We start from the raw sequence: 56,379 nt of genomic DNA, 5'->3' as shown, positions 1-56,379 counted from the left end.
GATCGACCTGACCGGCAAGGACGTGCCGGGCAAGGTGGCGGCGAAGGCGCTGGACCGGGCGGGGATCGTCGTGAACTACAACACGGTGCCGTTCGATCCGCGCAAGCCGTTCGATCCCTCGGGGATCCGGATCGGTACGCCGTCGCTGACCTCGCGGGGGCTGACGGCGGAGCACATGCCGGTGGTGGCGGAGTGGATCTCCCGGGCGGTGGATGCCGCCGGGAAGGGGGACGAGGCCGCGCTGGCGGTGATCCGTGCCGAGGTCGCCGACCTCATGGCCGCCTACCCGGCCCCGGGGCTCCCGCTGTCGTAACCCTGCGGCGCCGTGCCGGGGGCTCCGCCCCCGAACCCCCGCGCCTCGAACGCCGGCGGGGCTGGATTCTGCAGCCCCGCCGGCGATCGAGGCGGATTGCCCGTGGGGGACGGTGGCGGGGCCGAGCCCGGGTCCGTACCTGAGACAATGAGGCCATGGCTTCTGATCGTCCTCGCGCGCTCTCCGGCATCCAGCCCACCTCCGGTTCGTTCCACCTCGGGAACTACCTCGGAGCCATCCGCCAGTACGTCGCCCTGCAGGAGACGCACGACGCGTTCTACATGGTCGTCGACCTGCACGCGATCACCGTGCCCCAGGATCCGAAGGACCTGCGCGCGAACACCCGCCTCTCCGCCGCGCAGCTGCTCGCCGCCGGTCTGGACCCCGAGCGCTGCACCCTCTTCGTGCAGAGCCACGTGCCCGAGCACGCGCAGCTCGGCTGGGTGATGAACTGCATCACCGGCTTCGGCGAGGCCAGCCGGATGACGCAGTTCAAGGACAAGTCCGCCAAGGGCGGCGTCAACAGCGCCAGCGTCGGCCTGTTCACCTATCCGATCCTCCAGGTCGCGGACATCCTGCTCTACCAGGCGGACGCCGTCCCCGTCGGTGAGGACCAGCGCCAGCACATCGAGCTGACCCGCGACCTCGCCGAGCGCTTCAACGGCCGCTTCGGCCGGACCTTCACCCTGCCCGCGCCGCACATCGTCAAGGAGGTCGCGAAGATCTACGACCTCCAGGACCCGGCGATCAAGATGTCGAAGTCGGCCTCCTCGCCCAAGGGCCTGATCAACCTGCTCGACGAGGCCAAGGTCACCGAGAAGAAGATCAAGAGCGCGGTCACCGACACCGAGGCCGAGATCCGCTTCGACACCGAGAAGAAGCCCGGCGTCAGCAATCTGCTCACGATCTACTCCACCCTCACGGGCGAGACGATCACCGCCCTGGAGGAGAAGTACGAGGGCAAGGGCTACGGCGCGCTCAAGACCGACCTGGCCGGTGTGATGGTCGACTTCGTCACACCCTTCCGGCAGCGCACCCAGGAGTACCTGGACGACCCCGAGACCCTGGACTCCCTCCTGGCCAAGGGCGCGGAGAAGGCCCGCGCGGTCGCCGCCGAGACCCTGGCGCAGGCGTACGACCGGCTGGGCCTGCTGCCCGCCAAGCACTGACGAACGCAACTACGGACAGACGGCTCTGGCACGAAGAGGGGTCCTGGCCGCACACTGGGGCGGCAGGAGTCCACGAGGGACTAGCGGAGGAGACACACGTGGGGACCGTAACGCTCGGCGTTTCGATCGCGGTCCCGGAGCCGTACGGCAGCCAGCTCCAGCAGCTGCGCGCGGGCTTCGGGGACGCCGCCGCGCACGGCATCCCCACGCACGTCACCCTGGTCCCGCCCACCGAGGTCGAGGCGGAGCGGCTGCCGGCGATCCGGGCCCACCTGGCCGAGGTCGCGGCCGCTTTCCGCGCCTTCCCGATGCGGCTGGAGGGGACGGGCACCTTCCGCCCCCTCTCGCCGGTGGTCTTCGTCCGGATCGTCGAGGGCGCCGAGGGCTGCACCCGCCTCCAGGGCGAGGTCCGCGACCCGCGGGGGCCGGTCAGCCGCGAGCTGGCCTTCCCGTACCACCCGCATGTGACCGTGGCCCACGGGATCTCCGAGGAGGCGATGGACCTCGCCTTCGCCAGCCTCGCCGGCTACGCCGCCGAGTGGAGCTGCGACGGCTTCGCCCTCTACGAGCAGGGCTCGGACGGGGTCTGGCGCAAGCTGCGCGAGTACCCCTTCGGCACCGGCGCCACGGGGGTACCGGCGCAGCCGGGCTCCCCGGTGGACCAGGCGGCGGGCACGGCCGGACCGGCCGGCGTGCGGCCCTCCTGACCGGGCGGGCGCAGCGCCAGCCGCGCGGTGCGCCGGGCACGGAACCTCAGCTTTCGCAGTACCAGGGTGCGGAACGGGTGCCCCTCCGGGGGCACTGGGCGAAAAGTCACAATGGAGGACCGTAGTCCCTGAAAGCGGCAATCCCGGCTATTTCCGGCGGCTCAATTACGGTGACTCCATGGACTGGCTGACGAATCTCCCGGTGATCGGGCCGCTGGTGGCCCGTCTGATGCGGACGCACGCGTGGCGCTCGTACGAACGCCTCGACCGGGTGCACTGGACGCGGCTCGCCGCCGCGATCACCTTCCTCAGCTTCCTCGCCCTCTTCCCGCTGATCACCGTGGCCGCCGCCGTGGGCGCGGCCCTGCTCAGCCGGCAGCAGCTCGACACGCTGGAGAAGAACCTCGCCGAGCAGGTGCCGGGCATCTCCGACCAGCTGAACATCGAAGGGCTCGTCGCCAACGCCGGTACGGTCGGCCTCATCGCCGGCGCCCTGCTGCTCTTCACCGGCATCGGCTGGGTGGGCTCCATGCGGGACTGCCTGCGCGCGGTCTGGGACAAGGACGACGAGGACGACGGGAACCCGATCCTCCGCAAGGGCAAGGACGCCCTGGTCCTGCTCGGCCTCGGCGGGGTGGGCCTGGCCTCGGCCGCCGCCTCGATCCTCGGGGCCAGCGCGGTCGGCAAGTCCGCCGACTGGCTCGGCATCGCGCGCGACGGGGCGGGCGGGGTGCTGCTGCGCGTGCTCGCCTTCCTGGTGGGCGTGGTCGCGGCCTTCCTGATGCTGCTCTACCTCCTGACCCTGCTGCCCGGGGTCGAGCCGCCGCGCGGCCGCCTGATCCAGGCGGCCCTGATCGGCGCGGCGGGCTTCGAGCTGCTGAAACTGCTGCTCAGCGGCTATATGCAGGGGGTGGCCGCGAAGAGCATGTACGGGGCCTTCGGCGTGCCGATCGCCCTGCTGCTCTGGATCAACTTCATGGCGAAGCTGCTGCTGTTCACCGCCTCCTGGACGGCGACCGGGCACAAGGAGGAGGAGAAGGCCGAGAAGGACGAGAAGGCCCAGGCGGCCCAGGCGGCCGACGGGGACAAGGCTGCCGAGGGGGACGAGGCGGGCGCCGGCGAGCCGTCCGCGCCCCGCCCCGGTCCCGCCTAGACCAGCTCCTCGCCCCGGCCCCGGCGGCCGCGCGGCCAGCGCCGGTTGACCACGAAGGCGCCGCCCGCCAGCAGGGCCAGCGCCCCGCCCGCCACACCGAGGGCGGTGCCCACCCCGCCGCCCGCCTTCACCCCGGCCGCGGAGGCGTTCTCGTGAGAGGTGGCGGGGGAGCCGAAGGAGGTGGTGTCCGCGCTCTTCGGCGGCACCAGCTCACCCACCGGCTTGACCTTGCCGACGGCCGAGAAGCCCCAGTCGAAGAGCGCGGCGGTCTCCTCGTAGACCGAGTTCACGCCTCCCGTGTCCGGGTTCATCACGGTGACCAGCAGCTTCCGGGAGCCCTGCTGCGCGGCGCCGGTGAAGGTGGAGCCGGCCATGGTGGTGTTGCCGTTCTTCACCCCGGCGATGCCCTTGTAGGGGGCGAGGCCGCCCGCGCCGGTCATCAGCCGGTTGGTGTTCGAGATCTCGAAGTAGTCCCGCGGCTTGCCCGGCTCCTGGAGGCCCGGGAACTTGGCGCTCGCGGTGCCGCAGTACTCCCGGAAGTCCTGCTTCTGCAGTCCGGAGCGGGCGATGAGGGTGAGGTCGTACGCGCTCGACACCTGGTCGGGGGCGTCGTAGCCGTCGGGGGAGACCACATGGGTGTCCAGGGCCTGGAGTTCCTCGGCGTGCGCCTGCATGTCCTTGACGGTCTTCTCGACGCCGCCGTTCATGGCCGAGAGCACATGCACGGCGTCGTTCCCGGACCGCAGGAAGACCCCCAGCCACAGGTCGTGGACGGAGTACTCGTGGTCCTCCTTGACCCCGACCAGGCTGCTGCCGGGGCCGACGCCCTCCATGTCCTGGTCGGTGACCTTGTGGATCTGCTCCTTGGGCAGGCTCGGCAGCAGGGTGTCCGCGAAGAGCATCTTCATGGTGGAGGCGGGCGGCAGCCGCCAGTGCGCGTTGTGCGCCGCCAGGACCTCGCCGGACTCGGCGTCCGCCACGATCCACGAGCGGCCGCTGAGGCTCGTCGGCAGGGCGGGCGCGCCGGGCAGCAGATTCACCTGGGTGCCGGGCTGGCCGAGCCGCGAGCCGCCGATGGTGGACATGGACACCGGCGGCGCGGGCGCCGCGGGCGCCTTGGCGGGCTGCCCCTTCCCGTCGGCCGGCGGGGGCGGCGCGGCGTGTGCGGGGACCCCGAGCACGGTGGGGAGCAGCAGCGCGGCGGACAGGACCGTCAGGGCGGTCTTCTTGGCAGACACGCAGGTGAAAGTACATCCCGATGAGCGGGACGGCGTCAGGGACCGGCCCTTTCGCGGCAACCACCCCCGGGACAGCCCACCCCGGCGCGTCCGTCCCGGGGAGGAATCCGATACTGAGGGCATGAGACTCAGCCGTACCGCCTCCTGGTTCCTGCTCGCTTTCGGCGTGTGGAGCTGGTTCATCTGGGTGTCTTTCGTCCGGAACCTGTGGAAGAACGGAAGCGGCCTGGCCTTCGACGAGGCGGGCGACCCCACGGCGTACTTCTGGGTGCACCTGACGCTCGCGGTGTCGTCCTTTCTTCTGGGGACGGCGGTCGGTGTGATCGGGTTGCGCGGGGTCCGCGCCCTGCGACGCGGCTCACGCACGGACGCGTCGGGCGGGACGGACGCGGCGGACGTGACGCGCGGGGCGGGCGAGCAGGCATGACGGTCCTGCTGTTCGCCCTCGTCGCGCTGGCGGTCCTCGCGCTGCTGGTCCTCGTCCACCGCTGGCTGTGGATCCGGCTGGTCCGGGACACCACGGCACCCGGCGGGCTGCCCCGCAGGATCGGCACGGCACTGGCCATCGCCCTGCCCCTCCTCTCCGTGGCCGCCCTGACCGCGGGCCGGGCCGGGGCGCCGTTCCCGCTGCAGCAGGCGGTGTCCTGGCCCGGTTACCTCTGGCTCGCGGTGCTCCTGTACCTGACCCTGACGATGCTGGTAGCGGAGCCGATCCGCGCGCTGGTGCTCCGCCGTCTGGCCCACCGCACACCCCCGGGGGCGGTAGCCGGGCCCCCCGCGCCGGAGGCCGCGCCCGCGGCGCCGGTACCGGCCGCGGTGGCGGAGCCCGGAGCCGGGGCCGCGGCCGCCGCGGAGCCCGGGGAGGTGATCGCCGAGGCCGCGCCGCCCGCCTCTCCCCCGGCCCCGGGCACCGGCCTGAGCCGGCGCACCTTCGTCGCGCGGACCGTCGGCGGAGCCGCCGCGGCCGTCGCCCTCGGCACCGTGGGGGCTGGTACGTACGGGGTGCTGCGCGGGCCGTCCGTCCGGCGGGTGCGGGTGCCGCTGGCCAAGCTGCCGCGCGCGGCGCACGGCTTCCGGATCGCCGTGGTCAGCGATGTGCACCTCGGGCCGGTACTGGGCCGCGCCCACGCCCAGCGCGTGGTCGACACCGTCAACAGCACCCAGCCCGACCTCATCGCCATCGTGGGCGACCTGGTCGACGGCAGCGTCCACGACCTCGGCCCGGCGGCGGAGCCGCTGCGCGGGCTGACCGCCCGCCACGGCTCCTTCTTCGTCACCGGCAACCACGAGTACTTCTCCGGCGCCGAGCAGTGGGTGGAGCATGTGCGGGAGCTGGGCCTGACCCCGCTGGAGAACGCCCGCCGCGCCCTGCCCCACTTCGACCTCGCGGGCGTCAACGACGTCCAGGGGGAGCGGGAGGGCAGCGGCCCGGACTTCGCCGCGGCCCTCGGGGACCGCGACCGCACGCGGGCCTCCGTACTCCTCGCCCACCAGCCGGTGGTCATCCACGACGCCGTCGCGCACGGCGTGGACCTCCAGCTGTCCGGCCACACCCACGGCGGGCAGCTCTGGCCCGGCGAGTACCTGGCCGAGCTGGCCAACCCCACCGTCGCCGGCCTGGAGCGCTACGGCGACACCCAGCTCTACGTCTCCCGCGGCGCCGGGGCCTGGGGGCCGCCGGTCCGGGTGGGCGCGCCCTCCGACATCACCGTCGTCGAACTCGCCTCATATCAGGCGTGACCCCCCTCAACTGCCCCTGAAACCACGCGAATCCGGCCTTCCGGTAGCTGATGTTCCGTGATGGGATGTGACCGTTAATCGGACAGCGGGGAGCTGTCAGCGGTACAAGGGGTGGGGTTCACGGGATGCGGTCTGTCCGCTCGAAGATCATCGCGGCCGGGCTGGTCCTCGCCGCTGCCGGCGTGGGGGCCTGGCAACTGCTGCCGGAGGACGGCAGCGACCTCGGCGCGATCCGGGTCGGGACGAGTGACGTCGTCTCCTCCCTCGATCCCGCCGGGGCGTACGACGCGGGCTCCTGGGCCCTGTTCAGCAACGTCTACCAGTCCCTGCTGACCGTCCGGCCCGGCTCCGACGAGCCCGTCCCGGACGCCGCCGCCTCCTGCGGCTTCATCGGCCAGAAGCTCACCACGTACCGGTGTGAACTGCGCCCGGACCTGAAGTTCTCCGGCGGGCGGGCGATCACCGCCGAGGACGTCAAGCACTCCTTCGACCGGATCAAGGCGATCAACTCCGACCAGGGTCCGGCGCCGCTGTTCAACACCCTCGAATCGGTGCGGGCCGAGGGCCGGACGATCACCTTCAACCTCTCCGCCCGGGACGCCACCTTCCCCTTCAAGCTCGCCACGGGTGCGGCCTCGATCGTCGACAAGGAGAAGTACCCGGCGAAGTCCCTGCGGGAGGAGCCCGCGGTGGACGGCTCCGGCCCGTACACCCTGACCGCGTACCAGGCCGATACGAGCGCCGAGCTCAAGCCGAACGCCTCGTACAAGGGGCAGGCCAAGCCGGCCCACGCGCCCGTCACCGTCAAGTACTTCGCGGACTCCGCGGCCCTGGACCAGGCGTGGAGCGCCCGCCGGATCGAGGTGGCCCACCGGGAGATGCCGCCCTCGGTGCTCGCGAACCTCAACCCGGGCATGCAGGACACCCGTTACCAGGCGTCCGGCGGCAGCGAGACCCGCTCCGTCGTCTTCAACGTCCGGCCCGGCTCGGCCGCCGCCCCGGCGCCGGTCCGCCAGGCGGTGGCCGCCGTACTGGACCGGGGCAAGGTGGCGAGCGATGTCTACCTGGGCACGGTCACCCCGCTGTACTCGCTGGTCCCGGCGGGCATCGCGGGCCACAGCACGCCCTTCTTCGACGCCTGGCCGGCGCCCAGCGCGGCCGCCGCGAAGAAGATCCTCAAGGAGGGCGGGGTCAGCACCCCGGTCCCGCTCAGGCTCGGGGTGAACGTACGCGGCGCGAACATGCCCGAGGCGGAGGAGATCAAGCGGCAGCTGGAGGGCAGCGGCCTCTTCCAGGTGACGCTCAAGCCCGTCCCGGAGTGGAACGACTTCCAGAAGGGCTACGCGGCGGGCGAGTTCGACGCCTACACCATCGGCTGGATCGCGGACTTCCCGGACGCGGACAACTTCCTCGCCCCGCTGGTGGGCGCGGACTCCTCGATGAACAACGGCTTCTCCGACAAGCACGTGGACGAGCTGATCACCCGTACCCAGTCCCACTCGGAGCGGGCCGACGCCGCGAGCGACTTCCGCGATCTGCAGAAGCTGGTCGCCCAGCAGGTGCCGATGCTGCCGATCTGGCAGAAGAAGGACTACGTGATGTCCCGCGACGCCGTGACCGGCGGGCAGTACCTGTCCGACGGCACGGGCGTCTGGCGGCTGTGGGAACTCGACTGGCTGTAGCCGCTCGTCCTGCTTGCGGCTAGTCCCGCTCGGGGTCCCGGTCCGGATCGGGACCCGGATCCGGGTCCGGGTCCGAGGCCCGGCGGCGGCCCTTCGCGGCCGCCGTCTGGGCCATGCCCGGCAGGAAGTCCGCGAACAGCTCGTGCACCTCGCGCACCAGCGGCCGCAGCACGCGGAACCGGGCCAGGATGATGCCCCGGGTGGTGAGCTGCGCGCCGCGCTCGGCGAGCCGGTGCGTCTTCTCGCTGTCCGGGGAGCGGTCGAAGACCCAGTACAGGACCAGGCCCATCTGCGAGAGCCACATCAGCTCCGGCAGTACGTCGGCCAGTTCGGCCGGCACCTTCGTCTTCGCGCCCGCCAGCACCTCGCGGTGGATGTCGATCGCCGCCTGCCGGGCCGGCTCGGACTCCTGCGAGAAGGGGCTGAGCGGGCTCTCCGGGTCGGCGGCGTTCTTGAAGAACTGGTACGCGAACTCGTGGTAGGGAGCCGCGATGTCGAGCCAGCTCGTCAGCACGCCCGCGAGCCGCTTCTGCAGATCGGTCTCGCGGTCCAGGATGGGGCGGACCGCTGCCTGGTGGGCGGCGCCGATCCGGTCGTAGAACCCCTGGACCAGGTGTTCCTTCGACGCGAAGTAGTAGTAGGCGTTGCCGACCGAGACACCGGCCTCCTTGGCGATGGCCCGCATGGTCGTCTTGTCGAAACCGCGCTCCTGGAACAGCCGGAGCGCGGTTTCGAGGATGAGCGTGCGGGTCTGCTCGCTCTTGGGAGCCTTCTGATCAGTCACGGTGCACGAGCCTATCGGGGGGCCGGGCAGTGGTCGTCACAGGCCGGTCCCGGGGCCCCTTCCGGAGCCCCGCCCGGAGCCCCTTCCAGGGCCGGGGCCCCCTCCGGGGAGCCGTCCGTGCGGACCGCCTGCCGCCAGGCCGAGGCGGTGTACATCGCGGCCCGGGCGAAGGGCCGGCCGGCCGGGGTGGCCAGCCAGTTGGCCCGCGGCCGGTGCTCCGCCAGCGCCCAGAGGCAGACGATGAAGGCGTCCGTACCCTGCCAGACCTGCCCCGAGTCCCCGACGACGGTGATCTCCCGGAGCGTGGAGGCGTGGTCGAGCCGCGGGAAGCGCCGGTGCGCCTCGTAGGAGGCCGCGGGGACCAGGGCGAGCGGGACCAGCCACCGCTGCGCCAGCAGCCAGTGCCGGATGTGCACGCACAGCGGGCAGTGGGCGTCGTAGAGGACGGTCAGGTGCTTGACCGGCCGTCCGGCCGCCGTGGCGGGGGCCACCGCTCAGACCCCGGCGGGAGCGGTCCACCCCTGCGGGGCGACGGGCGGGGTCTGCTGGCGCTCCATGAGGCCGCGGCGGCGCATCCGGTTCAGCGCCCAGACATTGCCGAGGTGCATGATCCCGAGGACCAGCAGGACGACACCGAGCTTGACCGACAGGGCCTCGAAGAGCTCGCGCGGGCTGCTGATCTCCTCGCTCGACCGCAGGTAGAGGGTGACGAAGCCGATGTTCACCAGGTAGAAGCCGACCACCAGCAGCTGGTTGACGGCGTCGGCGAGCTTCTCGTTGCCGTGCAGGACGTCGCCGATGAAGACGCGGCCGTTGCGGCTGAGCGTACGGGCCACCCAGACGGTGAGCCCGATGCTGATGAGCAGGTAGACGACATACGTGACCACGGTGAGGTCCATAGCCCTCAGCTCCTTGAACGTGTTCAAATGCTCTGACGTCGATGACTCTAGAAGCTTTTTTGAACAAGTTCAAGCCGTGCGGGGAAGGGGTTCGCGGGCATGCGAAAGCGCCCGGGCCGGGGCCCGGGCGCTCAGGGGAGGAAGGGTCAGACGCTCAGCGAGCGGGCGTAGTTGATCTGGGACATCACCCAGTGGAAGGTGCCCTGGTCGACCGCGGGGATCATCGTGGAGTGGTGGCGTCCGCCGCTGGTGACGGTCACCTGGATGTAGCCGGTGGTGGTCTTCTCCTTCATCAGGAGGAAGAGCAGCCCGAGCAGGCAGAAGAGGAAGAAGACGATCGCGAGCACGATCGCGTGCGCCGGCATCTTCTCCTCGGTGCGCGAGAAGTCGCTCGCGTTCCAGATCGCCCCCCGCAGCGGCATCGTGCCCGACGGGGTGATGATCTGGTCCCCCGCGACGGTGATGTCCCCGAGCGACAGCCCGGCGCCGCCCATCGGCGCGGCCGGATATCCGCCGGGCACCGGCAGGCCCGCGCCGCCGAGGGTCGGCTGGTAGGCCGGAGCCGCCGGATAGGGCTGCGGGTATCCGTAACTCGGCTCCCCGGGCCCCCACCGGTAGTCACCCTGCCCGGCCCCGTAGGACGGCCCGCCCTGCCCGCCCCCGTAGGACGGCCCGCCCTGCCCGCCGGGCCCCTGCGCGTACGGATTCGGCTGCTGCTCACTCATGCCGCAGATCCTTCCACAGCGGCCGCCGCCAGGGGCAGTTGTCAGTGGGCGCCCCTACCGTCGGGAGTATGGCCATGGTGACCTTCGTCGACGAGACGACCTCCGGGAGCCGCGGTGACGGCCCCGTGCTCGACCTGCCCGAGGAACGGCTCGCGCTGCGCGAGCTGATCCGGCGCCGGGTGTTCCAGGAGGTCGCGGAGTTCCACGCGCGCCGGCCCGAGGTCTTCCGGGGGCTGGTGCGGCCGGAGGGCGCCGAGGCCGTCCTCAACGGCTGGGCGCTGCGCGGCCCGCGCAGCGTCGACCCGGAGAAGCAGACCGCGCTGGCGCTCCGCGCCTTCGCCCGCAACGGCTTCCTGGTGCTGGTGGGGGACCGGCAGATCACCGGCCTGGACGAGGAGATCGACCTCCGGGCGGACACCGAGGTCACCTTCCTCACGCTCGTTCCCCTGGTGGGCGGCTGATGACCCACGACCACGGGCGCATGGCCGACCAGCTGCTGCACCAGGCCACCACCCTGCCCTTCTACGACGCCGAGCTCACGCGCCACCTCGACCGCGCGCGGGCGCGCCCCGACGAGGAGCGCCGCCGGCTCGTCGACGCCCTCGCCGGCCGCCACCGGCACGGGAGCGACCCCGCGCCCGTGCGCGGGACCCTGCTGTTCCTCATCGCCCACGTCGGCCAGGGCCTCGGCGCGCTGCCCCTGCCCGAGGAGCGCGCCGCCCACGTCGCGGACCTCGCCCGCAGCCACAGCCTGTGGGCAGGAGACCGCCGGGACGTCCTGTGCCGGGCCGAGGTGGCCGAGGGCCGGACCCTGTCCGCGCCCGTCGTCGCCACGCTCCGGCGCAGCGCCCTGCTGCTCGACGACCCCGGTCTGCGGGCCTTCGTACGGCAGTTCACCGAGCCCGTGCTCAACACCGGCGAGGAATGGGCGGAGCGGGCCATGGCGGACCCGCGCTGGCACGGCCTGCTCGCGCACGCGGTGACCGCCCGGACCGCGAAGCCGTCCGCGACCTGGGAGAGGACGGCCCGGAGGCTCGTGGACGGCCTCGGGGCCGAGGAGGTGCACACCGCCGTCCTGGGCTGGTTCGCGCTCGTCGGCAGGCCCCGTACCCACGCACTGCACCGCGAGACCTACGAGGCGGACGTGAACGCCGCCTTCGACCCGTACAACGCCAACGCCCTGCGCGGCCTCCTGTGGCTGCTGCCGCTCCTCCCGCCCCGTCCCGGCACGGCCCGCGCGCTCGGCGCCCTGGTGGAGACCTCGCTGCGCAAGGCCGCCGGGCTCGGGCCGCGCAGCCCCAAGGTGGCCAACGCCGCCGTGGGCGCGCTGGCCCGCACGGAGGGCGAGGCCGCCCTCGCCGAACTGGCCCGGCTGGCCACCCGGGTGACGTACAAGGGCACCCGCAGGCTCGTCGACAGCGCGCTGGAGGACCGCGCCGCCGCCCTCGGGACCGGCCGGGAGGAGATCGGGGAACTGGCCGTGCCCGCCCACGGGCTGACGGAGGTGGGCCGGGCCGCCTACCGCCTCGGGGAGGCCGCCGCGGCGCTGGAGGTGCGCGGGCCCCGGGCCGTGCTGTCCTGGCGCGACGCCCGCGGCCGGCCCGTCCGGGGCGTGCCCGCCGCCGTCCGCCGGGAGCACCCCGAGGAGCTGGCCGGGCTCAAGGGCCTGGTCAAGGACATCGACAGATCCCTCTCCGCGCAGTCCGAGCGGCTGGACCGGCTCTTCCTGGCCCGCCGCCGCTGGACGTACGGCCCGTGGCGCGCGCGGTACCTCGACCACCCCGTGGTGGGCACCCTGGCCCGCCGGCTGATCTGGACCGTGGACGGCACGCCCGCCGCCTTCACCGAGGGCGCCCTGCGCACCCTCGACGGCGCGCCCCTGGCCGGCGGCGGCACCGTCGAGCTGTGGCACCCGGCCGGGCGGGAGACCGCCGAGATCCTCGCCTGGCGCGAGCGGCTGGAGCGGTACGGCGTGACCCAGCCCTTCAAACAGGCCCACCGCGAGATCTACCTGCTCACCGACGCCGAGCGCCGCACCAAGCGGTACTCGAACCGCTTCGCCGCGCACATCCTGCGCCAGCACCAGTTCCACGCGCTGGCCGCCGCCCGCGGCTGGCAGGACCGGCTGCGCCTGCGCGTGGACGACTCCGCGCCGCCCGCCGTGCGCGAGCTGCCGCAGTGGGGGCTGCGCGCCGAGTACTGGGTGCAGGGCGAGGGCCACGAGCACGGCACCGACATCAACGACACGGGGACGTACCTGCGGCTGCGCACCGACCAGGTCCGCTTCTATCCGGCCGACGCCCCGCCGAACCACGCGAGCACCTACGGCGGCCGGTACACGATGTGGCCGCACCGGGGCCGCCGCGCCCGGCCGCTGCGGCTGGACCGGATACCGGAGCTCGTGCTCAGCGAGGTGCTGCGCGACGTCGACCTGTTCGTCGGCGTCGCCAGCATCGGCAACGACCCCACCTGGTACGACGGCGGCCCCGGCGGCAGCTTCCGCGCGTACTGGCACACGTACGGCTTCGGAGAGCTGGGCCGGAGCGCCGAGACCCGGCGGGCCCTGCTGGAGCGGCTGGTGCCCCGCCTGGCCATAGCGGACCGTTGCCGGGTCGAGGGCCGCTTCCTGCACGTGCGCGGAGACCTGCGCGACTACCGGATCCACCTGGGCTCGGGGAACATCCTGATGTCCCCGGACGACCAGTACCTGTGCATCGTGCCCGGACCCTCGGACACCGCCGTCGGGGCCGCGCCGGGATACCTGCCCTTCGAGGGGGACCGCACCCTCGCCGTCATCCTCTCCAAGGCGATGCTCCTCGCGCGGGACACCGAGATCACCGATCCGGCGATCACCGGCCAGCTGCGCCGCTGACCGGGCCCGCGCACGGCCGAGGGCCCCGCCCCCGGGGTGAACCGGGGTGCGGGGCCCTCGTACGCGGACGGACCGGGAGGTCAGAAGCGGCGCGTGATCAGCGCGCGCTTGACTTCCTGGATCGCCTTCGTGACCTCGATGCCGCGCGGGCACGCGTCGGTGCAGTTGAAGGTCGTGCGGCAGCGCCACACGCCGTCCTTGTCGTTCAGGATCTCCAGCCGCTGCTCGCCGGCCTCGTCACGCGAGTCGAAGATGAAGCGGTGCGCGTTGACGATCGCCGCCGGGCCGAAGTACTGGCCGTCGTTCCAGAACACCGGGCACGAGGAGGTGCACGCGGCGCACAGGATGCACTTGGTGGTGTCGTCGAAGCGCTCGCGGTCCTCGGCGGACTGCAGGCGCTCGCGCGTCGGCTCGTTGCCCTTGGTGACGAGGAACGGCATGACGTCGCGGTACGCCTGGAAGAAGGGCTCCATGTCGACCACGAGGTCCTTCATCACCGTGAGGCCCTTGATGGCCTCGACGGTGATCGGCTTCTCCGGGTTGATGTCCTTGATCAGCGTCTTGCAGGCGAGCCTGTTCTTGCCGTTGATCCGCATCGCGTCGGAGCCGCAGATGCCGTGCGCGCACGAGCGGCGGAAGGTCAGCGTGCCGTCGAGGTCCCACTTGATCTTGTGGAGACCGTCGAGCACGCGCTCCTTCGGGTCGATCTCGACCTGGAAGTCCTGCCACTGGGACTCGTCGGAGACCTCGGGGTTGAAGCGGCGGATCCGGAAGGTGACCGTGATGAACGGCGAGGCCGCGGCCGCGGCCTCCATCTTGTCCAGAGTCGGGGTTGCCATCAGTACTTACGCTCCATCGGCTGGTAGCGGGTCGTGACGACCGGCTTGTAGTCGAGCCGGACCGAGTCCGAGCCGTCGGCCCCGACCTCGCGGTACGCCATGGTGTGGCGCATGAAGTTGACGTCGTCGCGGTTCGGGTAGTCCTCGCGGTAGTGACCACCGCGGGACTCCTTGCGCGCCAGCGCGGACACGGCCATGACCTCGGCCAGGTCGAGCAGGTTGCCCAGCTCGATGGCCTCCAGCAGGTCCGTGTTGAAGCGCTTGCCCTTGTCCTGGACGGACACGTTCTTGTAGCGCTCGCGCAGCTCCGCGATCTTCTCGACCGCGGTCTTGATGGTCTGCTCCGTACGGAACACCATCACGTTCGCGTCCATCGTCTCCTGGAGCTCCAGACGCAGGTCGGCGACCCGCTCGTGGCCCGTGGAGTTGCGCAGGCGCTCGACCTGCTCCTCGACGAGCGCGCCCGGGTTCTCCGGCAGCTCGACGAAGCCGTGGCTGTGGGCGTACTCCGCGGCGGCGATGCCCGAGCGCTTGCCGAAGACGTTGATGTCCAGCAGCGAGTTGGTGCCCAGGCGGTTGGCGCCGTGCACCGACACGCACGCGACCTCACCGGCCGCGTACAGGCCGGGGACGACGGTGGTGTTGTCGCGGAGGACCTCACCCTCGACGTTGGTCGGGATGCCGCCCATGGCGTAGTGCGCGGTGGGCTGGATCGGGATCGGGTCCGTGTACGGCTCGATGCCCAGGTAGGTGCGCGCGAACTCGGTGATGTCCGGGAGCTTCGCGTCCAGCTGCTCCGGCGGCAGGTGGGTCAGGTCCAGGTACACGTGGTCACCGGCCGGACCGCAGCCGCGGCCCTCGCGGATCTCGGTGTAGATGGAGCGCGAGACGACGTCACGGGACGCGAGGTCCTTCATGACCGGCGCGTACTTCTCCATGAAGCGCTCGCCGTCCTTGTTGCGCAGGATGCCGCCCTCACCGCGGGCGCCCTCCGTCAGCAGGATGCCCATGCGCCAGATGCCCGTCGGGTGGAACTGGAAGAACTCCATGTCCTCCAGCGGCAGGCCGCGGCGGTAGCAGGCCGCCTGGCCGTCACCCGTGAGGGTGTGCGCGTTGGAGGTCACCTTGAAGAACTTGCCGGTGCCGCCGGAGGCGTAGATGACGGACTTGGCCTGGAACACGTGGATCTCGCCGGTGGCGAGCTCGTACGCGACCACACCGGCCGACTTCGTGACGCCGTCCTCCTCGACGAGGAGCTGGTCCAGGACGTAGAACTCGTTGAAGAACTCCACGCCCTCCTTGACGCAGTTCTGGTACAGCGTCTGGAGGATCATGTGACCGGTGCGGTCCGCGGCGTAGCAGGACCGGCGCACCGGGGCCTCGCCGTGGTTGCGCGAGTGGCCGCCGAAGCGGCGCTGGTCGATGGTGCCGTCCGGGGTGCGGTTGAACGGCAGGCCCATCTTCTCCAGGTCGAGGACGGCGTCGATGGCCTCCTTCGCCAGGATCTCGGCGGCGTCCTGGTCGACCAGGTAGTCACCGCCCTTGACCGTGTCGAAGGTGTGCCACTCCCAGTTGTCCTCCTCCACGTTCGCCAGCGCGGCGGCCATGCCGCCCTGCGCGGCGCCCGTGTGGGAGCGGGTGGGGTACAGCTTCGTCAGGACGGCGGTACGGCTGCGCTTCGTCGCCTCGATGGCGGCGCGCATGCCCGCGCCACCGGCGCCGACGATCACGGTGTCGTACTTGTGGATCTTCATTGGTTTCGCCTCAGCCCCGTTGCCTAGCGGATGTTCGGGTCGAAGGTGAAGATCACCAGCGTGCCCAGAAGGATGGTGAACACCGTGGCGGTGTAGAGCAGGCCCTTCAGCCACAGCCGCGTGTTGGCGCGCTCCGCGTAGTCGTTGATGACGGTACGCAGGCCGTTCGCGCCGTGCAGCATCGCCAGCCACAGCATCAGCAGGTCCCAGACCTGCCAGAACGGGGAGGCCCAGCGGCCGGCCACGAAGGCGAAGCCGATCTTGGAGACGCCGCCGTCGAGGACCAGCTGGATCACCAGGTGGCCGATGACGAGGACGACGAGCACGATGCCCGAGAGGCGCATGAAGAGCCACGCGACCATCTCGAAGTTGCCGCGGGTCGAGCGCGGGGTCTTGCCCGTGCGCTTGCGCGGGGCCTCGATGTACGGCGCCGGGTTGTCGGTGTCGTAGAGGCTCACGCCCTCCACGTCGCCGATGGCCTTGGCAGAAGAAGTGTCAGAGGACATGCGCGTCACTTCCCGAACAGTTCAGCGGCTGCGTGGCCGAGCACGGGGTACAGGGCCCCGACCATCAGCACGACCCAGATGCCCACGACGGTCCAGAGCATCTGCTTCTGGTAGCGCGGGCCCTTGGACCAGAAGTCCACGGCGATGACACGGAGACCGTTGAGCGCGTGGAAGAGGATGGCGGCCACGAGGCCGTACTCCAGCAGCGCGACGATCGGAGTCTTGTAGGTAGCCACGACATCGTCGTACGCCTCGGGGGAGACGCGGACGAGAGCGGTGTCGAGGACGTGTACGAACAGGAAGAAGAAGATGAGGACGCCGGTGACTCGATGAGCCACCCAGGACCACATTCCTTCCCGGCCGCGGTACAACGTTCCAGCCGGCACGGAAAACCCTCCGGAAGCGGGGCGGGGGCCAGCCGGCTTCTTTGTCGGTCGGGCCCGGCCGGGTACGGTCCACCGGCCCCGGACATCGTAGCGACGACTTGTCGGTTCCCTCGCGCGGGGTCCGGCGGTGTGATCAAACAGCCACGTACGGGCTATCCCACAGGGGCGAATCGCCCGATTTCGGCCGCGGTAGCCCCGGCCGGCGCGGCGAGTCGGCGTGTCAGGTCCAGCAGCCGCGCCTGGGCGACCCGCCGCAGCTCGTCCGCGGAGATCGACCGCTCCTCGTCCACCTCGTGCCCCATCCGCCGCCGGATGGCGGCCAGCAGCTGGTCCGCCTGCTCCTCCGGGGGGTGACCGCCGAGGAAGACCACGAAGGCGTGCCCGAACTTGCGCTCGTACTCCGCGCGGGCGGCGCCGAGCGCCAGCAGCGCGGCGTAGGGCGCCCCGTGGTCCAGCTCCGCCGAGCGCTCGGCGGCCAGCGCCTCGCTCAGATCGGCCTGCGACAGGTCGTACGACGCCTCGTCGGCGGCGGCCAGCAGGGCCCCGGCATCGGGGTAGGGCCGGTGCGCGGCCACCCGCTGCGCCCACCGCCGGCTCCCGCAGCAGACCAGCAGCACCTCGCGCGCCTCGGCGTCGGTGAGCGCGTTGAACCGCACCAGGCCGCCGCCCCCACGGGAGCCGCCCCCGGCCCGGGAAATACCGCCGACGGCCTGTGCCGGAAGGTGGCTGGACAGCGGAGTGCTCCTCAGGACGCGACGCGGGTATGCCGCCACGCTACCGAGCGGGGGCGGGGGCGCGCCGTGCCCATGCCGGAATTTCACTCGGAAGTGAGACCGAAAGGATGATGTGAACGCGCGGGGCGGGCATGGTGGAATGCCCGGACGAGGGGAGGGCGACCGAGGCCGCCACCCCCCACAGGAGAGGCCCCGGTCGCCGTCCGTCACGGGCTCGTGCGACAAGCCCGTATCCCTGTCAGCGCCGGGGGTGCGTTTTGTGTCACACCTCGCTCCGCGCAGGATTGGTTGCACGTTGTATCACTCGTGGACGAGAGGTGCCGGAACGCCGTAACGTGCTGATTTGCGCCACACGTACAGGGACAGTGAACGGGTTGGGGACTTTGCTGGGGGACGACGCGGAGCTGACCACCGCGGTGCTCGCGGCACAGGACGGCGACGAGAACGCGTTCCGTGCTGTGTACCGCGCCGTGCACCCACGCCTGCTCGGTTACGTACGCACGCTCGTCGGGGACGGCGACGCCGAGGACGTGACCTCCGAGGCATGGCTGCAGATCGCCCGCGACCTCGACTCCTTCACCGGCGACGCCGACCGCTTCCGCGGCTGGGCCGCCCGGATCGCCCGCAACCGGGCCCTCGACCACATCCGCATGCGCGGCCGCCGCCCCGCCATCGGCGGCGACGACACCGAGCTGACCGGCTGGGCCGCCGAATGCGACACCGCCGGAGCCGCCATGGAATCCCTGGACACCGGGCGGACCATGGCGCTCATCGCCCAGCTCCCGCAGGACCAGGCCGAGGCCGTCGTACTGCGGGTCGTCGTCGGGCTCGACGCCAAGAGCGCGGCCGAGACCCTGGGCAAGCGGCCCGGAGCCGTCCGCACCGCCGCGCACCGCGGCCTCAAGAAGCTCGCCGAACTGCTGGCCGCGCAGGCACTGGAGGGCGCCTCCGGACCGGGCGCGGACACCGGCTCCGGGCCGGTCGAGCCCGTCGGCCATAATGCCGAGGGCCGTGTGTGGGACGGCAGGGCCGGGAGGGATCTCGACGCCGTACCCGCCCAGCGCGGCCGGGTCGGGGGCTTCGTGGAGAAAACCGGTGTGACGCATTCACGTTGGCGGACGCAGAAGGACATGTGATGGCCGACGAGCGCGACAGGTGGCTGGACAAGGCCGCGGCGGACGCATTGCTGCGCGGCGGGCCGGCGGAACCTGTGGGGCCGGCCGCCGACGCGCGGGGCGAGGCTGCCCGGCTGCGCGCGGCCCTGGACGCCCTGGCCGCCGTGGGCGGGCCGCCGCCCGCGGGCGCGCCGCTGCCCGGCGAGGAGGCGGCGGTGGCCGCCTTCCGTGCCGCCCGCGGCGCCACGCCGCAGGACGGCGCGGCCCGGAGCGCGGGGCGCGGAGCCCATGAACCCCTGGTCGACCTCGGCCGCCCCGCCGCCGCGTCCGCTTCCGTACCCGTACGCCGGCGCGGCCGGACCGTGAGCTTCGGCCTGGCCGCCGCCCTGGCGAGCGTCGCCGCCGGCGGACTGGCCGCCGCGGCCGGTGCGGGGCTGCTCGACGGGGGCCGCCGTACCGCCGCGGGACCCGCCCCCGCGCTGTCCGTCAGCGCCGAGGAGCACCCGTTCACGGACACCCGGAGCGGAACGCCCACCCTCACCCCGAAGCTGCGGCCCACCCCCGTACCGGATGGCTCGATCCCGCCGGTCCCCAGCGAGCCCCCGCGCCCGCCGGAGGAGACCACGCGCGCGACCCCCGGCTTCGGCACCGTCGGCGGCTCCACCTCCGGTTCCACCACGACGGGCGGCACCGGCAGCGCGGGCAAGGACAGTCGGGAGGAGCCGAGCACCGTGGGCGGCCAGGACGGCGGCCGCGAGACCCCGGCCACCGGGGGCGGCGGCAACCGCGACCGCCAGCGCGAGCTGGAGGGCAGGCTGAAAACCGACCTGTGCGAGGACTACCGGAAGAACCGGCTCGACAACGACCGCCGCGAGCGGCTGACCCGCCTGGCCGACGGCGTCACCCGGATCCCCGCCTACTGCGCCTCGGTCCTGGGCGGCGACACCGGGGGCCCGAAGCGGCGCGACTCCCCGCTGGGCGGAACCCTCCGCTCCGCGACCCTGGAACCGGCGGCCCCGATGGGCGCCCCGGCCCTGCGCGGCGGCCGCTGACCGTGTGCCGGCGTATGCGCTCATTCATCCGCTGAGCTGGCTGTAACACTTTTCGAAGCGGTGGCGCAGTACATATCGAGCCGACTGGTCATCGGCCGCGCATGAGCCGGGGTTCCCCCCGTACCTCTGGGCTCTGCGCAACCGGCGCGGGCGGGGCACGTTCCCCCGGCCCTGCCCGCGCCCTCTACTTCCCGGCCCGCCGTGCACGCCGTACAAGGCGTACACGCCCGCCGGGCCACCGAACGACAAAGGGCCGCCCTTCCGGGCGGCCCACCGTCATGTTCGCGTCCTGCACCGGGCTCACCAGTAGACGACGACCTTGTCCCCGACCTGCACCTGGTCGAAGAGGGCGGACAGCTTGCCCTTGTCGCGGACGTTCACGCAGCCGTGCGAGGCGCCGTTGTAGCCGCGGGCCGCGAAGTCGGCCGAGTAGTGCACCGCCTGGCCGCCACTGAAGAACATCGCGTACGGCATCGGCGTGTGGTAGATCGTCGAGGTCCAGTCCTTGGCCTTCCAGCCCACGTTGAACACGCCCTCGCGGGTGGGGGTGTTCTCCGAGCCGAAGCGCACGTCCATCGTGGAGACGACCTTGCCGTCGATCATCCAGGCGAGGGTGCGGCTCTCCTTGCTGATGCACATGACACGGCCCGTCATACAGCGCGGGTCCGGGGCGTCGACCTCGTTGACGGTCGGCGGGCGCAGCTCCTCGGCGGTGGGCTTCTTGCTGGAGCTCTGGATCTTCTTCCAGGTGGGGTCGTCGACGCCGCCGGTCGCGGTCAGGCCGTTCTTCGACTGGAAGGTCTTCACCGCGGCGGTCGTCTTCGAGCCGTAGAAACCGGTCGGCGCGACGCTCATCAGCTTGAGCTGCTTGAGCCGGGCCTGGAGCTCGCGCACCTGCTCGCTCTCGTCGCCGTTGGCCATGATCTGCTTCACCGAGGGGGAAGGCGAGGCCGAGGCGGAAGCGGAGGCGGAGGCGGAGGCGGAGGCCGAGGCCGAGGCCGACGGGGAACCGGAGGGCTTGTCGTCGGTGGAGGCGGAGGTTTCGGGGGTGGCACCCGCCGTGGACGCCGACGGCGACGCGGAAGTGGAGCCCGAGGACTCCGACTTCTGCGGCCCGCAGGCGGTCGCGGCGAGCGCGACGGCGGTGGCCACCCCGATCGTGCGGATTATGAATCTCTGGCGCTGCATTGCAGTCCCCCCGGGTCTCTACGTCGTGTATCTAGGTGATGCTCCGCGTGCCGGGACAGTTGCGCTGGGTCCCCGGATGTTGCGCCATTGTGACCAGCGGTCGTCCGCGGGCTGACGCAGCGGTGTGCGGGGAAGGTTGTATCAGCCCCGCGGCCGGTGGCTTCACGGGGGTCGGGTACGGCGGCGGACCCCTCGGCGGACCCCTCGGCTTCCACATCGTGAAACACACTGGCGCGACAGGTGCGTACCCATGCGACACTCCTGCGCATGCTGGGTGTCATCGATCTGCCGACCTATCTGGCCGGCCTCGTCCTGATCATTCTGTTGCCGGGACCGAACTCGCTCTACGTGCTGTCCGTCGCCGCCCGCCGAGGCGTGCGTACGGGCTACAAGGCCGCCGCCGGGGTGTTCACCGGCGACGCCGTGCTGATGGCCCTCACCGCCGTGGGCGCCGGGGCGCTGCTCCGGGCCAGCCCGCTGGTGTTCACCGTGGTCAAGTTCCTCGGCGCGGGCTACCTCGCCTGGCTCGCCGTCGGCATGATGCGCGGCGCGTGGGCGCTGTGGCGCACCCGCCGCCAGCGGGACGAGGCGGCTGAGGCCGCCCCCGCCGAGGCCGCCGGGAGCGAGCGTCCGTACCGCAGGGCGCTGCTGATCAGCCTGCTCAACCCGAAGGCCATCCTCTTCCTGATGTCCTTCTTCGTGCAGTTCGTGGACCCGTCCTACGCCTATCCCGCGCTGTCGTTCCTGCTGCTCGGCGGGCTGCTGCAGACGGGCAGCTTCCTCTACCTCACCCTGCTGATCTTCGGCGGCACCCGCCTGTCGGAGGCGTTCCGCCGCCGCAAGCGGCTCTCGGCCGGGGCCACTTCGGCGGCCGGGGTGCTCTTCCTGGGCTTCGCCGCCAAGCTCGCCGTCAGCTGAGGCGTCGGCCGGACCCGGGCGTCAGCCGGACCTGGCCGTCAGCCGGACCCGGCCGACGCCCGGCACCCCGCCGTCAGCCGAGGACCCGGCGCAGCCTACGGGCCACCCGCCGGGCCGTCCTGCTGCGCGGCAGGAAGGACAGCCGGGCCGGGATGCCGCCGGGCAGGCCCAGCGAGGTCAGCCTGCGCCGGGTGAAGTACCGCCAGGTGCGCGGGGTCAGGTGCGCGGCCAGCCATGCCTCGGCGGAGGCCCGGCGCGCGGCCAGGATCTGCGGCTGCATGGTGAAGCCGACGGCGGTGAGCAGCCCGGCCGCCTCCGCCCGCACCCGCTCCGGCGAGGGCGGGGTCCAGCCGCGCACCGCCTCCGCGTCGGCCAGGTCGGGCAGCAGGGCGTCCACCAGCACCAGCGGCACCCGGTTGCTGTTCGGGTAGGGCGTCAGCCGGGCCAGCACGCCCTCGGTGCCGGTCCGCGCCACCGGCAGCCCGTACAGCGTGGCGGCGGTCAGCAGCCCGGTGGAGAAGCAGCCGGCGACCAGGGCCGGGCGCAGCCGCGCGTACAGGGTCTCGGCCAGCGCCGGGGTGCTCGTCACGGTGAGCCGGGCACCGAGCCGCCGGGCCTCCTCGACGGCCCGGCGGGAGTGGGCGGCCGGGGCGTTCGGATGGGGTTTGAAGACCAGCTCCCGGTGGCCGAGCGCGCAGGCGCCCCGGACCATCGCGGCGTGCAGCTCCTCCTCCTCGTCCGCCGTCATCAGGTCGAGCGCCGACAGGTACTGGCCGAGCAGCAGGGCGGGGGAGTCCCCGACGCCGTCCAGTTCCGCGCCGGGCGGCGGCAGTTCGGCGAGCACCTTGAGGAAGTCCTCCGCCGGTACGACCTCCACCCGCGCCCCGAACTCGCTGAGCAGCAGCGGCTCCAGGCCGGGCAGCAGATCCAGGTGGAGCACCCGCCGCACCCGCATCCCGAGCTGCGGGTCGAGCCGGAAGCGGGTGGGCCCGTAGCTCATCAGCCCGTCCGCGTACACGTCGACGGCCGCGCCCGGGAAGACCCGGCACAGGCTCTGCGCCGGCGGCACCTGGAGGGATTCCACGACCAGCTCGATCCGGTCGTCGCCGAGCCCCCACAGGGAGCGCAGCTGCCGCTCCCAGAGGGTGATGTCCTCGGCGCGCGGGGCCCAGGTGCTCGGATGCTGCGGGGCGATGACGGCGTTCCAGTCCAGGACCTCGTCGAAGCGCGTCCGCAGGGCCGCGAAGCCCGGCATGTCGGTGATCCCCGGCGTGACCTCGGCGGTGACCGCGTGATTGCTGGTCAGCAGGATCCGGCGGCCGGCGGGCGGGAAGCGGCCCGCGTCCACGGCCGCCGCGAGGGTGGCGGCGCCGTAGAGGGTGGAGGCCAGGAAGATCTGCGTGGTCATCGGGTGGCCGCCCCCGAGGGGAGCCGGCGGCCGGGGCGCAGCCGGCGCAGCAGGGCGGCGCGGTCGGCGTCCATCGTGTCCAGGACCCGGTCGAGCACGTCCTGGGGCATCCGGCCGAGTGCGGCCGTGCTCATCGAACGGAGTTTCCTGGCCACGGCCGGTTCGAACCTTTCGAGGGAGCCGAAATGGTGCGCGATAATCGCGCAGTACGTCCGTACGGATTTCGGGAGGAGCAGTGCGGAATCGCGGTCGGTGATCACTTCGGCGAGCACCTGGTCGAATGCCCGGATGAAATCGAGCTGCCGTTCGTCGCCGATCTGCGTCAAGGAGGTCGCGACACCGCGCCGGTAGAAGACCCCGGGCAGTCCGACCGCCGCGAACGAGGCCGCCTCCCGGTGCAGCCGCCAGATCCACGGCCGGTCCTCCGCCGTCCGCAGCCCGTCGGTGAAGTGCAGCAGCCCGCGCTCCAGCAGCCGCCGGTGGTACATGCCCGCCCAGGCGTACGGATAGTCCACCGAGGTGGCCCGGTCGGCGGGCAGGATCGCCGTGCGCGGATCGGCCACGACCGCCTCGGGGCCGAAGGGGACCCGCTGCACGCTCCGCGTCCGGCCGGTGCAGCTCACATGGTCCGTACGGACGAAATCGCAGCTCAGGGCCTCTATGGCGGCCAGCGTCCGGGACAGGTGGCCGGGGGCCAGCCAGTCGTCGCCGTCGAGGAAGGCCAGGTATTCGCCGCGCGCCGCGTCCAGTCCGGTGTTCCGCGCGGTGGCCAGACCGCCGTTGCGCTCGTGCCGCAGGAGCACCGCCCCCGGCAGCTCGCGCGCCGCCCGTTCCAGCAGGCCGGAGGTCCCGTCCGTCGAGCAGTCGTCGACGAGCAGGAACTCGAAATCGTCCCGGGCGTTCAGTCCGAGACTTCTCAGGGCGTCCGGCGCGTAGGTGCGCACGTTGTAGAACGGCACGACAACAGAGAGCTTGGGCACCCGCGAGACATTAGGACGCCCCCCGGCATTCACCGTGGCCCCGATGCGTATTCCGTGTGAACGGCGCCGGTCGGACGGGTTAACCCGTGCGCTTTCGCATTTCGTCGACGCGTTGTTAACCGGCTGTTGTGCGCTCGTTGGGCCGATCACCGAAATCACGGAATAGCTTCTGCCGCGTGCCAGAACGCAAACGCGTCGCCGTACTCGCCGATTCCGACACGCGATGGAAATGGGGGGCACTCACCGCCCGCCGCCTCGTGCCCGACCACCAGCTCAGCGGATACCTGCTGCGCGGCCGCGCCACCCCGACCGCGCGCCAGCTCGGCGAGGTGGGGGTGCGCGCCGAGCGGCTCACCGAGGTGACCTGCGCCGGCTTCCTCGCGGAGCTGGAGCGCGAGCGGTACGACGTGGTCGTGCTCGCCCTCGTCGGCGGCGCCGTCCAGGCCGTGCTGCACGGCGCCCGCGCCCTGTGGCCCGCCCCGGCGCGCAGGCCCGTACTCGTCACCGGATATGTGGGCGTCGTGTACGAGAAGCTCGCCGACGGGCTGCTGCTGCGGCACGGCGCGGACCTCGTACTCGCCAACTCCCGCCACGACGCGGAGCGGTTCCGCGCGGTCTACGAGGGCGTCGGCGCGGACGCCGGAGCCGTCACGGAGACGGCGCTGCCCTTCCTCGGCGGGACGGCGTACGAGCCCGACGCGCCCGGCGGGGACCGGGCCCGCAGGGTGGTCTTCGCCGTGCAGCCCTCCGTACCCGACAGCCGCGCCGACCGCGCCTACCTGCTGGAACGCGCCGCCGGGCACGCCCGCAGGCACCCGGACCGCGAGGTGCTGATCAAGCTGCGCAGCAAGCCCGGGGAGCACACCACGCACCTGGAGGAGCAGCCCTACCAGCGGCTCGCGCAGCGGATCCCGGGCGGGCTGCCGCCCAACTGCCGCCTGGTGTACGGGAACATGGGCGAGGTCCTGGACGGCACCGGCCTGCTGGTCACCGTCTCCTCCACGGCCGCCCTGGAATCCCTGCACCGGTCCGTCCCGACGGCGGTCCTCACCGACCTCGGCATCCGCGAGGCCCTGGGAAACCACCACTTCCTGGGCTCGGGCTGCCTGGCCTCATGGGACCAGCTCGACAGCGGCCACATCCCCCGGGCCGACCCCCGCTGGCTGGCCGCCCACGGGGTCCGGCCGGGCCCGCAGACCGGGCCCGCCGCGGACGAGCGCGCCTCGTACGACCCCTACGCGCTGGCCCGGGCCCGGGTCGGCGGGCTGCTCGCCGCCGCACGGCTGCCCTCGCCCGCGCCCTACTACACGCCCACCACCGCCCCCGGATACCTCCCCGGGATCCTCGCCCGGCACCGGCTCGCCCCCGACGGCACCCCGCTGGCCGGGGCCGCGCGGCCCGAGGCGGGGGAGTCCCGGCTGCGGCGCCGGCTGCGCGGGCATCTGCGGGAGGCCGCGCGCGGCGCGTACCGGCACGGCGTGCAGCGGGTCGCGCCGGTGATCCGCAGGCTGGGGGAGCTGTGAGGGTCCTCGCCGTCATCCCCGCCCGCGGGGGCTCCAAGGGGGTCCCCGGCAAGAACCTCGCCGAGGTCGCCGGGACCCCGCTCGTCGCCCGCGCCGTCGCCGCCTGCCGCGCCGCGCCCACCGTCACCGACGTGGTGGTCTCCACCGACTCCGCGGAGATCGCCGCCGCCGCCCGCGCCGCCGGGGCCGATGTCATCACCCGCCCCACCGCCCTCTCCGGCGACACCGCCACCAGCGAGGCGGCCGTCCTGCACGCGCTCGCCTCCTTCGAGGAACTGCACTCCCTCACCGTGGACGTGGTCCTCCTCGTCCAGTGCACCAGCCCCTTCCTCGCCACCTCCGACGTCGAGTCCGTGGCCGTCGCCGTCGCCTCCGGCGAGGCGGACTCCGCCCTGGCCGTCGCCCCCTCCCACGGCTTCCTCTGGCGCGCCGCCCCCGACGGCTCCGGCACCGGCGTCAACCACGACCCCGCGCACCGCCCCCGCCGCCAGGACCGCCCGCAGGACCTGCTGGAGACCGGCGCCGCCTACGCCATGGACGCCGCCGGCTTCCGCACCGCCCGCCACCGCTTCTTCGGCCGCATCCTCCCCGTCGCCACCGACCCCGCCCGGGTCCTGGAGATCGACGACCCGCACGACCTGGCCCGCGCCCGCCTCCTCGCACCGCTGCTCGACCCGCGCCCCGCGGCCCGTACGGCGCGGCCCCGTACCGCCGCACCGGCCGCGTCCCCCGCACCCCAGCCCCGTACGCCCCCGTCCCGGAGGACCTTCCCCGCCATGAGCTCCCAGCCCGGCCCCGCCCTGCCCGACCCCCGCCTGCGCACCCTCGGCGCCCGCACCGCCGGCCCCGGCCGCCCCGTCTACGTCGTCGGCGAGATCGGCATCAACCACAACGGCGACCTCGGCAACGCCTTCGCGCTCATCGACGCCGCCGCCGAAGCCGGCTGCGACGCCGTCAAGTTCCAGAAGCGCACCCCCGAGATCTGCACCCCGCGCGACCAGTGGGACATCGAACGCGACACCCCCTGGGGCCGGATGACCTACATCGACTACCGCCACCGCGTCGAGTTCGGCGAGGAGGAGTACCGCGCCATCGACGAGCACTGCGCCCGGCGCGGCATCGACTGGTTCGCCTCCCCCTGGGACACCGAGGCCGTCGCCTTCCTGGAGAAGTTCGACGTCCCCGCCCACAAGGTGGCCTCCGCCTGCCTCACCGACGACGACCTGCTGCGCGCCCTGCGCGCCACCGGCCGCACCGTGGTCCTCTCCACCGGCATGTCCACCCCGCAGCAGATCCGCCACGCCGTGGAGGTGCTCGGCAGCGCCAGCATCCTCCTCTGCCACGCCACGTCCACGTACCCGGCGAAGGCCGAGGAGCTGAACCTCCGCGTCATCGACACCCTGCGCGAGGAGTACCCCAACGTCCCCATCGGCTACTCCGGCCACGAGACGGGCCTCCAGACCACCCTGGCCGCCGTCGCCCTCGGCGCCGCCTTCGTCGAGCGGCACATCACCCTCGACCGCGCCATGTGGGGCTCCGACCAGGCCGCCTCCGTCGAGCCCGGCGGCCTCACCCGCCTCGTCCGCGACATCCGCACCATCGAGACCGCCCTCGGCGACGGGGTCAAGCGGGTCTACGAGTCCGAGCTCGGCCCGATGAGGAAGCTCCGCCGCGTGCGGGGCGACCTGGCCGCCGTCTGAGGGCCGCACCGGTCCGGCGCGTACGCACCAGCCCCGCCCCCGACAAGGAGTACGTGGTGACCCCCTCCGCCCCCACCCTGGCGTTCGTCGAGAGCCCGGTCCAACTCCTGAACGTGCTGGAGTGGGCCCACGTACGCGCCACCGCGCCCGGCGCGCGCCCGCTGGACGGGATCCCGCCGCAGCGGACCCGCGCGGCGGCGGCCCCGGCCCCGGCTCCCGTCACGGATCCCGCGCCGGCCGCCGCCGTACGGATCGTCGTCCTGCCGCCCACCGACCCCATGTCCCGCGGCCAACTGCGCCGGATGGCCGCGCTGGCCCGGGACGAGGGGCACGAGGTGTGCTGGCAGGAGGCGCGCGGCAGCCGCCTCGCGCCGCTCAGGGCGCTGGCCGCGCTGGCGCGCGACGTGCGCGCCGCGCGCACCGTCGTCGTGGGCGACCCCTTCTCGCGCTACGTCCAGCTCCTGCTCACCCTGGTGCGCGCCGAGGAGCTGGTGGTCGTCGACGACGGCACCGCCACCATGGAGTTCGTGGCGCAGACCGCCCGCGGCGAACGCCTCGTCCGCTGGCACCGAGCCGGCGGCGGCGGACTGCCCGGCCGGGTCCGCGAACTGGCCTACGCCCCCGTCTCGGCCACCGCCCGCCGCCGCTTCACACCCGCCCCCGTCGCCGCCGGGGGCCGCCGCGCCGACCGCCGCGTCGAGCTGTTCACCGCCATGCCGGTGGTCCCGCACGGCGCCATGACCCTGCGGGCCAACGAGTTCGCCTGGACCCGCGCCCGCTTCGGCCCGCCCCGCCTCACCAAGGGCACCGACCTGGTGGGCACCTCGCTCGTCGAGACCGGCGTGGTGGACCCCGACCGGTACCTGGACGCCGTCCGCGCGCTCGCCACCGAGCACGGCGCCACGCGCTACTTCGCGCACCGCCGCGAGTCCGCCGAGAAGCTGCGCGCCCTGAGCCGGGCGACGGGGCTGGAGATCGTACGCCCGGACCTGCCGCTGGAACTGACCGCCCGTCGCGGACCCGTCGGCCGGACGGTCCTGAGCTTCCCGTCCACCGTCGTCCACACCCTGCCGTACGCCCTGGCCGGAACCGGCGTCACCGTGGCCGTGTGCGAGGTCGATCCGGCCTGGCTCACCGGCTCCGCCACCCCCCGCGCCCGCAGCTTCCTCGCCGGGGTCACCGACACCGCCCGTGATGTGCGCAGACTCCCCGCCGGGACCGCCTCCACGGCCGGATGAGCGCGCGAGTTTACCCCCGCGTCCACCCGGTCATGCGTCCGGAGGCCGGGTTTCTTTCCCCTAACGGCATGAACTTTTTGTGATCCCCGGCCAGTTGGGCCGTTTGTGGGCCTACCCTTCAACGGGTGAACCAGTTGATGTCCCGCGAGTCCCAGACCCTCCAGCCCGTCACGCCCGACCGGCCCGAGCTTCCCGGCAAACTTCCGGACCACCTGCGTACCGAACTCATCGCCTTCCGCCGGGACTTGCACATGCACCCGGAACTCGGCCACCAGGAATTCCGGACCACCGCCGCCATCAAGGCCCGGCTGGAGGAAGCTGGGCTGCGACCACGGGTGCTCAACTCCGGCACGGGCCTCATCTGCGACGTGGGTACCTGGGACGGGGCCCGGCCGATGCTGGCCCTGCGCGCGGACATCGACGCCCTGCCCATCCCGGACGCCAAGACGCACGTCCCCTACCGCTCCACCGTCCCGGACCGCGCCCACGCCTGCGGGCACGACGTGCACACCACCGTGGTCCTCGGTGCCGGCCTGGTCCTGGCCGAGCTCGACCGGCAGGGCCTGCTGCCCCGTCCCGTACGGCTGCTCTTCCAGCCCGCCGAGGAGGTGCTGCCGGGCGGCGCCACCGAGGCCATCGAGTCCGGCGTCCTGGACGGCGTGGGCCGGATCATCGCCCTGCACTGCGACCCCCGGGTCGACGCCGGGCGCATCGGGCTGCGCCCCGGACCGATCACCTCCGCCTGCGACCGGCTGGAGGTCAGCCTGTCCGGCCCCGGCGGGCACACCGCCCGCCCGCACCTGACCACGGACCTGGTGACGGCCGCCGCCCGCGTGGCCGTGGACGCCCCGGCCCTGCTGGCCCGCCGGATGGACGCCCGCTCGGGCATGTCCGTCACCTGGGGCCGGATCGAGGCCGGGCACGCCTGCAACGTGATCCCGATGCAGGCCGAGCTGTCCGGAACCGTGCGCTGCCTGGACCTGAACGCCTGGCACGAGGCACCCGACATGATCCACGCGGCCATCGACGAGATCGCGACCATGCACGGGGCGAAGTTCGAGATCAACCACGTGCGCGGGGTGCCGCCCGTGGTCAACGACCCGGTGATCACAGAGCTGCTGCGGGAGTCGATGGCGGCCCGCCGCGGCGCCGACTCGGTGGAGGACACCGAGCAGAGCCTGGGCGGCGAGGACTTCTCCTGGTACCTGGAGCACGTCCCGGGCGCCATGGCCCGCCTGGGGGTGCGTACGCCGGGTGACGCCACCAAGCGCGACCTGCACCGCGGGGACTTCGACGTGGACGAGGACGCCATCGCCGTCGGCGTGGAGTTCTTCACGGCCGCGGCACTGATCGACGGACGCCGCGTCCTGCCCTCCCGCTAGGCAACGGGCCGGAGGCATTACCCCATCGGCGCGCCTCCCGGCGGAGCTGTCCAGCCCTTGGTACACAAGGGCTGGACGCTTTGGCAGTTACCGATCGGTCACTGTCCGGTTCGCGACGATCCGATAACGACTCATGAACGGGCCTTTAACTGACATCTACGCGCGTTACGATCGCCGCGAAACCAGCGCCGGTCGTGGCGCTTCGGTCAGGTTTTGAAGGAGCCTCCCCTTGCGCCGGATCACCAGGATCGCCACCGTGGGCATCGCGTCCGCGGCGCTGGCCCTCTCGGCCACCGCCTGTGGCGGAAAGAAGTCCTCTGACGCGTCCGCCTCCCCCTCGGAGTCGGGTCAGAAGTCCGCAGCCATCGCGTACGACATCGGCGGCCGCGGCGACCAGTCGTTCAACGACGCCGCCTACGCCGGTCTGAAGAAGGCCGAGACGGACCTGAAGATCAAGGGCGCCGAGGCGGAGCCCACCGACGGTGAGGGCGAGGCCGACAAGGTCCAGCGCCTGACCGAGCTGGCCCGCAAGGGCAACAACCCGGTCATCGGCGTCGGCTTCGCCTACGCCCCGGCCATCAAGAAGGTCGCGCCGAAGTTCCCGGACACCACGTTCGGCATCATCGACGACACCTCGGTCACCGGCGCCAACATCGCCAACCTGGTCTTCAACGAGGAGCAGGGCTCCTACCTGGCCGGCGTCGCCGCCGCCAAGGCGTCCAAGACCGGCACGGTCGGCTTCATCGGCGGTGTCGAGGTCCCGCTGATCAAGAAGTTCGAGGCCGGCTTCACCCAGGGCGTCAAGGACACCAACCCGAACGCCAAGGTGCTCTCCGCGTACCTGACCCAGCCGCCGAACTTCGACGGCTTCGCCAAGCCCGACCTGGGCAAGGCCGCCGCGCAGGGCCAGCTCGACGCCGGTGGCGCCGACGTGATCTACGCCGCCGCCGGTCTGGCCGGTTCCGGTGCCATCGAGGCCGCGTCCGCCAAGGGCAAGTGGGCCATCGGCGTCGACTCCGACCAGTACAACCAGGCCGGTCTGGCGAAGTACAAGGACTCCATCCTGACCTCGGTCACCAAGGACGTCTCGGACTCCGTCTTCAACCTGATCAAGTCGGTCGAGGACGGCAAGCCCACCACCGGTGAGATCCGCTACGGCCTGGACAAGGACGGCGTCGGCCTGGCCGACTCCAACCCGAAGTACAAGGAGATGACCGACGTCATCGCCGCGGTGGAGAAGGCCAAGGCCGACATCATCGCCAAGAAGATCACCGTCAAGACCGCCCCGTAAGGCAGTCTTCGACTCGAAGTCCTGGTCTCCGGGGTCCGGGAAGCGGTTGTCATCGCTCCCGGGCCCCGAGCCACATTCTGTGATCACTAGTCTGTGACCACGCGGCCTTCGTGGCCGCGAGTTTTCACTTCCGACAGTGCTACGCGCGTAGAAGCATCGTGGACGCGATACTTTCACTCCCCGCCCTGTCCTCCCTGCCTTCCGCTCCTTTCGCGCCAAGGAGAGTGCGTCATCAACGCGTCCAGCCCGCCCCTCGCCGTAGAACTGCACGGCATCACAAAGCGCTTCCCCGGCGTCGTCGCCAACAAGGACATCGCGATCACCGTCCGCAAGGGCACGGTCCACGCCCTGATCGGTGAGAACGGCGCCGGCAAGTCGACCCTGATGAAGATCCTCTACGGCATGCAGAAGCCGGACGAGGGCACCATCGCCATCGACGGGGAGCAGGTCGCCTTCAACACCCCCGGCGACGCCATCGCCCGCGGCATCGGCATGGTGCACCAGCACTTCATGCTGGCCGACAACCTCACCGTCCTGGAGAACGTCGTTCTCGGCGGCGAGAAGCTGTACGGCATCGGCGCCAAGGCGCGTAAGAAGATCATGGAGATCTCGGACGCGTACGGCCTCGGCGTGCGTCCCGACGCCCTCGTCGAGGACCTGGGTGTCGCCGACCGCCAGCGCGTGGAGATCCTCAAGGTCCTCTACCGCGGTGCGAAGATCCTCATCCTCGACGAGCCGACCGCCGTGCTCGTGCCGCAGGAGGTGGACGCGCTCTTCGACAACCTGCGCGAGCTCAAGTCCGAGGGCCTGACCGTCATCTTCATCTCGCACAAGCTGGGCGAGGTGCTGAAGGTCGCCGACGACATCACCGTCATCCGGCGCGGCACCACCGTCGGCACCGCCGACCCGAGGACCGCCACCCCCAAGCAGCTCGCCGAGCTGATGGTCGGTGCGGAGCTGCCCTCGCCGGAGACCCGCGAGTCCACGGTGACCACGACCCCGATGCTCCAGGTCACGGGCCTGACCGTCGCCGCGGGCGATGTGCTCGTCGCCGAGCCGGAGGTCATGGCGCCGGCGGGCGCCCCCGACTCCGCGACCCTGGAGAAGGCCGAGGCCGGCCGCCTCCTGCTGGACGACGTCAGCCTGACGATCCACAAGGGCGAGATCCTCGGCATCGCCGGTGTCGAGGGCAACGGCCAGACCGAGCTGATCGAAGCCCTCATGGGCATGATGGCCCCCGACGCGGGCGCCATCACCCTCGACGGCGCCGACATCACCAAGCTCTCGGTGCGCAAGCGCCGCGAGGGCGGCATCGGCTACATCCCCGAGGACCGCCACCGCCACGGCCTGCTGCTGGAGTCCCCGCTCTGGGAGAACCGCATCCTCGGCCACGTCACCGAGGCGCCCAACTCCAAGAGGGGCATCCTCGACCCGAAGGCGGCCCGCAAGGACACCGAGCGGATCGTGCGCGAGTACGACGTCCGCACGCCCGGCATCGACGTCACCGCGGCCTCGCTCTCCGGCGGCAACCAGCAGAAGCTGATCGTCGGCCGCGAGATGAGCCACAACCCGAAGTTCCTCATCGCCGCCCACCCCACCCGCGGTGTGGACGTCGGCGCGCAGGCGCAGATCTGGGACGCGATCCGCGAGGCCCGCCGCGAGGGCCTGGCCGTCCTGCTGATCTCCGCCGACCTGGACGAGCTCATCGGCCTGTCCGACACCCTGCGGGTGATCTACCGCGGCCGCCTGGTCGCGGACGCCGACCCGGCGACCGTCACCCCCGAGGAGCTGGGCACCGCCATGACGGGCGCCGCCACGGGGCACCTGGAAGCAACCGACAACCACTCCGCCGCTGCCGACGGTGACACGACGGAGGACGAGGCCCGATGAAGACATTCGACAAGGACCGGCTGATGCTCGCCATCGCCGGGCCCCTGCTCGCGCTGGTCAGCGCCTTCGTGCTGACCATGATCGTGCTGGCGGCGACGGGTATCAACCCGATCGAGCCGCTGCGCATCATGGTCGAGAACGGCAGCTACGAGGACGTCCAGATCCTCATCGTCAACCAGGCCGGCACGTACTACCTGGCAGCCCTGGCCGTCGCCATCGGCTTCCGGATGAACCTCTTCAACATCGGCGTCGACGGCCAGTACCGCCTCGCCGCGATGATCTCCGCCGTGGTCGGCGGCGCGATCGCGCTGCCCGGCCCGCTGCACATCCTGCTGATCGTGGTCGTCGCGATGCTGACCGGTGCCTTCTGGGCCGGTATCGCCGGTGTCCTCAAGGCCAAGCGCGGTGTCAGCGAGGTCGTCTCGACGATCATGCTGAACGCCATCGCCACCAGCCTCATCGCCTGGCTGATCCTGCCGAAGAACCTCGGCGTCCAGGTGGAGGGCTCCAACGACCTCACCACCGGTGAGATCGCCGAGTCCGGCTGGTTCCCGGCCCTGTCCATGGGCGACTCGGGCGAGATCTACGGCTTCACCTTCGTGGCCTTCGCCCTCGGCATCGTCTACTGGTTCGTGCTCAACCGCACCCGCTTCGGCTTCGACCTGCGCGCCAGCGGCGCCAGCGAGTCCGCCGCCGCGGCCTCCGGTGTCGACTCCAAGAAGATGATCGTCACCGCGATGCTGATCTCCGGCGCCGTCGCCGGTCTGTCCGGCATGCCCGTCCTGCTCGGCGAGAGCCACACGTACACCCTCGTCTTCCCCGTGGGTGTCGGCTTCACCGGTATCACCATCGCCCTGCTCGGCCGCAACAGCCCCGTCGGCATCTTCTTCGCCGCCCTCCTGATGGCCTTCATCGACAAGGCGTCCGCCGGCCTCGACACGGCCGGCTACGCCAAGGAGATCGGCACGATCATGAAGGGCCTGATCGTGATCGCGGTGGTCGTCTCCTACGAGCTGATCCGCCGCTACGGCATCCGCCGTCAGCAGCAGAAGGTCGGCGAGGAACTGGCCGCGGGCCACGCCATGAAGACCGAGAAGGAGGTCGCGGCGTGAGCGCCAGCACCGTTTCCACGAAGAAGGCGGCGCCCGCCCCGGGCGGCCGCAAGAAGCTCACCCTGCCGTGGATCCTGCTGATCGTCGCGGGTGGTCTCGCGCTGGTCTCGCTGGTCCGCCTGATCTCCGGCGCCAACGACCTGACCTCCGTCGGCCAGGTCTCCGGCGCCCTCTCCCTCGCCGTGCCGATCGGCCTCGCCGGTCTCGGCGGTCTGTGGGCCGAGCGCGCGGGCGTGGTCAACATCGGCCTCGAAGGCATGATGATCCTCGGCACCTGGTTCGGTGCCTGGGCCGGCTACCAGTGGGGCCCCTGGACCGGTGTGCTCGTCGGCATCGCCGGCGGCGCCGTCGGCGGCCTGCTGCACGCGGTCATCACGGTCACGTTCAACGTCAACCACATCGTCTCCGGTGTGGCCATCAACATCCTGGCGCTGGGCTTCACCCAGTACCTGTCGAACTTCACCTTCGCCGAGGCCCCGGGCGGCTCCTCCAAGCAGTCCCCGCAGGTCGAGCCCATCGCCAAGATCACCATTCCGGGACTCTCGGACTGGATGGCCGACCTCCAGGCCAAGCACTGGTTCTTCGTCTCGGACCTCGCCGGCGTCATCGGCGGCCTGATCACCGAGATCTCGCTGCTCACCGTCGTGGCCCTGCTGCTGATCCCCGCCACCTGGTGGGCGCTGTGGCGGACCTCCTTCGGCCTGCGCCTGCGCTCCTGCGGTGAGAACCCGATCGCTGCCGAGTCCCTGGGCGTCAACGTCTACAAGTACAAGTACATCGCCGTGATCATCTCCGGTGCCCTCGCGGGCCTCGGCGGCGTGTACCTGTCCGAGGTCGCCAGCCCGATCTACCAGGAGGGCCAGACCGGCGGCCGCGGCTACATCGGTCTCGCCGCGATGATCTTCGGTAACTGGATGCCGGGCGGCATGGCGCTGGGCGCCGGCCTCTTCGGCTTCATCGACAGCCTCAAGCTGCGCGGTGGCGCCGAGAACGTGCACGCGATGCTGCTGCTGATCGCGATCCTGCTGGTCATGGTCTGCGCCTGGCAGCTCTACAAGAAGAAGTACCTCCAGGCCGGCATCTCGGCGGCCTTCGCCGCGCTGCTGTTCGTCTGGTACGCGACGACCGACTCGGTGCCGAGCCAGTTCGTGGACGCGGCCCCGTACCTGACCACGCTGCTCGTGCTCGCCCTGTCGGCGCAGCGCCTGCGGATGCCGAAGGCGGACGGCATGCCGTACCGCAAGGGCCAGGGCAAGTGACGCCGGAGCAGAACGGTCCGGCGGCGGGCCGTCAGGCGGCGGACCGTCAGGCCGCGGACGGTTCCGCCACGGGCGGTCAGGCCGTGGCCGGTTCCGCCGTGGCCGGTCCTGCCGTGACCGGTCCTGCCGTGACCGGTCCTTCCGTGGACTGGGAAGCCCTGCGGACGTCCGCCCGGGACGCGATGACCCGGGCGTACGCCCCGTACTCCGGCTTCCCGGTCGGGGTCGCCGCCCTCGTGGACGACGGCCGCGTCGTGACCGGCTGCAACGTCGAGAACGCCAGCTACGGGCTGGGCCTGTGCGCCGAGTGCGGACTGGTCTCCTCCCTCCAGGCCACCGGCGGCGGCCGCCTCACGCACTTCACGTGCGTGGACGGCAAGGGCCAGATCCTCGTCCCCTGCGGACGCTGCCGCCAGCTGCTGTACGAGTTCGGCGGCGACGAGCTGCAGGTGGACACCCCCGACGGGATCCTGCCGCTTGCGGCGATGCTGCCCCAGGCTTTCGGGCCCGGACACCTCAGATAGCCGTGCCGACGGCCCTTCGCCCCTGCCGGGGCGGAGGGCCGTCGCACTTCCTCCGGGCCGCACCCCTCTCCCTCTCTCTATGCGCGTAGAAAGAAGCACCACATGGACGTCATCTCCGTCATCCGGACCAAGCGGGACCGCGGTGAGCTGAGCCCCGAGCAGATCGACTGGGTCATCGACGCCTACACCCGCGGTGTCGTCGCCGACGAGCAGATGTCCGCCCTGGCGATGGCCATCCTGCTCAACGGCATGAACCGCACCGAGATCGCCCGCTGGACCGCGGCGATGATCGCCTCCGGCGAGCGCATGAACTTCGACGCGCTCTCCCGCCCCACCGCCGACAAGCACTCCACCGGCGGCGTCGGCGACAAGATCACCCTCCCGCTCGCCCCGCTGGTCGCCGCCTGCGGCGCGGCCGTACCGCAGCTCTCGGGCCGCGGCCTCGGCCACACCGGCGGCACCCTCGACAAGCTGGAGTCCATCCCCGGCTGGCGCGCGCTGCTCTCCAACGAGGAGATGATGCACGTCCTCGACACCACCGGCGCGGTCATCTGCGCGGCGGGCGACGGCCTGGCCCCGGCCGACAAGAAGCTGTACGCGCTGCGCGACGTCACCGGCACCGTCGAGGCCATCCCGCTGATCGCCTCCTCGATCATGTCGAAGAAGATCGCGGAGGGCACGGGCTCGCTCGTCCTGGACGTGAAGGTCGGCTCCGGCGCCTTCATGAAGAACATCGAGGACGCGCGCGAGCTGGCCCGCACCATGGTGGGCCTCGGCACCGACTCGGGCGTCAAGACGGTCGCGCTGCTCACCGACATGTCCACCCCGCTCGGCCTGACGGCCGGCAACGCCCTCGAAGTCCGCGAGTCGGTCGAGGTCCTGGCCGGCGGCGGCCCCGCCGACGTGGTCGAGCTGACCATCGCGCTGGCGAAGGAGATGCTGGAGGCGGCGGGCATCAAGGACGCCGACCCGGCGAAGGCCCTGGCCGACGGCTCGGCCATGGACCACTGGCGCCGGATGATCGCGGCCCAGGGCGGCGACCCGGACGCGGCCCTGCCGGTGGCCCGCGAGCAGCACGTGGTCACCGCCCCGGAGTCGGGCGTCCTGACCCGCCTGGACGCGTACGGCGTCGGCGTCGGCGCCTGGCGCCTCGGCGCGGGCCGCGCCCGCAAGGAGGACCCGGTGCAGGCGGGCGCGGGCATCGAGCTCCACGCGAAGCCGGGCGACACGGTCACGGCGGGCCAGCCCCTGATGACCCTGCACACGGACACCCCGGAAAAGTTCGACTACGCCCTCGCCGCCCTGACGGACACGTACGACATCGCCCCCACGGGCACCACCTTCACCGCCACCCCGATCATCCTGGACCGCATCGCCTGACCTGCGTCTTCCCCTTCGAGTGAACGGGACCGGTGGCCCCCCACCGGTCCCGTTCGGCATGCTGGGGCCCGTGCCGAAGCGGGAGTACGGCACGACGTGCTCAGGCCGCGATGCCCAGTTCGGTACGGGTGCGGTGGAGGAAATCGCGGACGGCCGGCTCGCGGTGCCACGGGGCGAGAGCCGTGTTGAACTCGCGGACGTAGTCCTTCGCGCGGGAGGACCGGACGCGGGCGAGGATGTCCACGGACCGGTTGCCGAGCTCCAGGCCGTGGTCGAGGTCGCGGGCCTGGAGGTGGGCGGTCCCCACGATCGCCAGCCGCATCCCGACCGAGCGGGTGAACACCCCGGACGGCATCGCGGCGGCCCGCTGGTTCCAGGCAAGGGCCGCCTTGGGGTTCTTCAGGTCGCGGAAGACCTCGGCGGCGTCCGCCGACAGCCTCGCGTGGTGGTAGAAGTCGATCCAGGCGGGTTCCGCCCCGGTCGCGGCGGTGTCCGCCTGGCCCAGGAGGTCTTCGGAGGCCGCCAGGGCCCGCGCGGCGGCCCTGGCGTCCCGCTCGCGGGCGTGGGCCCGCGCCTCGATGAGCTTGGTGAACGCGAGGACCCGCGGGGCGGCCCGGCCCTTGGCCCGTTCGTAGGCTCCCTGGGTCATGTCGACGGCCTCGGAGCCGAAGCCGCGTAGCAGGGACTGCATGGCCATGGTGGTGAGGACGTAGCAGCCGAGCTGGATGTCTCCGCCCGCGCGGGCGAGGCGCAGTGCCTGGATGAAGTGCCTCTGGGCGACGTCGTGTTGCCCGACGTCGAAGGCGGTCCACCCGGCCAGGCGGGACAGCTCGCCGGTGACGGAGAACAGGTCCCGGCCGACGGCGTCGGTGAAGGAGCCCCGCAGCAGGGGGGCGGCCCGTTCCTGGAGGCAGACGGTGACGGAGCTGGCCTTCCAGTTCCCGCCTCCGTACTTGGAGTCCCAGCGGCGGGCCTCTTCGGCCGCGTCCCGGAGTTCCTCCAGATCCGCCCGGCCGACCTGCTTCTTGCCGCCGGCCATGCCCGCCGCCTCGTCGGCGGGGGTGACCAGCCAGCGGGTCACGGGGGTGGTGAACGCGGAGACGGCGAAGCCGGATCCGGTGAGGAAGTCGCGGCGGTTCACGAAACTCCAGAACGAGGTGGCCACTTCGACCGCGTCAGCACGGTCCCGCGGGAAATCCAACCCCAGATCCGCGTCCGGTGTCCTGGCCTCGCCCATACCGATCTCGCCGAGTGATACGGGGCGGCCGAGCCGTTCGGAGATCGCCTGCGCGAGGAGGGTGGGCACCGGCCACTTGGGGATCATGCCCCGGCGGCACCAGTTCGCGAGGGAGGTGTGCGAGTAGTCCGTGGTGATTCCGGCCTGCTGGGCGAGCTGGTTCACCCGCAGGGCCAGGGACTTGTGGCTGGCGCCGCAGGTCTCGATGAGCCGGTCCAGATCCGCGTTCGGCGGACGCTTCCGGCGGCTGGTCGACGCCACCCGAATCCCCTTTGTTCCACCAGGCCGGCGGCCTGGCCGCCGGCGAGGAAACGCCACGAGGCCGGGCCGCTCCGGCTGGGCATGTCCAGCCGCACGCATTCCGGCAGGGCGCGGGGAGGCCGCTCGCCTCTCCGCGTCCGGAGCCACCGAGGGTATTGCTCTCCGCACCCTGGGTGAGCCCGCTTTGCGAGTTGTGAGCCCCCGTGCGAGCCCTCCCTCGCACCACCGCCAGCGGGTGTGATGAGGGCACAGGCCGCCTCGGCATCCTCACGGTCCCGCCGTCCGGGCGGGCCACGGGTGAGGGCGACGCCGGCCCCACCCGAAGGGACGACCCCGCTCATGAAGATGACCGTCATCGGCTGCGGCTACCTCGGCGCCACCCACGCCGCCTGCATGGCCGAGCTCGGCCACGAGGTCTTGGGCATGGACTCCGACATCGACAAGGTCCACACCCTCAACTCCGGCAAGGCCCCGTTCTTCGAACGCGACCTCGACGGCCTCCTCGCCCGGCACACCGCCTCCGGCCGGCTCCGCTTCACCGCCTCCTACGGCGAGGCCGCCGACTTCGCCGACCTGCACTTCGTCGGCGTCGGCACCCCGTCGCAGCCCGGAAGCGACGCCTACGACCTCAGCCACCTCTTCGACGCCGTCCGCCACCTGGCCCCCGGCCTGACGGCCCCGGCCGTCGTCGCTGTCAAGTCCACCGTGCCGGTCGGCACCGCACCCCGCATCGCCCAGATCCTGCGCGAGCATGCGCCCGCCGGGGACCGCGTCGAGGTCGCCTGGAACCCCGAATTCCTCCGCGAGTCCTTCGCCGTCGACGACACCCTCCGCCCCGACCGCCTCGTCCTCGGCTTCAACGCCGCCCATTCCTGGGCCGAGGCTCTGCTGCGGCAGGCGTTCGCCAGGATCATCGATTCGGGCACGCCCACGATCGTCACGGACTGGGCCACCGCCGAGCTCGCCAAGGGCGCCGCGAACTCCTTCCTCGCCACGAAGATCTCCTTCATCAACGCGATGGCCGAGGTCTGCGAAGCCTCCGGCGCCGATGCCGCCCAGCTCGCCGACATCCTCGGCCACGACCACCGCATCGGCCGCCACGGCATGCGGCCCGGCCTCGGCTTCGGCGGGGGCTGCCTGCCCAAGGACCTCGCCGGGTTCATCGACCGGGCCGACGACCTCGACGCCGGCCAGGCCGTCGGCATCCTCCGCGAGGCCGCCGCCGTGAACACGCGCCGCCGCCGACGGGTCGTCGACCTCGCCCGCGAAGAACTCGGCGGCGACCTGCGGGACAGGCGCATCACCGTCTGGGGAGCCGCCTTCAAGCCCGGGACCGACGACATCCGCGACTCACCCGCCCTGGCGGTCGCCCAGACCCTCCACGACCTCGGCGCCGCCGTCACCGTCAGCGACCCCAAGGCCCTCGACAGCGCCCGCAAGCTCCACCCCGGGCTCGACTACGTGGAGGACCCCATCGCCGCCGTCGACGACTGCGACCTGCTCCTCCACCTCACCGAGTGGCACCACTTCACCACCATCGACCCCAGGCGCCTCGCCACCCGCACCACCACCCCGAAGCTCATCGACGCCCGCGGCACCCTCGACACGGACCAGTGGCGCGCGGCCGGCTGGATCACCCGAACCCCCGGCCGCCCCTGACCCCGCCCCCGCTCAGGCCGATGAGTTTCGGGCGGGGGTGGAGTCAGAGGGGTGTGGAGAGGATGTGGATTGCCGGGCCCGGGGTTGAGGACGTGCGGGTGCTCTGTGTGCGGCTGGAGCGGATGTACGACGACGGGGCGCCCGGCGTGGAGTGTGATGTGCGGGGGGTCGGGGACGGTGGGCTCGGGGTCGTGGAGGTGTTGGCGCGGTTGCGGCTTGTCGCGCGGGGGCGGCCGTTCCGGGTGGTGGGGGCCGCGCCCGCGCTACGGGCGCTGCTGGATCTCGTAGGACTCGTCGAGCTGCTCGGGGAGGCCGAAGAGGGGGAACCAGCGGGCGGTGTCCAGGAAGGCGTTGAGGCCGACGATCCGGCCCTCTGAGATCTCCAGCACCTGGAGCGCCCACGGCGTGTGCCCCGGCAGCCCGTCCTCGCGCGGCCGGTACTGGCCGAAGGCCGGCAGGCCGTTCGCCGTGGCCGGGACCAGCCGGGAGCCCTTGCAGCCGATGCCCTGGTTCAGGTGCCAGGCGGCGATGTCCGCCGGGCCCCGCAGCCACAGGTCGAACGGCGGCATCGACAGCACGGCGTCCTCGTGCAGCAGCGTGGTCAGCCGGCTGATGTCGTACGCCTCGAAGGCCGCGAGGTACGACTCCAGCAGCCGGGCCTGCTCCGCGTCCAGCGGGTCCGCCGGCTCGCTCGGGCGCAGCCGCTGCCCCGAGAGCGTGGCCCGTGCGCGCTGGAGGGCGCTGTTCACCGAGGCGACCGTGGTGTCCAGGAGCTGCGCGACCTCCTCGGCCTTCCAGGCCAGCACCTCGCGCAGGATGAGCACCGCCCGCTGCTTGGCCGGCAGGTGCTGGAGGGCGGCCACGAAGGCCAGTCGTACGGATTCCTTCGCCAGCGCCATCTCCGCCGGGTCGGCGGTCTGCGGGAGCACCCGCCCGTCCGGCACGGGCTCCAGCCAGGTCACCTCGGGGCGCTCGTTGAGCACGGCGGACGCCTGGTGCTGCGGCGCGGTCAGGTCCATGGGACGGGCCCGTTTGTTGCCGGCCTTCAACAGGTCCAGGCAGACGTTGGTGGCGATCCGGTACAGCCAGGACCGCAGCGAGGCGCGCCCCTCGAAGCTGCCGTGGCTGCGCCAGGCGCGCAGGTACGTGTCCTGCACCGCGTCCTCGGCGTCGAAGGAGGAGCCGAGCATCCGGTAGCAGTAGCCGGTGAGCTCGACCCGGTACCGGTCCATCGCCGCGTCGAGGTCGGTCGTGGTGGTGGCGAGGTCGCTCATAACGCTCCATCCCCCTGATGGTCTGACTCCTTCGGAACCTACCGGAGGGGTCTGACAACGGCAGCCCGGAGCACGGCCCGCACCATACCTCTCGATATCAAGTATCTTGACGTCGAGATTAATCTCCGGCAGGCTGCTGCCCTGGATGTCGACGGGGGCGGGAGGCGCGGGGTGCGGCGCGGTGCGGAGGAACGGAAGCCGGCGCGGGCCGGGCTGTGGGCGCAGCTGCGCCGGCCCCCGGGCGGCCGCGACGCGCGGATCATGCTCCTCGCCCAGCTGCTGGACCGCGCGGGCACCGGCGTATGGGCGGCCGCCAGCGTCCTCTACTTCACCTTCGTCCTCGGCCTCGACCCCGGCCGCATCGGCCTGCTGCTCGGGGTGTCCGGGGTCGCGGGCATCGCCGGATCACCGCTCGCCGGCCACCTCGCCGACCGCTTCCCGGTGCGCTCCCTGCTGATCGCCGCGCACCTGCTGCGCCTCGGCACCCTCTGCCTGCTGCTGGTCGTCACCGACTTCACGCTGCTGCTGCTCGTCGTCGCCGTCACCCACCTCGGCGACCGCGGGGCCAAGACCCTGGAGATGCTCTTCGCCACCCGCGTCGCGGGCGAGCGCCGCGTCACCTACCAGGCGCTGTCCCGCAGTGCCGCCAACGCCGGCTACGCCCTCGGCGCCGGACTCGCGGCCATCGGCCTCGCCGTCGGCACCCGCGGCGCCTACCAGGTGCTGATCCTGGCCGACGCCCTGTCCTTCCTCGTCGCCGCCGCCCTGGTCCGGCGTACGAGCGAACCGCGCGGCCGTGGCTTCGTCACCGCGGCGGCGGCCCCGCCCGGCCCCGCCGCGCAGCCCGGATCACCCGGTCCCACCGCGCAGCCCGGATCACCCGGCCCCGCCGCGCGGCCCGGATCACCCGGCCCCACCCCCTGGCGCGACCGCGGCTACCTGCGCTTCGTCCTCCTGGACGTCCCCCTGCACCTGGACGACTCCCTCCTCGCCATCGGCATCCCCCTCTGGCTGGTCGGCCGCACCGAGGCCCCGCACGCGCTGATCCCCGCCTTCCTCGTCGTCAACACCGTGCTCGTCGTCCTCCTCCAGCTGACCGTCTCTACCCGGGTCGACACCCCCCGCCAGGCCGCCGGAGCGGTGGTCCTCTACGGGCTCACCACCCTGGCCTGCTGCGCCCTGCTGGCCGTCTCCGGCGCGGGCGGCCCCTGGGCGGCCTCGGCCGCCCTGCTCGCCGCCGCCGTGCTGGCCACCGGCGCCGAGCTGCTGCGCTCGGTCAGCTCCTGGGAGCTGGCCGTCTCCCTCGCCCCGGCGCAGGCGCGCGCCTCGTACCTGGGCGTGGCCGGGATGGCGCAGTCCGTGCAGAAGTCCGCCGGGCCGCCGCTGCTGACCGGCGTGGTGATGGCCGCGGGCCCCGCGGGCTGGCTGGCCCTCGGGGCGGCGGTGGCGGGCCTGTCCCTCCTCCAGCGCCGGTCCAGCCTCCGCAGACTGGACCGCCTGGCCCGCCCCGCCCCGGATCCGCTGCCGCAGAGCGCGCCGTAACCCGAGCCGCAGCCCGAGCGCCGGCCCGGGCCCCGGCCCGAGCCGCCCGTCAGGTACCCGGCTTGCGCCCGTAGACGTAGACGTCCTCGCCCTTCCCCAGCAGGTTCCAGTACGCCTTCGCGTCGGCCGGCCGCATGTTCACGCAACCCCCCGAACCGGGCGGGTTCCACATGCTCTTGGTGGTCGAGTGGAAGGCGATGCCGCCGTCGAAGAACTGCGCGTACGGCATCGAGACGTTGTACAGCGTCGACCAGTGGTCGATGTCGCGGTGGTAGATCTTCTTCAGCCCGATCCGGGTCTCCGTGCCGTCCTTGCCCGTACGCACCGGCACCGGGCCGTACGTCACGGCCGTCCCGTCCTGGATCCAGCTGAGCTGGCGGGTCAGGTCCACGCAGGCGATCCGGCCCCGGTCCACCGGGCAGGCGCCCGCCGCGTTCGGGGTGCTGCCGGCCGCCCGCTGGGCCAGCATCGTGCTCATCGTCCGCCAGGTCAGCGGGCCCGCGTACCCCTGGGCGGGGGTGATGCCGTGGGTGTTCTGGAACGACCTGATGGCCGTGCAGTCGGCCGCCGACTGCCTGCCGTCGACCGGCCGCCCCAGGAAGCGTTCCACGTCCTTCTGGTGCGGCCCGGTGGTGAGGTTGCAGGAGGCGGCCTCTGCCGTTCCGCCTCCCGCGACCACCACCAGCGGCAGCGCCAGCGCCACCGCTCCGCCCCACATCGCCGCGCGATGTCCCGCGCGCATCCGTGCCGTTCGCGTCCCCATCCGGTCCTCCCCTGCTCACCGCACTTCGTCCTCCGTGTTCAATGCCCGGAAAACGAGCAGGGGTTGCCTCCGGCGGAAGCGAACTCCCGTCAGCGCGCGCCCGCCGCGGACGCCGGCATGCGCCGTTCCGCGCGGGCCGCGTGCGTCCCGTAGAGGGTGATGGACACGACGCCCAGTACGGCGAGCAGCGCGATCCCGACCGTGGCCGCCCAGCCCGCCTCGTGGTAGGCGAGGGCGCCGAGGGTGCCGCCCGCGCTGGAGCCGAGGTAGTACGCGGACTGGTAGAGGGCGGACGCCTGCGCCCGGCCCGTCTTCGCGGTCCGGCTGACCGCGGCCGAGGCCACGGCGTGCCCGGCGAAGAAGCCCGCGGTGATCAGGACCAGGCCGAGCACCACCAGGACGAGGGAATCCGCCAGCGACAGCAGCAGCCCCAGCGCCGTCGTGGTCACGGCCAGGTACAGCGCCCCGCGCCGGCCGGTGCGGGCGACGAGCTTGCCGGCCGCCGCGGAGGAGACGGTGCCGACGAGGTAGATCAGGAACACCGAGCCGATGACGCCCTGGCCGAGCGAGAACGGCTCGTCCACCAGCCGGTAGCCGATGACGGTGTACACCGCGCCGAAGACCGTCATGAACAGCGCGCCGATCCCGTACAGCCGCAGCAGCAGCGGATCGCGCAGATGTCCGGCGACGGTACGCCCCACCGCGTGCGGGTTCAGCGACGCCGGGCGGAAGAACCGCGCCCGGGGCAGCAGGGCGAGGAAGACGACCGCGCAGCCCAGCGCCATCAGCGCGACGGCGGCCAGACCCGCCCGCCAGCCCCACAGCTGGGCCGCCCAGCCGGTGACGAGGCGGCCGCTCATGCCGCCGATGGAATTGCCCGCCACGAACAGGCCGATCGCGCCGACCAGCGCCTGCGGCCGGACCTCCTCGGCCAGGTACGCCATCGCGGAGGCCGGGATACCCGCGATCGCCGCACCCTGGACCGCGCGCAGGACGACCAGCCACTCCAGGTTCGGCGCGAACGGCACCAGCAGGCCGATGCCGACGGCCACCACCATCGAGCAGGTCATCATCCGGGTGCGGCCGAAGCGCTCGGAGAGCGCGCTGAGCGGGAGCACGAACAGGGCGAGGGCCCCGGTGGCCGCGGAGACCGTCCAGCTGGCCTGCCCGGCCGTCACGCCGAAGTCGGCGGAGACCGCGGGCAGCAGCGCCTGGGTGGAGTAGAGGAGCGCGAAGGTCGCGAGACCGGCGGCGAAGAGCGCGAAGCTCATCCGGCGGTAGCCGGGGCGGCCGGGGGAGTGGGGTTCCGGTGCGGGGGACGACGGGGTGGAGGCACCCGGGATGACGGGTGCCCCGGTATGAGCGGGAGGCATGCTTCGACGGTAGGCCCGTGTGTTTCATGCGTCCAATGCATAGAATCGCGATAATCGATCCACTGCCGCATCAGCGGAGGTCAGGAGGATGGATGTCGACGAACCGTTACGTAGAAGACATGGCCGTGACAACATCGCTGGCTCCCCGGCTGGCCTATTTCGTCGCGGTCGCCCGGCACGAGCACGTCACCCGCGCCGCCCATGAGCTGGGCGTCCCGCAGTCCACCCTGTCCCGGGCCATGGTCCGCCTCGAACAGGACCTGGGCGTCTCGCTGTTCGCCCGCAAGGGCCGCACCGTCGCCCTCACCACGGCGGGCCGTACCTTCCTCGCCTCCGCCGAGCAGGCCCTCGAAGGGATCGCCCGCGCCGCCGCCTCCGTCCAGCAGGACGCCGACGCCGCCTACGGGAAGGTCGCCTTCGGCTTCCTGCACACCCTGGGCTCCGAGACCGTACCCGGGCTGATCCGCGCCTTCCGCGCCGACCACCCGCGCATCCGCTTCTCCCTCGTGCAGAACTACGGCGAGGCCATGCTGGAGAAGCTGCGCGCGGGCGAGCTCGACCTCTGCCTCACCTCGCCGCTGCCCGACGCCCCCGGCCTCGTCACCCGCCGCCTCGACGAGCAGCGGCTGCGGCTGGTCGTGCCCGACGACCACCGCCTGGCCGGACGCAAGCGCATCCGCCTCGCCGAGGCCGCGGAGGAAACCTTCGTCACCCTGGAGCCCGGCTACGGCCTGCGCCGGATCACCGACGACCTCTGCGCGGAGGCGGGCTTCACCCCACGCGTCGCCTTCGAGGGCGAGGAGGCCGAGACCCTGCGCGGCCTGGTCGCCGCCGGGCTCGGCGTGGCCCTGCTGCCGCCGCCGGCCGTGGCCCGGCCCGGGGTGGTCGAGCTGAACGTCACCGCCCCGCGCGCCGTGCGCGAGATCGGCGTCGCCTGGCTCGACGGCCACCCCGACACCCCGCCGGTCGCGGAGTTCAAGCGCTTCCTGCTCTCCCACCGCGGCCGCCTGATCCCGGAACTGGAGCCGCCCGCCGCCTGAGCGGCCGGGGCCGCCGCACCCCGGCGGGCCCGCCTCACCCGCTCGCACTGCCTGCGGGGCCGCCGCACCCCCGCGGGCCCGCCTCACCCCCGCAGGGACCTCCCGAAGCCCGAGGCCAGCGGCATGCGCAGCCCCAGCGGCGGCGGGGCGGCGAGGGCGTCGGTCAGCGGGCGCGAGTACCGGCCCGAGAAGACCGCCCCGAGCACGAAGTCCACGCCCAGCGCCACCACTTCCGCCTGGTGCTCGCGCAGCCCGTGGCCGTCCGAGTGCACCTCGAAGCGGCAGGTCGCCCGGTTCGCCTTCTTCGCCCGCTCCGCCAGCCGGAAGGAGCCCTCCGGATCGCTGCGCGCGTCGTTCGTACCGTGCACGATCAGCACCTGCCGCCCCGACAGCTGCTTCACCGGCTCCGGCGGGTCCGAGGCCGAAGCCCCCGCCCCCGCCAGGCAGGGGGCCATCGCCAGCACCGACGTGACGGCCTCGTGGCCCGCCGCGCGCAGGGCGGCCAGACCGCCCGCGCCGTAGCCGGCCAGGCACACCGCCACGTCCCCGTAGCGCCGCACCACCTCGTCCGCCGCCCAGCGGGCCTGGTCCTCCCGGGGGGAGTCCCCGCCGTGCACGACGGTGTGGGTGACCAGCCCCTCCGCCCCGCCCGCCCGGGCCAGCGCCCGCGCGAGCGGCCGTACCGGGCCGGGGGAGAATCTGGAGGTCCCGGGGAGCAGGAGGACCACCCCGATGACCGGGCTGTGCGTCGTACCTGAGCCGGTTCTCGCGCCGGCCGCCCGTCCCAGACGGGCCCCGCGCGCCGGCGGCGCATGCTGTGCCATGGCGGAACAGTCTCAGACGCCCGGGTGTACGCCATCCGTCCGCGCGGTCTCTGTTACATATCGACGTCTGCGGGGGACCCTCCGCTCTACGCGCGTAGGAGTAGAGTGCGCAGATGACGAGCGACACCCCCAACCTGCCGACCCCGGATCAGATCCGCCGTTCCCCGAAGGTGCTGCTGCACGACCACCTGGACGGCGGGCTGCGGCCCGGGACCATCATCGAGCTGGCCCGCGAGGTCGGCTACGAGAACCTCCCCGAGACCGACGCCGACAAGCTCGGCGTCTGGTTCCGCGAAGCCGCCGACTCCGGCTCCCTCCCGCGCTATCTGGAGACCTTCGCGCACACCTGCGCGGTCATGCAGACGAAGGAGGCCCTGTTCCGGGTCGCCGCCGAGTGCGCCGAGGACCTGGCCGAGGACGGCGTCGTCTACGCCGAGATCCGCTACGCGCCCGAGCAGCACCTGGAAGCCGGCCTGACCCTCGAAGAGGTCGTCGAGGCCGTGAACGACGGCTTCCGCGAGGGTGAGCGCCGCGCCAGGGCCAACGGCCACCGCATCCGCGTCGGCGCCCTGCTGACCGCGATGCGCCACGCGGCCCGCGCGCTGGAGATCGCGGAGCTGGCCAACCGCTACCGCGACAACGGCGTGGTCGGCTTCGACATCGCCGGTGCCGAGGCCGGGTTCCCTCCCACCCGCCACCTCGACGCCTTCGAGTACCTCAAGCGCGAGAACAACCACTTCACCATCCACGCGGGCGAGGCGTTCGGCCTGCCGTCGATCTGGCAGGCCCTGCAGTGGTGCGGCGCCGACCGCCTCGGCCACGGTGTGAAGATCATCGATGACATCGAGGTCGCCGCCGACGGCTCGGTGAAGCTGGGCCGCCTGGCCTCCTACGTACGGGACAAGCGCATCCCCCTGGAGATGTGCCCGACCTCGAACCTGCAGACCGCCGCGGCCGCCTCGTACGCCGAGCACCCCATCGGCCTGCTGCGCAAGCTGCACTTCCGGCTGACGGTCAACACCGACAACCGCCTGATGAGCGGCACCAGCATGAGCCGCGAGTTCGAGCACCTGGTGGACACCTTCGGCTACACGCTGGACGACATGCAGTGGTTCACCGTCAATGCGATGAAGTCCGCGTTCATTCCTTTCGATGAACGACTGGCGATGATCAATGAGGTCATCAAGCCCGGTTATGCCGAGCTCAAGTCGGAGTGGCTGTTCCGCCAGACCGCTTCCACCAGCGGTTCCGTCGGTTCGTAGGCCATGGCCTGACCTACGGAGAGCGCCCGGGAGAGGCAATTCCCGGGCGCTTTCTCGTATAAACGGATGTTTGCGGGCCGGGGTTTGAAGTGGCTAGTTTGCGGAGCCGCTCCATTACCCGTCGCAAGGAATCCCTTCATGAAGCAGTCAGCTGCCAAGACCCTCGGTGTCGCCGCCCTCGGTGCCGCCTTCGCCGCCGTCGCCGCGGGGACCGCCTCCGCCGCCGTTCCCGCCATCGGTGTGACCGACGCGCTGGGCACCGCCACCGGCGCGCTCCAGAGCGTCACCAGCCAGCAGCAGGTGGACGGCAAGGGCGGCCAGGACGCCAGCGACCCGGCCGCCGCGCTCGCCCCGGTGACCGGCCTCCTGGGCGGCCTGCCGACGAGCGGCCTCGGCGCCTGATCCCTGCGGGACCCGTACGCGCGCACGCGTGGCGCATGCCCGTTCGGACGGGTGGGCGCCACGTCGTGCCGTGTGCCACGATCACCACCAACTGCCCGCCGACGCACGGGGTATGAGGTTCTCGGTCATGCGCATGAAGGCACGAGCGACGATGGTCGCGCTGGTTCCCGCCCTGCTCCTGGCGGCCGTGGGGTGCGGCGGTACGAACGCCCCCGCGACGGGCAGGTCCCCCGACCCGAAGGGCTCCCCGGGCACCGCCTCCGGCGCACCCGGTGCGCCCGGCGCCCCGGCACCGTCCGCCGGAACCGCCGCGCCGGCCTCCGGCAGCAGGCTGGAGCGGGCCGCGCTCGCCCAGGGCGACCTGCCGGGCTACCAGATCTCCGCGCAGGGCAAGAACCCGGGCGCTCCGGACGGCCAGCCGCAGGCCGACAAGAAGGCGTGCCAGCCGCTGGCCGACATCATGGGCGACAAGCCCGACCCGGCCGCGCGCGAGACCGTCAACCGCGGCATCGGCTCGCAGAAGCAGGTCGGCCTGGCCGTCTCCGCCTCCGTCAGCTCCTACGCCGAGAGCGACGCCAGGACCCTGATGGCCCGGCTCCGGGCCGCGGTCCCCGCCTGCGGTACGGGCTTCTCCGCCACCGTCGGCCAGCAGACCGGCAGCTACCGCGAGGTCCGCGCCGCCGAGTACCGCACGGGCGGCGACGAGACCGTCAGCTGGACCACGACCGCGGCGGCCCAGGGCGTCTCGGCCCAGGTCCACCTGGTCGTCGTACGCGAGGGCGGCACCGTCGTACGGCTGATGGCCCTCAACGTGGCCTCCGCCGGCCAGAAGGCCCAGGTGCCGCAGGAAGTGGCCGACAAGCAGCTGGACAAGCTCGCCAAGGCCGGCTGAGCGGGCCCCGCCACGGGCCGCCGGTACGGGTTTACCAGGCGGCCGAGGTGGACTTCTCGTTCGGCAGCAGCACCCACAGGGCTATGTAGACGAGGAACTGCGGGCCGGGCAGCAGGCACGAGACGGCGAAAATCGCGCGCATCGTGTTCGCGGACATTCCGAAACGCCGTGCCAGGCCGGCGCAGACTCCACCGATCCAGCGGCCGTCACGGGGGCGGACCAGGGCGCTCATGAGGTTCTCCTTCGTAGGGATCGCTTTCCTTGCGATGCCTCAATATTCCCGCGGAACGGCGGAGAGAACGTCGGTCCACGGACCGATCCCGACCCTGGAAATCCTCGGGGTGTCCCCCTGATAAACGGGAAGTGAGCGAGCCAGCCGCGCCCGCAGCGCCGGGACCACGGCCGCGTGCGCGATCAGTACACCGAGGGTGTTGAGCAGCACCGAGTCCACGTCGACCACCCGGCCCGGGACCCCGCTCTGCAGCATCTCGATGCTCAGCGACACCAGCGCGCCCGCCGCGGCGGTCCGCATCAGGGAGGACCAGGCGGCCAGCCGCGACAGCCGCAGCCGCCCGCTCACCAGCGGCACCAGCACCCCGAGCGGGGCCAGCAGCGCCAGCCCCTCGCCGATCCGCCGCGCGGCCTCCACCGGCCCGAGCGCCAGGTCCGCCCGGATCCCGGCCAGCGGGGTCATATTGCCCGCGGAGGTCCAGGGGAGGTCCAGGGGTGCCAGGGTCAGCCAGCCGACGGCCACCAGATGGGCGGCGAGCAGGAACCCGGCCAGAAGTCGGAGACGGAGATCGATCGCGGTGGCGTTGGCGGGGCTGCCGCCGGCCTCATGACGCTGCACACCTGCGTGGACGCACCGCCCGGCGGCGGTGGTTCCGCCGGCGCGCGGCATGTGGCGGGAGCCACGGCGGTCACGGGCGCATCACGGAAGCACCCGCGCGCCCGCCTCCGGGTCAGCGCGTCGCCAGCAGCACGATCAGCAGCAGCGCCCCGGCCACCGCGGGCGCGATGATCTCGTACGACCAGCGCACGCTCACCCCGCCCTGCGCGCCGGGCCGCTCCGCACCGCGCTCGGCCAGCTGCTGCAGCTGCTCCACGACCTTGTCCGCGTTGGCCCGCATCGGCTCCGCCGGCACCGGAACCCGGCGGCCCGGCTCCCGCTGCTCCCGGTCGCGCAGGCCCTCGTGGCGCAGCCGCTGGCGGTTGGCCTTCTTCCGCTCGCGCAGCGAGACGGGCACCGACCACAGCTGGTACTTGGCGCCCTCGGCCAGCACCTCCGCCGAGTACCCCGCGCGCACCGCGTCCACGGACGCCCAGGGCAGCTCGATGATCCGGAAGGGGTTGCGCACCCGCATCCGGTCGTCGTTGGCGAAGACGGCGGGGCGGATGGTGAAGGCCACGATCAGGGGTACGGCGCACAGCGCGACCGCCAGCGCGATCCACGGGGTGCTGCCCGAGCCCCGCAGGACGGCGTCCCCGCAGAGCCACGCCGTCAGCGCGAGCAGCAGTACCCCCGAGACGACGCCCATGGAGGAGCGGTAGACCCGGTCGTCGTAGACCGGCTCGCCGGTCGGCTGCTGCTGGCTGCTGCTCATGGGGTCGATTCTGCCCCACGCCGTTTCGCGCGACGAGATCGGCCGACGGGGCCGCAGCCGCCCGCTCCGGGGCCGGAGGTGTCGATTCCATAGCGGATCGGCCGGAACCGGGTGAGGGGGGTGACAGGTCGCTACGCGCGTAGATATGCTCATCTGGTGACCATGCCCACCACCCTCACCGCATTCGCTGACGTGACGACGTCCGACAGTGCGCTGCGCCGCTTCCTGCACGGGCTGCCCGGCGTCGACACTGTCGGTCTGGAGGCCCGCGCGGCCTCCCTCGGCACCCGTTCGATCAAGACGACGGCCAAGGCGTACGCCATCGACCTGGCCATCTCGATGATCGACCTGACGACGCTCGAAGGCGCGGACACCCCGGGCAAGGTCCGGGCGCTCTCCGCCAAGGCCGTCCACCCCGATCCGACCGACCGCACCACGCCCACGACGGCCGCCGTCTGCGTGTACCCCGACATGGTGGCCACCGCCAAGGCGGCCCTGAACGGCGCCGACGTCAAGGTCGCCTCCGTCGCCACCGCCTTCCCGGCCGGCCGCGCCGCCCTCCCGGTCAAGCTCGCGGACACCCGCGACGCCGTCGCCGCCGGCGCCGACGAGATCGACATGGTCATCGACCGTGGCGCCTTCCTCGCCGGCCGCTACCTGGAGACGTACGAGCTGATCAAGGCCGTCAAGGAGGCGTGCGTCCGCCCCGACGGCAGCGCCGCCCGCCTCAAGGTCATCTTCGAGACCGGCGAGCTGTCGACCTACGACAACATCCGCCGCGCCTCCTGGATCGGCATGCTCGCGGGCGCCGACTTCATCAAGACCTCGACCGGCAAGGTCGGCGTCAACGCCACCCCCGCGAACACCCTGCTCATGCTCGAAGCCGTCCGCGACTTCAAGGCGCAGACCGGCATCCAGATCGGCGTGAAGCCGGCCGGCGGCATCCGGACCACCAAGGACGCCCTCAAGTTCCTGGTCCTGGTCAACGAGACCGTGGGCGAGGACTGGCTCACGAACGAGTGGTTCCGCTTCGGCGCCTCCAGCCTGCTCAACGACCTGCTGATGCAGCGCCAGAAGCTGAGCACCGGCCGGTACTCCGGTCCCGACTACGTGACGGTGGACTGAGACCCCATGAACATGGACAACAAGACTTCCCTCTTCGAGTACGCGCCGGCCCCCGAGTCCCGCTCGGTCGTCGACATCGCCCCCTCCTACGGGCTCTTCATCGACGGAGAGTTCACCGAGGCCGCCGACGGCAAGGTCTTCAAGACCGTCTCGCCCAGCAGCGAGGAGGTCCTCTCCGAGGTCGCCCAGGCCGGCGCCGCCGACGTCGACCGCGCCGTGAAGGCCGCCCGCCGCGCCTTCGAGAAGTGGTCCGCGCTGCCCGGCTCCGAGCGCGCCAAGTACCTCTTCCGCATCGCCCGGATCATCCAGGAGCGCAGCCGCGAGCTGGCCGTCCTGGAGACCCTGGACAACGGCAAGCCGATCAAGGAGACCCGCGACGCGGACCTCCCGCTGGTCGCCGCGCACTTCTTCTACTACGCGGGCTGGGCCGACAAGCTCGACCACGCGGGCTACGGCGCCAACCCGCGCCCCCTCGGCGTCGCCGGCCAGGTCATCCCCTGGAACTTCCCGCTGCTGATGCTCGCGTGGAAGATCGCCCCGGCCCTGGCCGCCGGCAACACCGTCGTGCTCAAGCCCGCCGAGACCACCCCGCTGTCGGCGCTGTTCTTCGCGGACATCTGCCGCCAGGCCGGGCTGCCCAAGGGCGTCGTCAACATCCTCACCGGCTACGGCGACGCGGGCGCGGCCCTCGTCGAGCACCCGGACGTCAACAAGGTGGCCTTCACCGGCTCCACCAACGTCGGCAAGGCCATCGCCCGCGCGGTCGCCGGTACCGACAAGAAGGTGACGCTGGAGCTCGGCGGCAAGGGCGCGAACATCGTCTTCGACGACGCCCCCATCGACCAGGCCGTCGAGGGCATCGTCACCGGCATCTTCTTCAACCAGGGCCAGGTCTGCTGCGCGGGCTCCCGCCTCCTGGTCCAGGAGTCGATCCACGACGAGCTGCTGGACTCCCTCAAGCGCCGCCTGTCCACACTGCGCCTCGGTGACCCGCTCGACAAGAACACCGACATCGGCGCGATCAACTCCGCCGAGCAGCTGGCCCGGATCACCGCGCTCGCGGAGACCGGCGAGGCCGAGGGCGCCGAGCGCTGGTCCCCGGCCTGCGAGCTGCCGTCCGCCGGCTACTGGTTCGCCCCGACGCTCTTCACGAACGTCACCCAGGCGCACACCGTCGCCCGCGACGAGATCTTCGGTCCCGTGCTGTCCGTCCTGACCTTCCGCACGCCCGGTGAGGCGGTCGCCAAGGCCAACAACAGCCAGTACGGCCTGTCCGCCGGTATCTGGACGGAGAAGGGCTCGCGCATCCTCGCGGTCGCGAACCAGCTCCGCGCCGGAGTGGTGTGGGCCAACACGTTCAACAAGTTCGACCCGACCTCGCCCTTCGGCGGCTACAAGGAATCGGGCTTCGGCCGCGAAGGCGGCCGCCACGGCCTGGAGGCTTACCTCGATGTCTGAGTCCTCTGTACGTCTGAACGTCTTCAAGACCTACAAGCTGTACGTCGGGGGCAAGTTCCCCCGCTCCGAGAGCGGCCGGGTGTACGAGGTGACCGACTCCAAGGGCAAGTGGCTGGCCAACGCCCCGCTCTCCTCCCGCAAGGACGCGCGGGACGCGGTCGTCGCGGCCCGCAAGGCGTTCGGCGGCTGGTCGGGCGCGACCGCCTACAACCGGGGTCAGATCCTCTACCGCGTCGCGGAGATGCTGGAGGGCCGCCGCGAGCAGTTCGTGCGCGAGGTGGGCGAGGCCGAGGGCCTGTCGAAGTCCAAGGCCGGCGCCGTCGTCGACGCCGCGATCGACCGCTGGGTCTGGTACGCGGGCTGGACCGACAAGATCGGCCAGATCGTCGGCGGGGCCAACCCCGTGGCGGGCCCGTTCCTCAACCTCTCCACCCCCGAGCCGACCGGTGTCGTCACCGTCGTCGCCCCGCAGGACTCGTCCTTCCTGGGCCTCGTGTCGGTGATCGCCCCGGTCATCGCGACGGGCAACACCGCCGTCGTGATCGCCTCGGAGCGGTTCCCGCTGCCCGCGCTGTCCCTGGGCGAGGTGCTGGCCACCTCCGACCTGCCCGGCGGCGTGGTCAACATCCTCTCCGGCAAGGCGTCGGAGATGGGCCCGCACCTGGCGTCCCACCAGGACGTCAACGCGATCGACCTGGCCGGCGCCGATACGGCGCTCGCCAAGGAGCTGGAGATCGCGGCGGCCGACAACCTCAAGCGCGTCCTGCGTCCACAGCCTGTGGACGACTGGAACGCGGACCCGGGCACGTCCCGTATGACGGCGTTCCTGGAGACGAAGACGGTCTGGCACCCCACCGGATCCCTCGGCGCGGGCGGCTCGTCCTACTAGGACGCGCCCCCGGCACACACCGGGCCCCGGCAGCTTCCCCCGCTGCCGGGGCCCGGGCGTTCCGCGGGAGCGGCGGGCGCGCGGCTCAGCGCGCGGCCAGCGGCCCCAGCAGCGAGGACACGGCCGCCGTGGGGAGTTCGCCCACCGAGGGGCCCTGGGTGAGGATCCCCGTCACCGCCGTCGTGCCCACCGCGGGGAAGTCCGCGACCTTCGTCGCCACCCCGTTGTCCAGCGGGTCCACCCCGGTGTGCGCGAGCGGGTTCACCTTCAGGTTCGCGATCGGGTCCGTCACCCCGGCCACCGCCGCCGGTACGTCCAGCTCACCGGCCTGCGCACCGCCCGCCGCCAGCGCCAGGGCGGCGCCGGCCATCGAGAGCGTGAGGCCGGCGCCGCGGAGCCGGTTCGGTGCCGGAGGGCCTGCGTGACGTGCCATGGGGATCCCCGCCTCGTGTCGTGTTCGCGTGCGCACGCAGCGTAGTGGAGGTGTGTTCCTGGACACCAACCGGCCACCGGGAGGATCCCCTACCCGGGGGAATGGTTCAGACTGGTGTCCCGTGAGCTCCTCCTCTCCTTCGCCGACCCGAGTCGTCCTGCTGACCGGTCCGTCGGGCTCCGGAAAATCCTCGCTGGCCGCCCGCTCAGGGCTGCCCGTGCTGCGCCTCGACGACTTCTACAAGGAAGCCGACGACCCGACCCTCCCGCTGGTGGAGGGCAGCTCCGACATCGACTGGGACTCCCCGCTGTCCTGGGACGCCGACGCCGCGGTCGCCGCGATCGCCGGACTGTGCGCGACGGGGCGGACGGGCGTGCCGGTGTACGACATCTCCACCAGCTCCCGCACCGGCTGGGACACCCTCGACATCGCCCGTACCCCGCTGTTCATCGCGGAGGGCATCTTCGCCGCGGACATAGCCGCCCGCTGCCAGGAACTGGGCCTGCTCGCCGACGCGATCTGTCTGCGCGGACGGCCGTCCACCACCTTCCGCCGCCGGCTCGCGCGCGATCTGCGCGAGGGCCGCAAGTCCGCGCTGTTCCTGCTGCGCCGCGGCTGGCGGCTGATGCGCGCCGAACGCGGCATCGTGGCCCGGCACGTGGCCCTGGGCGCGCACGCCTGCGGCCGGGACGAGGCCCTGGGCCGGCTCGCGGCGGCCGCCGCCGGGCGGCACCGCTCGGCGAGTACGAGCACGAGCACCGCCGCCGTGTGACGACGCGGACCCGTACCCCGTACGCACAAAGGTGACCTCCAGCCGGCCCACGATCACGTCCAGCACCGTGTCCGCGAGGGCGTCGTCCTCCCGCGCCTCCCGCGCCGC

General features: G+C 72.3%; 54 protein-coding genes and 1 pseudogene (1 of these 55 only partly in view). 33 read left to right on the top strand and 22 right to left on the bottom strand.

Features of this window, described 5'->3' with window-relative positions; translation table 11 throughout:
* The 4 genes from glyA to ABZ873_RS18610 form a co-directional block, all read left to right on the top strand.
* A protein-coding gene (gene glyA / locus ABZ873_RS18625; RefSeq protein ID WP_360872709.1) for a serine hydroxymethyltransferase crosses the window boundary here: on the top strand, window positions 1–313 show its end. 956 nt of this gene lie to the left of the window's left edge; 313 of the gene's 1,269 nt are visible here — the last part of the coding sequence; the start codon falls outside the window, past its left edge; its stop codon occupies window positions 311–313.
* 155 nt (window positions 314–468) lie between these two features.
* Complete coding sequence (gene trpS, locus ABZ873_RS18620) at window positions 469–1,482, top strand: tryptophan--tRNA ligase (protein ID WP_360872706.1); 1,014 nt, start codon at window positions 469–471, stop codon at window positions 1,480–1,482.
* Window positions 1,483–1,580: 98 nt separating this feature from the next.
* A complete protein-coding gene (locus ABZ873_RS18615; RefSeq protein ID WP_360872703.1) occupies window positions 1,581–2,189 on the top strand; it encodes a 2'-5' RNA ligase family protein in 609 nt (202 codons plus the stop codon).
* A 178-nt stretch (window positions 2,190–2,367) separates the two neighbouring features.
* Window positions 2,368–3,342, top strand: coding sequence for a YihY/virulence factor BrkB family protein (locus ABZ873_RS18610; protein ID WP_360872701.1), 975 nt, complete (start codon window positions 2,368–2,370; stop codon window positions 3,340–3,342).
* Here the strand turns inward: ABZ873_RS18610 and ABZ873_RS18605 are convergent.
* Window positions 3,339–4,580 (bottom strand): D-alanyl-D-alanine carboxypeptidase, encoded by a 1,242-nt coding sequence (locus ABZ873_RS18605; protein ID WP_360872698.1) that lies wholly within the window; start codon window positions 4,578–4,580, stop codon window positions 3,339–3,341. The genes ABZ873_RS18610 and ABZ873_RS18605 overlap by 4 nt on opposite strands.
* 121 nt (window positions 4,581–4,701) lie before the next feature.
* On the opposite strand from ABZ873_RS18605, the gene ABZ873_RS18600 reads away from it, so the two are divergent.
* The 3 genes from ABZ873_RS18600 (at window position 4,702) to ABZ873_RS18590 (ending at window position 8,002) form a co-directional block, all read left to right on the top strand.
* Window positions 4,702–5,007: a hypothetical protein gene (locus tag ABZ873_RS18600; RefSeq protein WP_360872695.1), complete on the top strand. Its 306-nt coding sequence runs from the start codon at window positions 4,702–4,704 to the stop codon at window positions 5,005–5,007.
* Window positions 5,004–6,320, top strand: a complete 1,317-nt coding sequence (locus ABZ873_RS18595; protein WP_360872692.1) for a metallophosphoesterase — start codon at window positions 5,004–5,006, stop codon at window positions 6,318–6,320. Before ABZ873_RS18600 ends, ABZ873_RS18595 begins: the two co-directional genes overlap by 4 nt.
* Window positions 6,321–6,445: 125 nt before the next feature.
* Window positions 6,446–8,002 (top strand): ABC transporter substrate-binding protein, encoded by a 1,557-nt coding sequence (locus tag ABZ873_RS18590; RefSeq protein WP_360872689.1) that lies wholly within the window; start codon window positions 6,446–6,448, stop codon window positions 8,000–8,002.
* A 19-nt stretch (window positions 8,003–8,021) separates the two neighbouring features.
* Here ABZ873_RS18590 and ABZ873_RS18585 read toward each other — a convergent pair whose 3' ends face one another.
* From ABZ873_RS18585 to ABZ873_RS18570, 4 genes are all read right to left on the bottom strand, one after another.
* The gene (locus ABZ873_RS18585; RefSeq protein WP_360872686.1) at window positions 8,022–8,786 is read right to left on the bottom strand and encodes a TetR family transcriptional regulator; all 765 of its coding nucleotides are present in this window, start codon (window positions 8,784–8,786) and stop codon (window positions 8,022–8,024) included.
* A gap of 11 nt (window positions 8,787–8,797) precedes the next feature.
* Window positions 8,798–9,277 carry a DCC1-like thiol-disulfide oxidoreductase family protein gene (locus tag ABZ873_RS18580; RefSeq protein WP_360872684.1) on the bottom strand — a complete coding sequence of 160 codons (480 nt, stop codon included), beginning with the start codon at window positions 9,275–9,277 and terminating at the stop codon, window positions 8,798–8,800.
* Between the two features lie 3 nt (window positions 9,278–9,280).
* Window positions 9,281–9,685, bottom strand: coding sequence for a hypothetical protein (locus ABZ873_RS18575; RefSeq protein ID WP_360872681.1), 405 nt, complete (start codon window positions 9,683–9,685; stop codon window positions 9,281–9,283).
* 146 nt (window positions 9,686–9,831) lie between these two features.
* Window positions 9,832–10,410, bottom strand: coding sequence for a hypothetical protein (locus tag ABZ873_RS18570; protein WP_360872678.1), 579 nt, complete (start codon window positions 10,408–10,410; stop codon window positions 9,832–9,834).
* A gap of 68 nt (window positions 10,411–10,478) precedes the next feature.
* Here ABZ873_RS18570 and ABZ873_RS18565 point away from each other — a divergent pair, with 68 nt between their 5' ends.
* Both ABZ873_RS18565 and ABZ873_RS18560 read left to right on the top strand, forming a co-directional pair.
* A complete protein-coding gene (locus ABZ873_RS18565) occupies window positions 10,479–10,871 on the top strand; it encodes a hypothetical protein (protein ID WP_360872676.1) in 393 nt (130 codons plus the stop codon).
* Complete coding sequence (locus ABZ873_RS18560; protein WP_360872673.1) at window positions 10,871–13,282, top strand: DUF4132 domain-containing protein; 2,412 nt, start codon at window positions 10,871–10,873, stop codon at window positions 13,280–13,282. Before ABZ873_RS18565 ends, ABZ873_RS18560 begins: the two co-directional genes overlap by 1 nt.
* A gap of 80 nt (window positions 13,283–13,362) precedes the next feature.
* Here ABZ873_RS18560 and ABZ873_RS18555 read toward each other — a convergent pair whose 3' ends face one another.
* The 5 genes from ABZ873_RS18555 to ABZ873_RS18535 form a co-directional block, all read right to left on the bottom strand.
* Entirely contained in the window at window positions 13,363–14,121 is a 759-nt protein-coding gene (locus ABZ873_RS18555) for a succinate dehydrogenase iron-sulfur subunit (protein WP_360872670.1), read from the bottom strand.
* Complete coding sequence (gene sdhA / locus ABZ873_RS18550; protein ID WP_360872667.1) at window positions 14,121–15,875, bottom strand: succinate dehydrogenase flavoprotein subunit; 1,755 nt, start codon at window positions 15,873–15,875, stop codon at window positions 14,121–14,123. Before sdhA ends, ABZ873_RS18555 begins: the two co-directional genes overlap by 1 nt.
* 23 nt (window positions 15,876–15,898) lie before the next feature.
* Entirely contained in the window at window positions 15,899–16,381 is a 483-nt protein-coding gene (locus ABZ873_RS18545; protein ID WP_360872664.1) for a succinate dehydrogenase hydrophobic membrane anchor subunit, read from the bottom strand.
* Window positions 16,382–16,386: 5 nt separating this feature from the next.
* Complete coding sequence (gene sdhC, locus ABZ873_RS18540; protein ID WP_360872662.1) at window positions 16,387–16,767, bottom strand: succinate dehydrogenase, cytochrome b556 subunit; 381 nt, start codon at window positions 16,765–16,767, stop codon at window positions 16,387–16,389.
* A gap of 152 nt (window positions 16,768–16,919) precedes the next feature.
* Window positions 16,920–17,423 carry a 2-oxo-4-hydroxy-4-carboxy-5-ureidoimidazoline decarboxylase gene (locus ABZ873_RS18535; protein ID WP_360872659.1) on the bottom strand — a complete coding sequence of 168 codons (504 nt, stop codon included), beginning with the start codon at window positions 17,421–17,423 and terminating at the stop codon, window positions 16,920–16,922.
* A 461-nt stretch (window positions 17,424–17,884) separates the two neighbouring features.
* On the opposite strand from ABZ873_RS18535, the gene ABZ873_RS18530 reads away from it, so the two are divergent.
* Together ABZ873_RS18530 and ABZ873_RS18525 are read left to right on the top strand one after the other, a co-directional pair.
* Window positions 17,885–18,637, top strand: coding sequence for an RNA polymerase sigma factor (locus tag ABZ873_RS18530; protein ID WP_360872765.1), 753 nt, complete (start codon window positions 17,885–17,887; stop codon window positions 18,635–18,637).
* A complete protein-coding gene (locus ABZ873_RS18525; protein WP_360872656.1) occupies window positions 18,637–19,668 on the top strand; it encodes a hypothetical protein in 1,032 nt (343 codons plus the stop codon). Before ABZ873_RS18530 ends, ABZ873_RS18525 begins: the two co-directional genes overlap by 1 nt.
* Before the next feature lie 300 nt (window positions 19,669–19,968).
* On the opposite strand, the gene ABZ873_RS18520 is transcribed toward ABZ873_RS18525, so the two are convergent.
* Window positions 19,969–20,820, bottom strand: coding sequence for a L,D-transpeptidase family protein (locus tag ABZ873_RS18520; protein ID WP_360872653.1), 852 nt, complete (start codon window positions 20,818–20,820; stop codon window positions 19,969–19,971).
* A gap of 303 nt (window positions 20,821–21,123) precedes the next feature.
* Between ABZ873_RS18520 and leuE the strand changes: the two genes are divergently transcribed.
* Entirely contained in the window at window positions 21,124–21,774 is a 651-nt protein-coding gene (leuE, locus tag ABZ873_RS18515) for a leucine efflux protein LeuE (protein ID WP_360872651.1), read from the top strand.
* A 73-nt stretch (window positions 21,775–21,847) separates the two neighbouring features.
* On the opposite strand, the gene ABZ873_RS18510 is transcribed toward leuE, so the two are convergent.
* Together ABZ873_RS18510 and ABZ873_RS18505 are read right to left on the bottom strand one after the other, a co-directional pair.
* Window positions 21,848–23,182 (bottom strand): polysialyltransferase family glycosyltransferase, encoded by a 1,335-nt coding sequence (locus tag ABZ873_RS18510; protein ID WP_360872648.1) that lies wholly within the window; start codon window positions 23,180–23,182, stop codon window positions 21,848–21,850.
* Entirely contained in the window at window positions 23,179–24,162 is a 984-nt protein-coding gene (locus ABZ873_RS18505) for a glycosyltransferase family 2 protein (RefSeq protein WP_360872645.1), read from the bottom strand. Before ABZ873_RS18505 ends, ABZ873_RS18510 begins: the two co-directional genes overlap by 4 nt.
* Window positions 24,163–24,338: 176 nt before the next feature.
* Between ABZ873_RS18505 and ABZ873_RS18500 the strand changes: the two genes are divergently transcribed.
* The 11 genes and pseudogenes from ABZ873_RS18500 (at window position 24,339) to ABZ873_RS18450 (ending at window position 37,461) form a co-directional block, all read left to right on the top strand.
* Complete coding sequence (locus ABZ873_RS18500; RefSeq protein ID WP_360872642.1) at window positions 24,339–25,685, top strand: DUF6716 putative glycosyltransferase; 1,347 nt, start codon at window positions 24,339–24,341, stop codon at window positions 25,683–25,685.
* Window positions 25,682–26,047: pseudogene (locus tag ABZ873_RS18495) on the top strand (NTP transferase domain-containing protein); the annotation flags it as partial. The gene ABZ873_RS18500 and the pseudogene ABZ873_RS18495, both read left to right, overlap by 4 nt.
* Window positions 26,048–26,485: 438 nt before the next feature.
* Window positions 26,486–27,385, top strand: a complete 900-nt coding sequence (locus ABZ873_RS18490; protein WP_360872762.1) for an N-acetylneuraminate synthase family protein — start codon at window positions 26,486–26,488, stop codon at window positions 27,383–27,385.
* A gap of 56 nt (window positions 27,386–27,441) precedes the next feature.
* Entirely contained in the window at window positions 27,442–28,623 is a 1,182-nt protein-coding gene (locus ABZ873_RS18485) for a hypothetical protein (RefSeq protein WP_360872640.1), read from the top strand.
* 137 nt (window positions 28,624–28,760) lie between these two features.
* Window positions 28,761–30,005, top strand: coding sequence for a M20 family metallopeptidase (locus tag ABZ873_RS18480; RefSeq protein WP_360872759.1), 1,245 nt, complete (start codon window positions 28,761–28,763; stop codon window positions 30,003–30,005).
* 229 nt (window positions 30,006–30,234) lie between these two features.
* Window positions 30,235–31,296, top strand: coding sequence for a BMP family ABC transporter substrate-binding protein (locus ABZ873_RS18475; RefSeq protein WP_360872637.1), 1,062 nt, complete (start codon window positions 30,235–30,237; stop codon window positions 31,294–31,296).
* A gap of 231 nt (window positions 31,297–31,527) precedes the next feature.
* Window positions 31,528–33,186, top strand: a complete 1,659-nt coding sequence (locus tag ABZ873_RS18470) for an ABC transporter ATP-binding protein (protein WP_360872756.1) — start codon at window positions 31,528–31,530, stop codon at window positions 33,184–33,186.
* Entirely contained in the window at window positions 33,183–34,298 is a 1,116-nt protein-coding gene (locus ABZ873_RS18465) for an ABC transporter permease (protein WP_360872634.1), read from the top strand. The genes ABZ873_RS18470 and ABZ873_RS18465 overlap by 4 nt, the downstream gene beginning before the upstream one ends.
* Window positions 34,295–35,557 carry an ABC transporter permease gene (locus ABZ873_RS18460; protein ID WP_360872631.1) on the top strand — a complete coding sequence of 421 codons (1,263 nt, stop codon included), beginning with the start codon at window positions 34,295–34,297 and terminating at the stop codon, window positions 35,555–35,557. Before ABZ873_RS18465 ends, ABZ873_RS18460 begins: the two co-directional genes overlap by 4 nt.
* Window positions 35,558–35,685: 128 nt before the next feature.
* Complete coding sequence (locus ABZ873_RS18455; RefSeq protein WP_360872628.1) at window positions 35,686–36,081, top strand: cytidine deaminase; 396 nt, start codon at window positions 35,686–35,688, stop codon at window positions 36,079–36,081.
* A gap of 102 nt (window positions 36,082–36,183) precedes the next feature.
* Window positions 36,184–37,461: a thymidine phosphorylase gene (locus ABZ873_RS18450; RefSeq protein WP_360872626.1), complete on the top strand. Its 1,278-nt coding sequence runs from the start codon at window positions 36,184–36,186 to the stop codon at window positions 37,459–37,461.
* Between the two features lie 100 nt (window positions 37,462–37,561).
* Here ABZ873_RS18450 and ABZ873_RS18445 read toward each other — a convergent pair whose 3' ends face one another.
* On the bottom strand, window positions 37,562–38,959 hold the full coding sequence (locus tag ABZ873_RS18445) for a sporulation protein (RefSeq protein WP_360872623.1): 1,398 nt from the start codon (window positions 38,957–38,959) through the stop codon (window positions 37,562–37,564).
* Window positions 38,960–39,298: 339 nt separating this feature from the next.
* On the opposite strand from ABZ873_RS18445, the gene ABZ873_RS18440 reads away from it, so the two are divergent.
* On the top strand, window positions 39,299–40,618 hold the full coding sequence (locus ABZ873_RS18440; RefSeq protein ID WP_360872620.1) for a UDP-glucose/GDP-mannose dehydrogenase family protein: 1,320 nt from the start codon (window positions 39,299–39,301) through the stop codon (window positions 40,616–40,618).
* 263 nt (window positions 40,619–40,881) lie between these two features.
* On the opposite strand, the gene ABZ873_RS18435 is transcribed toward ABZ873_RS18440, so the two are convergent.
* Window positions 40,882–41,892: a sigma-70 family RNA polymerase sigma factor gene (locus ABZ873_RS18435; RefSeq protein ID WP_360872617.1), complete on the bottom strand. Its 1,011-nt coding sequence runs from the start codon at window positions 41,890–41,892 to the stop codon at window positions 40,882–40,884.
* 171 nt (window positions 41,893–42,063) lie between these two features.
* On the opposite strand from ABZ873_RS18435, the gene ABZ873_RS18430 reads away from it, so the two are divergent.
* Complete coding sequence (locus ABZ873_RS18430) at window positions 42,064–43,434, top strand: MFS transporter (RefSeq protein WP_360872614.1); 1,371 nt, start codon at window positions 42,064–42,066, stop codon at window positions 43,432–43,434.
* Between the two features lie 49 nt (window positions 43,435–43,483).
* On the opposite strand, the gene ABZ873_RS18425 is transcribed toward ABZ873_RS18430, so the two are convergent.
* Window positions 43,484–44,152 (bottom strand): L,D-transpeptidase, encoded by a 669-nt coding sequence (locus ABZ873_RS18425; RefSeq protein WP_360872753.1) that lies wholly within the window; start codon window positions 44,150–44,152, stop codon window positions 43,484–43,486.
* 134 nt (window positions 44,153–44,286) lie between these two features.
* A complete protein-coding gene (locus tag ABZ873_RS18420; RefSeq protein ID WP_360872611.1) occupies window positions 44,287–45,570 on the bottom strand; it encodes an MFS transporter in 1,284 nt (427 codons plus the stop codon).
* A 62-nt stretch (window positions 45,571–45,632) separates the two neighbouring features.
* On the opposite strand from ABZ873_RS18420, the gene ABZ873_RS18415 reads away from it, so the two are divergent.
* Entirely contained in the window at window positions 45,633–46,610 is a 978-nt protein-coding gene (locus ABZ873_RS18415) for a LysR family transcriptional regulator (RefSeq protein ID WP_360872751.1), read from the top strand.
* Between the two features lie 83 nt (window positions 46,611–46,693).
* On the opposite strand, the gene ABZ873_RS18410 is transcribed toward ABZ873_RS18415, so the two are convergent.
* Entirely contained in the window at window positions 46,694–47,434 is a 741-nt protein-coding gene (locus ABZ873_RS18410) for an alpha/beta hydrolase (RefSeq protein ID WP_360872608.1), read from the bottom strand.
* A gap of 113 nt (window positions 47,435–47,547) precedes the next feature.
* On the opposite strand from ABZ873_RS18410, the gene ABZ873_RS18405 reads away from it, so the two are divergent.
* From ABZ873_RS18405 to ABZ873_RS18395, 3 genes are all read left to right on the top strand, one after another.
* A complete protein-coding gene (locus tag ABZ873_RS18405) occupies window positions 47,548–48,696 on the top strand; it encodes an adenosine deaminase (protein ID WP_360872605.1) in 1,149 nt (382 codons plus the stop codon).
* A 138-nt stretch (window positions 48,697–48,834) separates the two neighbouring features.
* Entirely contained in the window at window positions 48,835–49,098 is a 264-nt protein-coding gene (locus ABZ873_RS18400) for a hypothetical protein (RefSeq protein WP_360872602.1), read from the top strand.
* Window positions 49,099–49,225: 127 nt separating this feature from the next.
* A complete protein-coding gene (locus ABZ873_RS18395; RefSeq protein ID WP_360872599.1) occupies window positions 49,226–49,990 on the top strand; it encodes a hypothetical protein in 765 nt (254 codons plus the stop codon).
* A gap of 31 nt (window positions 49,991–50,021) precedes the next feature.
* Here ABZ873_RS18395 and ABZ873_RS18390 read toward each other — a convergent pair whose 3' ends face one another.
* From ABZ873_RS18390 to ABZ873_RS18380, 3 genes are all read right to left on the bottom strand, one after another.
* On the bottom strand, window positions 50,022–50,222 hold the full coding sequence (locus ABZ873_RS18390) for a PspC domain-containing protein (RefSeq protein ID WP_360872597.1): 201 nt from the start codon (window positions 50,220–50,222) through the stop codon (window positions 50,022–50,024).
* Between the two features lie 39 nt (window positions 50,223–50,261).
* The gene (locus ABZ873_RS18385; RefSeq protein WP_360872595.1) at window positions 50,262–50,840 is read right to left on the bottom strand and encodes a VanZ family protein; all 579 of its coding nucleotides are present in this window, start codon (window positions 50,838–50,840) and stop codon (window positions 50,262–50,264) included.
* 112 nt (window positions 50,841–50,952) lie between these two features.
* On the bottom strand, window positions 50,953–51,594 hold the full coding sequence (locus ABZ873_RS18380; protein WP_360872593.1) for a PH domain-containing protein: 642 nt from the start codon (window positions 51,592–51,594) through the stop codon (window positions 50,953–50,955).
* A 162-nt stretch (window positions 51,595–51,756) separates the two neighbouring features.
* Between ABZ873_RS18380 and deoC the strand changes: the two genes are divergently transcribed.
* From deoC to ABZ873_RS18365, 3 genes are read left to right on the top strand one after another with little or no spacing between them, the layout of a single operon-like run.
* On the top strand, window positions 51,757–52,719 hold the full coding sequence (gene deoC / locus ABZ873_RS18375) for a deoxyribose-phosphate aldolase (RefSeq protein WP_360872748.1): 963 nt from the start codon (window positions 51,757–51,759) through the stop codon (window positions 52,717–52,719).
* 12 nt (window positions 52,720–52,731) lie between these two features.
* On the top strand, window positions 52,732–54,177 hold the full coding sequence (locus ABZ873_RS18370) for an aldehyde dehydrogenase family protein (RefSeq protein WP_360872590.1): 1,446 nt from the start codon (window positions 52,732–52,734) through the stop codon (window positions 54,175–54,177).
* Window positions 54,170–55,066, top strand: a complete 897-nt coding sequence (locus ABZ873_RS18365) for an aldehyde dehydrogenase family protein (protein WP_360872587.1) — start codon at window positions 54,170–54,172, stop codon at window positions 55,064–55,066. Before ABZ873_RS18370 ends, ABZ873_RS18365 begins: the two co-directional genes overlap by 8 nt.
* Before the next feature lie 85 nt (window positions 55,067–55,151).
* Here the strand turns inward: ABZ873_RS18365 and ABZ873_RS18360 are convergent, their stop codons facing one another.
* A complete protein-coding gene (locus ABZ873_RS18360; RefSeq protein WP_360872584.1) occupies window positions 55,152–55,499 on the bottom strand; it encodes a hypothetical protein in 348 nt (115 codons plus the stop codon).
* Between ABZ873_RS18360 and ABZ873_RS18355 the strand changes: the two genes are divergently transcribed.
* On the top strand, window positions 55,498–56,271 hold the full coding sequence (locus tag ABZ873_RS18355; protein WP_360872582.1) for a uridine kinase: 774 nt from the start codon (window positions 55,498–55,500) through the stop codon (window positions 56,269–56,271). The genes ABZ873_RS18360 and ABZ873_RS18355 overlap by 2 nt on opposite strands.
* Window positions 56,272–56,379 lie beyond the last annotated feature (108 nt).

It is taken from the genome of Streptomyces sp. NPDC047014, assembly GCF_040644195.1.
GTDB lineage: Bacteria > Actinomycetota > Actinomycetes > Streptomycetales > Streptomycetaceae > Streptomyces.
This window is presented reverse-complemented; position numbering and strand designations above follow the sequence as displayed.

Coding starts and splice junctions, on each gene's coding strand:
- trpS (WP_360872706.1), top strand. CDS start 469: ATGGCTTCTGATCGTCCTCGCGCGCTCTCCGGCATCCAGCCCACCTCC.
- ABZ873_RS18610 (WP_360872701.1), top strand. CDS start 2,368: ATGGACTGGCTGACGAATCTCCCGGTGATCGGGCCGCTGGTGGCCCGT.
- ABZ873_RS18600 (WP_360872695.1), top strand. CDS start 4,702: ATGAGACTCAGCCGTACCGCCTCCTGGTTCCTGCTCGCTTTCGGCGTG.
- ABZ873_RS18595 (WP_360872692.1), top strand. CDS start 5,004: ATGACGGTCCTGCTGTTCGCCCTCGTCGCGCTGGCGGTCCTCGCGCTG.
- ABZ873_RS18590 (WP_360872689.1), top strand. CDS start 6,446: ATGCGGTCTGTCCGCTCGAAGATCATCGCGGCCGGGCTGGTCCTCGCC.
- ABZ873_RS18575 (WP_360872681.1), bottom strand. CDS start 9,685: ATGGACCTCACCGTGGTCACGTATGTCGTCTACCTGCTCATCAGCATC.
- ABZ873_RS18570 (WP_360872678.1), bottom strand. CDS start 10,410: ATGAGTGAGCAGCAGCCGAATCCGTACGCGCAGGGGCCCGGCGGGCAG.
- ABZ873_RS18565 (WP_360872676.1), top strand. CDS start 10,479: ATGGCCATGGTGACCTTCGTCGACGAGACGACCTCCGGGAGCCGCGGT.
- ABZ873_RS18560 (WP_360872673.1), top strand. CDS start 10,871: ATGACCCACGACCACGGGCGCATGGCCGACCAGCTGCTGCACCAGGCC.
- ABZ873_RS18555 (WP_360872670.1), bottom strand. CDS start 14,121: ATGGCAACCCCGACTCTGGACAAGATGGAGGCCGCGGCCGCGGCCTCG.
- sdhA (WP_360872667.1), bottom strand. CDS start 15,875: ATGAAGATCCACAAGTACGACACCGTGATCGTCGGCGCCGGTGGCGCG.
- ABZ873_RS18545 (WP_360872664.1), bottom strand. CDS start 16,381: ATGTCCTCTGACACTTCTTCTGCCAAGGCCATCGGCGACGTGGAGGGC.
- ABZ873_RS18525 (WP_360872656.1), top strand. CDS start 18,637: ATGGCCGACGAGCGCGACAGGTGGCTGGACAAGGCCGCGGCGGACGCA.
- leuE (WP_360872651.1), top strand. CDS start 21,124: ATGCTGGGTGTCATCGATCTGCCGACCTATCTGGCCGGCCTCGTCCTG.
- ABZ873_RS18510 (WP_360872648.1), bottom strand. CDS start 23,182: ATGACCACGCAGATCTTCCTGGCCTCCACCCTCTACGGCGCCGCCACC.
- ABZ873_RS18480 (WP_360872759.1), top strand. CDS start 28,761: ATGTCCCGCGAGTCCCAGACCCTCCAGCCCGTCACGCCCGACCGGCCC.
- ABZ873_RS18465 (WP_360872634.1), top strand. CDS start 33,183: ATGAAGACATTCGACAAGGACCGGCTGATGCTCGCCATCGCCGGGCCC.
- ABZ873_RS18450 (WP_360872626.1), top strand. CDS start 36,184: ATGGACGTCATCTCCGTCATCCGGACCAAGCGGGACCGCGGTGAGCTG.
- ABZ873_RS18440 (WP_360872620.1), top strand. CDS start 39,299: ATGAAGATGACCGTCATCGGCTGCGGCTACCTCGGCGCCACCCACGCC.
- ABZ873_RS18435 (WP_360872617.1), bottom strand. CDS start 41,892: ATGAGCGACCTCGCCACCACCACGACCGACCTCGACGCGGCGATGGAC.
- ABZ873_RS18425 (WP_360872753.1), bottom strand. CDS start 44,152: ATGTGGGGCGGAGCGGTGGCGCTGGCGCTGCCGCTGGTGGTGGTCGCG.
- ABZ873_RS18420 (WP_360872611.1), bottom strand. CDS start 45,570: ATGCCTCCCGCTCATACCGGGGCACCCGTCATCCCGGGTGCCTCCACC.
- ABZ873_RS18410 (WP_360872608.1), bottom strand. CDS start 47,434: ATGGCACAGCATGCGCCGCCGGCGCGCGGGGCCCGTCTGGGACGGGCG.
- ABZ873_RS18405 (WP_360872605.1), top strand. CDS start 47,548: ATGACGAGCGACACCCCCAACCTGCCGACCCCGGATCAGATCCGCCGT.
- ABZ873_RS18400 (WP_360872602.1), top strand. CDS start 48,835: ATGAAGCAGTCAGCTGCCAAGACCCTCGGTGTCGCCGCCCTCGGTGCC.
- ABZ873_RS18395 (WP_360872599.1), top strand. CDS start 49,226: ATGCGCATGAAGGCACGAGCGACGATGGTCGCGCTGGTTCCCGCCCTG.
- ABZ873_RS18390 (WP_360872597.1), bottom strand. CDS start 50,222: ATGAGCGCCCTGGTCCGCCCCCGTGACGGCCGCTGGATCGGTGGAGTC.
- ABZ873_RS18380 (WP_360872593.1), bottom strand. CDS start 51,594: ATGAGCAGCAGCCAGCAGCAGCCGACCGGCGAGCCGGTCTACGACGAC.
- deoC (WP_360872748.1), top strand. CDS start 51,757: ATGCCCACCACCCTCACCGCATTCGCTGACGTGACGACGTCCGACAGT.
- ABZ873_RS18370 (WP_360872590.1), top strand. CDS start 52,732: ATGGACAACAAGACTTCCCTCTTCGAGTACGCGCCGGCCCCCGAGTCC.
- ABZ873_RS18365 (WP_360872587.1), top strand. CDS start 54,170: ATGTCTGAGTCCTCTGTACGTCTGAACGTCTTCAAGACCTACAAGCTG.
- ABZ873_RS18355 (WP_360872582.1), top strand. CDS start 55,498: ATGGGGATCCCCGCCTCGTGTCGTGTTCGCGTGCGCACGCAGCGTAGT.
- ABZ873_RS18360 (WP_360872584.1), bottom strand. CDS start 55,499: ATGGCACGTCACGCAGGCCCTCCGGCACCGAACCGGCTCCGCGGCGCC.